The sequence below is a fragment of the Edaphobacter sp. FHG110511_03 genome (assembly GCF_059115365.1).
Genome location: NZ_JBZYWL010000016.1, coordinates 1 through 41,529, shown reverse-complemented (window position 1 = coordinate 41,529; position 41,529 = coordinate 1). Strand labels below are relative to the sequence as shown.

General features: G+C 54.5%; 36 protein-coding genes, 6 pseudogenes and 1 riboswitch. Of the genes and pseudogenes, 20 read left to right on the top strand and 22 right to left on the bottom strand.

All coding sequences use genetic code 11. From position 1 onward, the window contains the following. Positions 1-42: 42 nt before the first annotated feature. The 3 genes from AC5S26_RS28745 (at position 43) to AC5S26_RS28735 (ending at position 3,807) form a co-directional block, all read left to right on the top strand. Positions 43-468 (top strand): helix-turn-helix transcriptional regulator, encoded by a 426-nt coding sequence (locus tag AC5S26_RS28745; protein WP_494188383.1) that lies wholly within the window; start codon positions 43-45, stop codon positions 466-468. Between the two features lie 642 nt (positions 469-1,110). Continuing rightward, positions 1,111-2,337 carry an adenosine deaminase family protein gene (locus tag AC5S26_RS28740; RefSeq protein WP_494188381.1) on the top strand — a complete coding sequence of 409 codons (1,227 nt, stop codon included), beginning with the start codon at positions 1,111-1,113 and terminating at the stop codon, positions 2,335-2,337. 414 nt (positions 2,338-2,751) lie between these two features. Then, on the top strand, positions 2,752-3,807 hold the full coding sequence (locus AC5S26_RS28735; protein ID WP_494188380.1) for an LLM class flavin-dependent oxidoreductase: 1,056 nt from the start codon (positions 2,752-2,754) through the stop codon (positions 3,805-3,807). A gap of 329 nt (positions 3,808-4,136) precedes the next feature. Here the strand turns inward: AC5S26_RS28735 and AC5S26_RS28730 are convergent, their stop codons facing one another. The 4 genes from AC5S26_RS28730 to AC5S26_RS28715 form a co-directional block, all read right to left on the bottom strand. Continuing rightward, the gene (locus tag AC5S26_RS28730) at positions 4,137-5,147 is read right to left on the bottom strand and encodes an L-lactate dehydrogenase (RefSeq protein ID WP_494188379.1); all 1,011 of its coding nucleotides are present in this window, start codon (positions 5,145-5,147) and stop codon (positions 4,137-4,139) included. A 330-nt stretch (positions 5,148-5,477) separates the two neighbouring features. After that, positions 5,478-6,023 (bottom strand): hypothetical protein, encoded by a 546-nt coding sequence (locus AC5S26_RS28725; protein ID WP_494188378.1) that lies wholly within the window; start codon positions 6,021-6,023, stop codon positions 5,478-5,480. A 216-nt stretch (positions 6,024-6,239) separates the two neighbouring features. Next, the gene (locus AC5S26_RS28720; RefSeq protein ID WP_494188377.1) at positions 6,240-6,503 is read right to left on the bottom strand and encodes a hypothetical protein; all 264 of its coding nucleotides are present in this window, start codon (positions 6,501-6,503) and stop codon (positions 6,240-6,242) included. 192 nt (positions 6,504-6,695) lie between these two features. Next, a complete protein-coding gene (locus AC5S26_RS28715) occupies positions 6,696-7,214 on the bottom strand; it encodes a hypothetical protein (RefSeq protein WP_494188376.1) in 519 nt (172 codons plus the stop codon). Between the two features lie 1,734 nt (positions 7,215-8,948). Here AC5S26_RS28715 and AC5S26_RS28710 point away from each other — a divergent pair. From AC5S26_RS28710 to AC5S26_RS28695, 4 genes and pseudogenes are all read left to right on the top strand, one after another. Further along, positions 8,949-9,509, top strand: a complete 561-nt coding sequence (locus AC5S26_RS28710) for a tyrosine-type recombinase/integrase (RefSeq protein WP_494188375.1) — start codon at positions 8,949-8,951, stop codon at positions 9,507-9,509. Positions 9,510-9,576: 67 nt separating this feature from the next. Beyond that, a pseudogene (locus tag AC5S26_RS28705) lies at positions 9,577-10,796 on the top strand (PDDEXK nuclease domain-containing protein). A 520-nt stretch (positions 10,797-11,316) separates the two neighbouring features. Next, the gene (locus tag AC5S26_RS28700) at positions 11,317-12,564 is read left to right on the top strand and encodes a cytochrome P450 (protein WP_494188374.1); all 1,248 of its coding nucleotides are present in this window, start codon (positions 11,317-11,319) and stop codon (positions 12,562-12,564) included. A 167-nt stretch (positions 12,565-12,731) separates the two neighbouring features. Beyond that, the gene (locus tag AC5S26_RS28695) at positions 12,732-13,250 is read left to right on the top strand and encodes a DUF3574 domain-containing protein (protein WP_494188373.1); all 519 of its coding nucleotides are present in this window, start codon (positions 12,732-12,734) and stop codon (positions 13,248-13,250) included. A 200-nt stretch (positions 13,251-13,450) separates the two neighbouring features. On the opposite strand, the pseudogene AC5S26_RS28690 reads toward AC5S26_RS28695, so the two are convergent. Together AC5S26_RS28690 and AC5S26_RS28685 are read right to left on the bottom strand one after the other, a co-directional pair. Beyond that, a pseudogene (locus AC5S26_RS28690) lies at positions 13,451-13,876 on the bottom strand (ArdC-like ssDNA-binding domain-containing protein). Positions 13,877-14,311: 435 nt separating this feature from the next. Next, a pseudogene (locus tag AC5S26_RS28685) lies at positions 14,312-14,683 on the bottom strand (single-stranded DNA-binding protein). A gap of 1,382 nt (positions 14,684-16,065) precedes the next feature. Here AC5S26_RS28685 and AC5S26_RS28680 point away from each other — a divergent pair. The 8 genes and pseudogenes from AC5S26_RS28680 to AC5S26_RS28645 form a co-directional block, all read left to right on the top strand. After that, positions 16,066-16,779, top strand: a complete 714-nt coding sequence (locus tag AC5S26_RS28680) for a hypothetical protein (protein WP_494188372.1) — start codon at positions 16,066-16,068, stop codon at positions 16,777-16,779. Between the two features lie 428 nt (positions 16,780-17,207). Beyond that, positions 17,208-17,657 (top strand): ATP-binding protein, encoded by a 450-nt coding sequence (locus AC5S26_RS28675; protein ID WP_494188371.1) that lies wholly within the window; start codon positions 17,208-17,210, stop codon positions 17,655-17,657. Continuing rightward, positions 17,635-18,120: a tautomerase family protein gene (locus AC5S26_RS28670; protein ID WP_494188370.1), complete on the top strand. Its 486-nt coding sequence runs from the start codon at positions 17,635-17,637 to the stop codon at positions 18,118-18,120. Before AC5S26_RS28675 ends, AC5S26_RS28670 begins: the two co-directional genes overlap by 23 nt. A gap of 287 nt (positions 18,121-18,407) precedes the next feature. Next, complete coding sequence (locus tag AC5S26_RS28665) at positions 18,408-19,184, top strand: alpha/beta hydrolase (protein ID WP_494188369.1); 777 nt, start codon at positions 18,408-18,410, stop codon at positions 19,182-19,184. A 39-nt stretch (positions 19,185-19,223) separates the two neighbouring features. Next, on the top strand, positions 19,224-19,862 hold the full coding sequence (locus AC5S26_RS28660) for an FMN-dependent NADH-azoreductase (protein ID WP_494188368.1): 639 nt from the start codon (positions 19,224-19,226) through the stop codon (positions 19,860-19,862). A gap of 115 nt (positions 19,863-19,977) precedes the next feature. Beyond that, a complete protein-coding gene (locus AC5S26_RS28655) occupies positions 19,978-20,244 on the top strand; it encodes a hypothetical protein (protein WP_494188367.1) in 267 nt (88 codons plus the stop codon). 7 nt (positions 20,245-20,251) lie between these two features. After that, positions 20,252-20,407, top strand: a pseudogene (locus AC5S26_RS28650) (hypothetical protein); the annotation flags it as partial. A gap of 88 nt (positions 20,408-20,495) precedes the next feature. Beyond that, a pseudogene (locus AC5S26_RS28645) lies at positions 20,496-20,915 on the top strand (SLAC1 family transporter); the annotation flags it as partial. Positions 20,916-21,030: 115 nt separating this feature from the next. Here the strand turns inward: AC5S26_RS28645 and AC5S26_RS28640 are convergent. After that, positions 21,031-21,726 carry a TetR/AcrR family transcriptional regulator gene (locus AC5S26_RS28640; RefSeq protein WP_494188366.1) on the bottom strand — a complete coding sequence of 232 codons (696 nt, stop codon included), beginning with the start codon at positions 21,724-21,726 and terminating at the stop codon, positions 21,031-21,033. A 45-nt stretch (positions 21,727-21,771) separates the two neighbouring features. On the opposite strand from AC5S26_RS28640, the gene AC5S26_RS28635 reads away from it, so the two are divergent. Further along, a complete protein-coding gene (locus AC5S26_RS28635; protein ID WP_494188365.1) occupies positions 21,772-22,641 on the top strand; it encodes an NmrA family NAD(P)-binding protein in 870 nt (289 codons plus the stop codon). 693 nt (positions 22,642-23,334) lie between these two features. On the opposite strand, the gene cobF is transcribed toward AC5S26_RS28635, so the two are convergent. The 8 genes from cobF to cobG form a co-directional block, all read right to left on the bottom strand. Further along, positions 23,335-24,150 (bottom strand): precorrin-6A synthase (deacetylating), encoded by an 816-nt coding sequence (gene cobF, locus AC5S26_RS28630; RefSeq protein WP_494188364.1) that lies wholly within the window; start codon positions 24,148-24,150, stop codon positions 23,335-23,337. Positions 24,151-24,158: 8 nt separating this feature from the next. After that, entirely contained in the window at positions 24,159-24,932 is a 774-nt protein-coding gene (locus AC5S26_RS28625) for a cobalt-precorrin-6A reductase (protein WP_494188363.1), read from the bottom strand. Between the two features lie 61 nt (positions 24,933-24,993). Then, positions 24,994-25,752 carry a precorrin-4 C(11)-methyltransferase gene (cobM, locus tag AC5S26_RS28620; RefSeq protein ID WP_494188362.1) on the bottom strand — a complete coding sequence of 253 codons (759 nt, stop codon included), beginning with the start codon at positions 25,750-25,752 and terminating at the stop codon, positions 24,994-24,996. After that, the gene (locus tag AC5S26_RS28615) at positions 25,749-26,135 is read right to left on the bottom strand and encodes a cobalamin biosynthesis protein (protein ID WP_494188382.1); all 387 of its coding nucleotides are present in this window, start codon (positions 26,133-26,135) and stop codon (positions 25,749-25,751) included. The genes cobM and AC5S26_RS28615 overlap by 4 nt, the downstream gene beginning before the upstream one ends. Before the next feature lie 5 nt (positions 26,136-26,140). Continuing rightward, the gene (cbiE, locus tag AC5S26_RS28610) at positions 26,141-27,367 is read right to left on the bottom strand and encodes a precorrin-6y C5,15-methyltransferase (decarboxylating) subunit CbiE (protein ID WP_494188361.1); all 1,227 of its coding nucleotides are present in this window, start codon (positions 27,365-27,367) and stop codon (positions 26,141-26,143) included. Beyond that, positions 27,364-28,890 (bottom strand): precorrin-2 C(20)-methyltransferase, encoded by a 1,527-nt coding sequence (locus AC5S26_RS28605; RefSeq protein WP_494188360.1) that lies wholly within the window; start codon positions 28,888-28,890, stop codon positions 27,364-27,366. The genes cbiE and AC5S26_RS28605 overlap by 4 nt, the downstream gene beginning before the upstream one ends. Next, positions 28,887-29,510: a precorrin-8X methylmutase gene (locus tag AC5S26_RS28600; protein ID WP_494188359.1), complete on the bottom strand. Its 624-nt coding sequence runs from the start codon at positions 29,508-29,510 to the stop codon at positions 28,887-28,889. Before AC5S26_RS28600 ends, AC5S26_RS28605 begins: the two co-directional genes overlap by 4 nt. Continuing rightward, the gene (cobG, locus tag AC5S26_RS28595; protein WP_494188358.1) at positions 29,507-30,787 is read right to left on the bottom strand and encodes a precorrin-3B synthase; all 1,281 of its coding nucleotides are present in this window, start codon (positions 30,785-30,787) and stop codon (positions 29,507-29,509) included. Before cobG ends, AC5S26_RS28600 begins: the two co-directional genes overlap by 4 nt. 135 nt (positions 30,788-30,922) lie before the next feature. Then, positions 30,923-31,120, bottom strand: a riboswitch (cobalamin riboswitch). 175 nt (positions 31,121-31,295) lie between these two features. Here cobG and AC5S26_RS28590 point away from each other — a divergent pair. Next, complete coding sequence (locus AC5S26_RS28590) at positions 31,296-31,682, top strand: TonB-dependent receptor domain-containing protein (protein ID WP_494188357.1); 387 nt, start codon at positions 31,296-31,298, stop codon at positions 31,680-31,682. Positions 31,683-32,932: 1,250 nt separating this feature from the next. Here the strand turns inward: AC5S26_RS28590 and AC5S26_RS28585 are convergent. Together AC5S26_RS28585 and AC5S26_RS28580 are read right to left on the bottom strand one after the other, a co-directional pair. After that, complete coding sequence (locus AC5S26_RS28585) at positions 32,933-33,103, bottom strand: hypothetical protein (RefSeq protein ID WP_494188356.1); 171 nt, start codon at positions 33,101-33,103, stop codon at positions 32,933-32,935. Between the two features lie 340 nt (positions 33,104-33,443). Next, positions 33,444-33,851, bottom strand: a complete 408-nt coding sequence (locus tag AC5S26_RS28580) for a hypothetical protein (RefSeq protein ID WP_494188355.1) — start codon at positions 33,849-33,851, stop codon at positions 33,444-33,446. Positions 33,852-33,885: 34 nt separating this feature from the next. Here AC5S26_RS28580 and AC5S26_RS28575 point away from each other — a divergent pair. Next, a pseudogene (locus tag AC5S26_RS28575) lies at positions 33,886-35,045 on the top strand (purine-nucleoside phosphorylase). A 66-nt stretch (positions 35,046-35,111) separates the two neighbouring features. Here the strand turns inward: AC5S26_RS28575 and AC5S26_RS28570 are convergent. Then, positions 35,112-35,402, bottom strand: coding sequence for an alpha/beta fold hydrolase (locus AC5S26_RS28570; RefSeq protein ID WP_494188354.1), 291 nt, complete (start codon positions 35,400-35,402; stop codon positions 35,112-35,114). Between the two features lie 836 nt (positions 35,403-36,238). Next, complete coding sequence (locus AC5S26_RS28565) at positions 36,239-37,399, bottom strand: alkene reductase (RefSeq protein ID WP_494188353.1); 1,161 nt, start codon at positions 37,397-37,399, stop codon at positions 36,239-36,241. Positions 37,400-37,460: 61 nt separating this feature from the next. Between AC5S26_RS28565 and AC5S26_RS28560 the strand changes: the two genes are divergently transcribed. After that, positions 37,461-37,832, top strand: coding sequence for a winged helix-turn-helix transcriptional regulator (locus AC5S26_RS28560; protein WP_494188352.1), 372 nt, complete (start codon positions 37,461-37,463; stop codon positions 37,830-37,832). A gap of 237 nt (positions 37,833-38,069) precedes the next feature. Here AC5S26_RS28560 and AC5S26_RS28555 read toward each other — a convergent pair whose 3' ends face one another. Both AC5S26_RS28555 and AC5S26_RS28550 read right to left on the bottom strand, forming a co-directional pair. Beyond that, positions 38,070-38,900 carry an oxidoreductase gene (locus tag AC5S26_RS28555; RefSeq protein WP_494188351.1) on the bottom strand — a complete coding sequence of 277 codons (831 nt, stop codon included), beginning with the start codon at positions 38,898-38,900 and terminating at the stop codon, positions 38,070-38,072. 155 nt (positions 38,901-39,055) lie between these two features. Then, the gene (locus AC5S26_RS28550) at positions 39,056-39,868 is read right to left on the bottom strand and encodes a type 1 glutamine amidotransferase domain-containing protein (RefSeq protein ID WP_494188350.1); all 813 of its coding nucleotides are present in this window, start codon (positions 39,866-39,868) and stop codon (positions 39,056-39,058) included. Between the two features lie 634 nt (positions 39,869-40,502). On the opposite strand from AC5S26_RS28550, the gene AC5S26_RS28545 reads away from it, so the two are divergent. Next, positions 40,503-41,102: a hypothetical protein gene (locus tag AC5S26_RS28545; protein ID WP_494188349.1), complete on the top strand. Its 600-nt coding sequence runs from the start codon at positions 40,503-40,505 to the stop codon at positions 41,100-41,102. 236 nt (positions 41,103-41,338) lie between these two features. Here the strand turns inward: AC5S26_RS28545 and AC5S26_RS28540 are convergent. Next, a partial coding sequence (locus AC5S26_RS28540) for a hypothetical protein (RefSeq protein ID WP_494188348.1) occupies positions 41,339-41,529 on the bottom strand: 191 nt, incomplete at its 5' end.

Below are 41,529 nucleotides of genomic sequence, written 5' to 3'. Positions count from 1 at the left end.
CGCGGACTGGCTGATCCAAAGATCGCGATTGTCCTCAACCTCATGCACCGGGATCCGGGTTGCAAGTGGACCCTGAAACACTTTACGCAAGCAACGAGCATGTCACGGTCGGCGTTTCTATCGCTCTTCAAAAGTAGAGTCGGAACCGGGCCTCTCAACTATCTGTTACGGTGGCGGATGCAGCTAGCCGCCAAGCGCCTGCTTGCAGGGAAAGAATCTGTCAACACGATTGCTTTATCGTTGGGCTATGAATCGGAAAGCTCCTTCGGTAATGCATTTAAGCGAGTGACAGGGCAATCTCCCAGAAGTTTTACGGCGACAGATTTTGATGGAAACTTTCGAGACGGAGGTCCCGCTGCATTCTTACGTTGTAGACAACCCTGCTGTCACAGCAGACATTGGCACATGGATCGACAAGAATCTGACGCCAACCGCGCGAGGGCTTACGACTGTAGCTTTGAAAGATAAATGGCGTAGTGTTTCAGAATTATCTTGCGCAATCGCTAAGTGCGGGTGAATGACGCTGAGGGAAGAGTGTCTTTTATTGAAAGCGCGAGGCGCTCCGCCTGCGAGGTAAGTGCCTGATTCTGATGCGAAATGGCCGTGATCTTGGTCACCAGATACTCTGGCTTGAATTGCAAAGAAAACTGACCCGACAGGATGGGGTTGGGGAATAAACAAAATGCTGGCGTGTTTATTTAGACGATGAGAACTGCCTCCTTTATCACGATATCTGAGCTGATAACGCCTAAGAGAAATAACCTAATGTCCCAGGTCAACTCTCGCCAGCCGTTAGTAGATCGATTGTTTTTCTTCTGTGCTTGCTTGCTGATCGCTCAGACAAATTATGCACAGTCGTTTCGGCCAGTTCACAAAGTGAACGCAGAGGCACGTACCGCGCACGCCTTTGAAAAGGCGCGGAAGCAGGGGCCAATTGCTCTGCGAGCCTTCTTCTATCAGATGCCGAAGGGCGCCGATTTGCACGTGCATCTTACGGGAGCAGTCTATGCGGAGTCATTCCTGCGGGCCGCGGCTGAAGATGGCCTATGCGTAGACACAACAAAGCTTGCGCTAATTAAACCCGATGGAAGCGCCTGCGCAACGGGGACAGTGCCTGCTGCCAGCATTTCGCAGAACCAGAAACTTTACGATGCATTAATCGATGCCTTTTCTATGCGAACCTTTGTGCCCGTTGCTGGCGAATCGGGCCATGATCATTTTTTCAATACTTTCGACAAGTTCGACGCCGTGGATCCGCGCCATACAAGCGAGTGGGTTGATGAAGTGGCTACGCGGGCGGCTGCACAGAATGAGCAATACCTTGAGCTGATGGATACACCCAACTTTGTGCCTGTCGCAACGCTGGCAGCGAAGATCGGCTATCACTCGAACTATGCGCAGTACCGCGAACTGATGCTGGCTCAAGGCTTGCGCAGCTATATTCCGGGAATGCAAGCTCACTTCGATCAGGCCGAAGCGGCACGCCGCGAGCGCGAACAGTGCGGACAGCCCGGTGCACAGGCTGCGTGCCACGTTGAAGTCCGGTTTATTTATCAGGTCCTGCGTGGGCTACCGAAAGAAGCTGTTTTTGCTCAGATACTGCTCGGCTTTGAACTGGCTTCGGTCGATTCGCGCATTGTGGGCCTGAACCTGGTCCAGCCGGAAGATTGCTATACTTGCATGGCCAATTACCGCCTGCACATGCAAATGGTCGATGCGTTGCATACGCTCTATCCAAAGGTGCACATTACGCTGCATGCCGGTGAACTAGTACCAGGCATGGTGCCGCCAGATGGTCTTACCTTTCACATTCGATCGGCGGTCGAACAGGGACATGCAGAACGCATTGGCCATGGCGTGGATGTCATGTCCGAAGACCGGCCCTATCGATTGCTGAAAGAGATGGCGGCGAAGCACGTCATGGTGGAGGTAAACCTCACCAGCAATGTCGTCATCTTGAATAGCAAAGGCGACAATCACCCCTTCATGCTCTACCGCAAGTACGGTGTTCCGGTGGCGCTTTCCACCGACGATGAGGGGGTTTCGCGCATAGACCTCACGCACGAATATGTGTTTGCTACAGTTACATATCCGCTGAGTTACCGGGATTTCGTACTGATGGTGCGTACCAGTATCGAACATAGCTTTTTGCCCGGAGCGAGCCTGTGGCAGTCTTTCGCGGCTGAAAAGCTTGACCAGCCGGTAGTGTCCTGTCGCGGACAGTTGGGCGGTGAGACACCGACCGGAGCATGTGCAAACTTGGTCCATTCGAGCGAAAAAGCGCAGCAAGAGTGGGAACTTGAACACAGATTTCATGTGTTTGAGGCGAGCTTCTAGTTAGGGAGAAATGCCCTTTCAACCTTTGGCACTTTTGGCGACGCCTATCCGTTGATCGGGACGTGTGGAGGATGGATTCATTCCTCCGGGCGCGCAACACAGGCTGATATTGAGGTGATGACGATTTTGTTCGGTAGTATCGACGGGAGCAGAACGCTGGCGGGACACGCTTAGACGCTCGAAGCACGCCGGGGGACGCAGCCGAATGAAAGGATATTTGCAATTGGAAGTCCTTCGAGGGTTTGCGCTTATCGGAATCCTGGGGGAAGCCCCTGGACACTGACGCTCGCTTACCTACTTGAAACGCCAGCCGATCTTGCTCCAGGAGACTCAAGGCTGAGTTTCACCCTTCGCTACGGCGTGCTTTCAGAAATAAACGCCCGTTTTCCCATTTAATTAGTCAGGACCCGGACATTGAAGACCCCTATCATCTCAGCTCTTGACCTTGTCGCGGTGCGGCAGGGGAATACTCCCATTGAAGCGATTGCTCGTTCAGTCGAACTGGCGCAACACGTCGAAAAACTTGGCTATCACCGATTTTGGGTTCCGGAGCACCATAACGTAGCTCTTTTTGCTTCCTGTGCTCCGGTGGTCCTAATAGGTTATATTGCCGGGGGCCACACAGTCGATTCGCGTAGGCGCAGGTGGAGTGATGCTCTTGAATCATGCGCCGCTCGTGGTTGCCGAGCAGTTTGGCACTTTGGAATCTATTATCCCGGCCGTATTGATTTAGGTTTGGGACGGGCTGCGGGTTCCAGCTCTGCGCAAGAAGAGATGATGAAGAAGGTTTTGCGACGTGACCTGAAGGCTACGGGCGATAACTTTCCCGAGTGGCTGGCAGAGCTTCAGCGTTATCTGGGGCCCGCTCAGGAAAACCAAGAAGTGAAATCTGGTCCGGGACAAGGCACAAATGTGCCTGTGTATCTATTGAGCTCAAGTGGTTATAGTGCTCAATTAGCGGGTGAACTCGGCCTGCCGTTTGCTTTTGCGGCACATATCGCTTCGCGGAACCTAGAGTCATCGGTAAATCTCTATCGCCAGCATTTTCGCCCATCAGAAACGCTGAAGCAGCCCTATGTGATGATTGCGACCTCTGCGTTTGCAGCGGAGACCACTGAGGAAGCACAGAAGTCGTTTACTTCCGTGCAGCAATTATATTTAGCGGCGGTGCGAAGCAGAGCAGATGCTGTTCAAAACCAAGACAGGCTTCTTCCACCGGTAGAGAGTATGGACGAACTCTGGTCCGAGAGTGAAAAGCTGACAATCGAGAAAAGTATGCAGTCAGCTATTGTGGGCGGTAGAAAAACAGTAGGCATAGCTATCCAATCCCTGGTTCAGCAGACCGGCGCCAATGAATTGATCTTCTGGTCAGAGACTTACAGCTACCCCGACCGGCTTCGTTCCTACACCATCCTCGCAGAAGTTGTGGAGTCCCTCAAGGAACCGCCCGAAACCGCTGTTGGGGCATAGCGCCTCGATCTCAGTTAATTCCATTTACGCCGACGTGTCGTTTTGCTAATTATTTGGCACAATCTTGTTCAGATTATCTGGCACACTATCCTGCTTGATGTGCCCTCGCTGATCCCGAGGAGCGTCCGAGGCCTAGAGTTTCTACAGGAATCTGCGCGCCACACCCATTTTCATCCCCGATTCGGAGCGGTTGTGCCAATAATTAGCTCAGAGGTGTTCCAAATAATTAGGAAAGCAACATCATAACCGCAGTCGAGAACCGGGCAGAGAAACTTGTTTAAGGGTGCGGCTCCCCCGGAGCACGATGGCTCAGAGTGATGGACGTATGTTCATTCCAGCTTGGTGTCTGGTGAACCCAATATCGCAATGTACTTTTTCAGCGTTGTCGCTGAAGTCAAAAGAGCTTGCTTCTCCGATGTACTGAGTGGGATGGACACGACATGAGTCACGCCATCGCGGCCGATAATCGTTGGCAGAGACAAGGAAACCTCGCCTAGGTTCATCGACTCCGGTGCCAGGGTTGACACGGTCAGCACTGCATTTTCATCCCGCAAGATGGCATCGACGACGCGAGCCAGCGCCGCTCCGATACCGTAGTACGTTGCTCCTTTTGCGCGGATGATCTCCAGACCGGCAGCCCGCGTATCGTCGGCAATCTTCCTCAGCGCATCTTCGTCATAAGGCAGCCCCAGTTCCCGGCAAAAGCTCTTCAACGGCATGCCCGCAATGTTCGCTGAAGATATGACGGCTACCTGGCTGTCGCCGTGTTCCCCAATGATGTAGGCGTGCACATTGTCGGAGGCAACTCCATATCGCTCAGCGAGCCGCCTGCGGAAGCGAGATGTGTCCAGAGACGTGCCCGAACCGATGACACGGCTCGCCGGTAGCCCAGACCACTTCCATGCGGCATAAGTCAATACATCGACGGGATTCGATGCGATCAGCAGAATCCCGTGCGGGTTGTGACGTGCAACGTCATGAACCAGGCCCTTTACTATCGCTGCAGTCTCGTTCAGGCTGTCCAACCGCGAGGTGTGGCCCGCCTGGCTGACACCTGCTGCAATAATGATCACGTCGGCGGTGCAGCAGTCCCCGAATTCGCCTGCAACAATCCTTGTCGAATGAGAAAACACCTCAGCATCCCGCAGGTCTTGAACGTTACCTTCGGCTCGTCGCTTATCTCTGTCGATCAATACAATTTCGGCTGGGGTTCTTGAAAGCAAAAGTGCGTAGGCTGTCGTCGAACCTACAAAGCCCGTTCCCACAATGGCAACACGAGGAATCCTCGGCTGCACTTGATTCCGATAGTTGGAAGTCTGAATTCCACCGAGAACTGACATCAGATCAACCTCCGGTTTAATTTCAATCTGCCTGGTTCATTCGCAGGTCTGTGTGCGAGAGCACCGAAATTGCGGTGTGCTCACCGAGTAGTAGCTGCACACTGGCTTTGAATCGCTCAGCCGTCGCCGTGCTCAGACGTAAATTGAGGCATCTCCGTCGCAGCGAAGAATAAACGCCAACACTGTTCAACTAGGGTATTACCAGGAAGCACAATGCGTCACATCCTAACTGCCAGCTGAAACGACCTCGGGTTCCTAGGCGGGGGCGCTGCCGGAAGGCAACGAGCGATTGACCACTGACCGTAATGTCGCTATCGGCAATTCAGAGATTCATTGACTCAAAGATTCAGTTTTACGATCAACGGATTTGGTTTCCGGTCGCCGGACAGTGACGCCTTCAAGAGTGAATTTTCCTACGATGCGGAGTTCCGCGATAGCACCGTAAGTAACGGGGACCCATATGCCGCCGAGTTCACCATATTGCAGGGTGATATGAAGATTCTTGAGCCAGAACGAGGGACTTTTGGCGGGTACACCTTCGATTTGGCGGATCCGGAAACTTTCGGCGTCAACCCAAATCTGTCCGCGCAAAAGGTATCTATCTTTCCGCTTCGGTGAGATTGAAAAAGTGTATTCGGGAACGTTGCCGAAGTTCTGCTGTTTTAGAAAAATAAACTCATAGTTTGCTCGACTGATCTCCGTGCTGTGCTCTTTCCGCGTGGACGACGTTTCGCTGCTTAGAAGTTCACGAACAATCTTTGCCCCTAACGAGTTTCCGCTGGTTTGCACGATCTTGTATGTCTTCACGTCGGGGGGAACAAAATCGATCTGCGCGATAACCTCCGAGGTCGGTCGCTTGTCATTGCCTCGGTACACTTTGTATTCTCGTGTCACCGCGTAAGCCTTGGATTGACCGGGGCCATGGTGCTGGGCGTCCTCGATGTGTCGCAAGATCGAGTTGAGATCTGGAGGTTTGATCTCCGAGCTAGATGATGAGATTTGGGACGCTAACGGGAACGCTGACAGCCCAATCAGAGTTGCGAACCAGAACGCCCGCAGAACTGGTTGAGGATGTCTCATCGTGGGAAATCATCATATACGAGAACCTTCTGCAACCCCTGAGGGAATCGGTGTGACCATATATTGCGTCAGAGCGGCGGTAATCCCCCAGCGAAGGGAGACGAGCTCCCGTTCACCGGTTTCACGGCTGTTGCGAATGATGGGCTGGTTGGTGGAAGATGCAACGTTGTAGTCCGACGGCGGCAAAGGGAAGTCGCCGACCTGCTTAACGTGGAAGGCCTCGGCGATCTTCTGTTTGTCGGATTTACGGTAGTAGCCCCACACATTAGGCCGCAATCACATGCGGGGGACGTGGATCAGAAATGCCCTTGCCTTCGCTCAGACTGACCAGACTGCCGGGGTGCCCACTTACCTCCATTGGCCTAATTGCAACAATGTGTTGAGGGTTTATAAAAGTGCCTTCTATTTGAATGAAAGTCATTGTCCCTCCGAGCCATCAAGCCTAATACTCAAGAGGGTTACATGACCCTATTCTTCAAGCATGGCGTCGAGCGCTTCGGCTGCCACTCCCCATCTGTCCTGGACGTCCATAACGAAATCGTCAAGTTCCTGGACGGCATCCTCAGAAACGCCTTTGGACTTGAGATATTTCTTCAGGGTGGCGATCTCACCGTTGAGGTGTTTGATAGCAGACTGGTGGATGGATTCAATACGTTCGCGAACTTCCGTGATGTCGTACGTGGGCTTAGGTGGAGACATAGGTTTTATTGGTGCCGGGCTGTCGAGAAAGGTGAGGTCAGAGGTTTGAACTCGAAAACGCTCCAGGTTAGTCCCGGGAATCTGAAGACCGGCTTCTTTGCCGTCGACAGAGACCTTACTTACGGTCCATATGCTTTCGCTCTTCCCAATAGTGACTCTGTCACCGAGTATGGGAGTCCTTTCAGGCTCGTCGGTATGTGTCTCTTCCGGTTTCTCAACAGCTTCAGCCAAGCGTTGGGCGAAATTCAGCTCCCCAGTCTTCTGCGAAGATTTTCTCTTGGTTGGCATATGGGCAACAGCGTAGCACTACTCGTTCCCAGGCCCACCAAATTTGTGCTTGATCTGATCGATAGCCCAGAAGCCAGGAAATATGACCGTCTCGCGGGCACGCAGCCTTGCATGGAGAGCATTTGCTTCTGCGGGGGTCACTATCTTGGCGAAGGTTCCTTCAAAGGACAACTGACTCCGAACTGATGATCGATGCGTGTACAGGAGACAGATAAAATCTACGATCTAGTGGAGAAGAGCACGGTCGAAGAGTCCGCCCTCCAAAGCGCTTCTACCGGTTAACAACCTTAGGAAGGCTTCCCTCGATGAACGAGACTGATGGCTATGTCCGTCTGCACCCAGTCACGCTTCCAGGCTTCGGCCTGAATCTCGTCGAATGACAGCTGACAAATTCGAGCCTGCTGTCCGGTGCCGAAGTTACTCCACCTTATCCCGGAAGCTTCTCCTCCCTCTGGATGAGACCTCGCCGCACCAGATAAGCTCTCGATCCGCATCAGCCCACCCGGTACGCCACCACAGAGTGGCCGTGTGGTATTCGGCTTCATCACGCAGGCGTGCCTCATAGCCAGCCTGGTACTCTTCCGACGAGGTATTAGCCTCGTGGAATTCCACCATCGGGTATGAGATCTGAGTACCCTATTCGCGCCATATTCAATCGCCTTGGGGCGATAATAAAGCAAAACTGTAAAACCACGGTAGTGGCGAAGTGACGTCGCTTCAATGGCTGCGGCCAACGTCTAGCACTCGTTCGACCTAGGTGAGAATTCGGCTAATGCCCCAGACCCTTCCTTCGTCTTGAAGGAGAGGGTCGAAGAGATGTACTTGGGGTAGTGCGTGGTGAGCGAACGGATTAGGCGTGCGCCCTAAGTTCCTTCTCGTGTTCTTCAGCGCGCGTTTTATCCATAAGAAGCAAAACCGCAAAGGCAGTTCGTGCCGCTGCAACGGCGCTAGCCGCCTCATCTTTAGAATGGTTTACCTGTCCCCAATGCATTATGCGATTCCGCCGATCAAATAGTTCGCCTTGGATGTAGTTAGCTCTCGCAAGTTTTAGGGATGTAGGAAGCCCTGCAGCGATTACTTCACTTTTGCTCCCGCTATCGAAGAACGAAGTGACGAAGTCGTCGAAGAAGGCGACACCAGTGAGATAGTTAGAGATGAAATTGGCTGATCTGACGAACCCACTCTTTTTGGTCCCGTCGCAATAATCGTCCTCCCATTGGTCGCGGTGGGCCTGTGTTACTTCGGATTCCAGCAGGTCCTCGTTCAGCCTTCGTCATTTCATATAAAGAGCTGTCATGGACGCTTCGACCGCGATCGCTCCCAAAATGATTGGCATCGAGTAATCGCCTCCCTCTAACTCTGCATGGGCGCGATATAGGAGACGAGATGCAGCAATGCTAGGGGTCAGGGGATCAGGGATATGAATAGTCTCTCCGCAGTCCGGACATATGGAAGGCGGGAATGTCAGCTCACCGCAGCCCAATGCTGAGAAGTTGCAGCCGCATTTACTACACTTAATCGGAAGCGGAATCTTCATGATGCTCCTTGGGGCGAGAGGGAATAGGACAGCGGCAAGTGGAGAGCGCTATCGCGCCTCATATTACTGCAACTTATTGAAAACAAATGGATGGATCCTTCCCGCACATAGGGTGTTGAGGGTGACGCACCACCGCATATATCTGTTAGCGCCAGCAAATTTAGACTTCATTTCCATTTCCGCGATATGAACGGGTTGTGATCGCAAATGAAATGGAAAATCTGGAGCTTGAGGATGTAGCCTCGCTCCTCGGCGTCTCAGAGCGGATGGTCCGCAACTATATCAAAGACAATGACTTGCCTTGTGTGGGCGATGGCCGAGGGCGACGTTTTGTCTGGGCTGACGTTAGGGAATGGTACGTCTCTTATCGGATCGAAAAAAATGGAAGTCGCAGAAATGAAGGGTGTCAAATTCCGGAAGACGACACCGAAAACATGGAGGAAGCCAGCCTCCGAAAGCTGAAGGCGGAAGATGGCCGTTTGCTCCGATCGGTCTCGAAGAGCGGGAAGATCAATCGTGACACCCTGAGCGACTGGGCGGTCTGGTCAATAGTTGAACAGTCATCGAAGCAAATCGGGATCGAACATCTCGGCCCCCACGACCTTCGGCGAACCTGCGCCAAGCTGTGCCGGAAGAACGGAGGGGATCTCGAACAGATCAAATTCCTGCTGGGGCACTCGTCCATCCAGACGACCGAGAGGTATCTGGGCTCGGAGCAGGAGATCGCCGTGGCCGTGAACGACAATCTGGGACTGTGACGATTCAATCCAGTACTCCCGTCGGGAGACGTCACATTTTTGAGCACGATAGAGTAGATAGATCGCCATGAAATCGAACAAGAGCAAAGCGGCGCCTCTTACGGAGAGCAGTCTGATTGAGGTCGGTCACGGAAGTCTGATGGACCGGGTCGTCTCGATCCTGGAACAGGCGCGCGACAATGTCGCACGATCCGTTAACAGCAATATGGTTATCGCCTACTGGTTAGTCGGTCGCGAAATGGTCGTCGCGCTGCAGGGAGGCGAAGAGCGGGCAGAATACGGAGAGAGGCTTTTGGGGGAACTATCCGAGCAGCTGACGAAGCGATATGGTCGAGGATTTTCAGTGACCAATCTGCGTTACTTTCGGTTGTTCTACCAAGCCTTCAATGATCGGGCTCCCGAGATTCATCACTCGACGAGTGATGAATTGGGAGCTCTTACTCAGGAGGCTGTGCTGGATGACCTTGCGATGGCTTTGGAGAAGACTGGGCAACGCAAGGGGTTCTCCCCAAACCTGAGCTGGACGCATTACCGAGCGCTCAGCAAAATCGACCGGCAGGCTGAGCGTCTATTCTATGAGATCGAGACAAAAAAAGCTGGATGGAGCGTGACGGTACTGGAGCGGCAAATTCACAGCTTTCTATTTGCCCGTCTACTCAAGAGTCGCGATAAGGCTGGCGTACTAGCTCTGGCGGATCAGGGACAGACAGTCCGTCAACCGATCGATGTCATTAAGCAACCCTATGTTCTCGATTTCCTGAATCTTCCAGACCAGAAGCAACTTCACGAATCCGACATTGAATCAGCGATCATTGAGAATCTCCAGCCGTTCCTGCTGGAATTGGGCAAAGGCTTCGCATTCGTGGCCCGTCAGTATCGCGTGACGACTGAGTCACAGCACTTCTTTATTGATTTGGTCTTTTACAATTTCTTGCTCAAGTGCTTCGTGCTGATCGACCTCAAGATCGGTCGGCTCGAGCATCAGGACGTCGGACAAATGGACATGTACCTGCGCATTTTTGACGACCTAAAGCGTGGGGAGGGGATAACGCGACAGTGGGCCTTATCCTTTGTGCGGAGAAAGATGAGATAGTTGCTCGATATTCCATCCTGCACGAAAGCCAGCAAATGTTTGCCTCTAAATATATGTTGTATCTTCCAACCGAGGATGGAGCGAGCCCATATACAGGCCAGACAAGAGAATTCGCTTTAATGCTTTGCCTCAACAATGGAGGATCCGGAGCAAGTCAAATTTCTGCTTGGACACTCCTCTATTCAGGCGACTGAGCCTTACCTCGGCTCCGACAGAAATGTAGCTTGAGGAATTATTTGTCATAGCGATTGTGCCAGTATTTGTCGCTCGGCACTAGGTGCCTGAGCGAGACCAGCATTGCCCCGGGGCTTCGATCTACTTGTAGACGATTGCTTTGGTCTGCTCTCAACAGTGCTCCGGTCCGCCGTGTTGGGCAGCCTGTACGACAAATATCGCCTCAAAATCTACGACAAATAATTCCACAAACCACAGAATGCGACACAAACAGATGTTCTCGGCGCTCAGACTCTTAATCTGGAGAGTGCCCCCCCATTCGGGAATAAATGCCGCTTCAGTGTGTTGTTACATTTAACGTTTGTGCACGCAACCGACAGGTTCAGTCTTTCTCGCTGGGTGCGTTGGCTGCAAACGATTAAAGCTCTGCGCGGAACTCTCATGTCGAGAGGAACGTCTAACGTTCAGTGCGTGAAGAAACTTTCCCACTTTGCGCGACATGAGAGTTCATGTCGCGCAAAACAGCATCAGGAGGGCAGTTTGGAAGAGCAGAAGTTGAAGCAAAAGCCTACCCCGAAGTATAGTGCTCTCCACCCCATGAATCCTGAGTTCAGAGATCATCCTCATCCTCTTCTGGATGAGGTGCGGTCCGGCTATCCGGTGCTGCACGATGAAGAGGCCGGGGTGTATGTGTTGACCCGCGCGAAGGACGTGTTGCAGACACTGAATGACCGCAACCTGGATAAAGACCCGCGCAAGGCGAGTCCGGGCTCGATTTTGCGGAAGATCTTTCGAGTGGATGAGGATGCGAGCTTTCGGCCATCGATGCTCAATATGGATGACCCGGATCATAAGCGGGTTCGCGATCTGGTGGCGAAGGCTTTCAACCAGGCATCGGTCGATGCGTTGAGGCCGGCGATCGAGGAGATCGGGGTGAGGCTGCTCGACGCGCTTCGCGGGCGTGAGACGTTCGACCTGATCGAGGTGTTTGCGGCGCCGTTTCCGATGACAGCGATTGCTGAGCTGCTTGAGGTGGATACGGAGAGGCGCGATGACTTCCTAGAGTGGTCGAAGGCGATGAATCAGGTATTCAACCCGAATCCGACGGCGGAGCAGCTTACGAGGCTTCAGTGGGGGTCGGCGAGCTTTCGGGGGTATCTGAAGGAGATTTACGCGCGGCGTAAGGAGCATCGCGGTACGGACCTGATCAGCGCGCTGATTACGGCGCATGAGGGAGAAGAGATGCTCTCGGAGTGGGAGATTCTGAGTACGTGCGAACTGCTGCTGTTTGCGGGCAATGTGACGACGACCGACCTGATCGGCAATGGGATGTATGCGCTGTTGACGCATCCGGAGCAGATGGAGAGGCTTCGAGGGGATGCTGCGCTGCTGCCCGAGGCAATTGAAGAGATGCTGCGCTATGACTCGCCCACGACGCATGTGCCGCGTATTGCAAGAGGCTCGGCGAGTGTGACGGGGTGCCCGATGCACCAGGGGCAGACGGTGTATTCGCTGTTGCAAGCGGCGAATCATGATCCGGCGCTGCATTGCGATCCGCACCGGTTCGACATTGAGCGCGAGAATAAACGACATTACTCGTTTGGGGGCGGTGCGCACTTCTGTATCGGTGCGCCGCTTGCTCGCGCTGAAGCACAGGTCGCCTTCTCGCTGCTGCTGGAGCAGACTGAGTCGATCTCGCTGCAGCAGGGAGTGACGCCGGTAAGGAAGTTTGCGCCGTCGTTCAATGGATTCGAATCGCTCCCCGTGACTGTGCGCTGGAGAGTATAAGAAAACACCTCGCTTGAAAACTACACGTTGGCGGATGTCGTTTTTCCTTTATCTGATTTCGCTTCGAATGCAGGAGAGACTCCTCCTGACGGTCAAACGAACAAAGTGGCACCTCACTCTATGACAGCTCTGTCATCTTTTACCCCTAGATTGTCGGATTTCGGATCATGAAGAATCGTTGGCTTATCTATCCCTCATTTCTGTTGTTGACTACTTTCACGGTTGGCCGTATGACGAATCAAGCGCACGCGACACAAAGCTCAACTCTAAACGGTGACCCGGCGCACCCGGCGCATGGCTCGCACTGGGTCGAGACGCGGCTGTACTTTGGATTGGATCGAGTGGAACTGGACTCAAAAAGTGATGTTAGAACGGATCCGGCAGACCTAAACCGCACAGGGTCCGCCTCAGCGCAGCGCATAACTGAGGCCGGCTGGATCGATTTTCTCGATAAAGAAGTGACACCACGCTTTCCAGCCGGGCTTAGCGTGATTGATTGTTACGGCCAGTGGCTGGGAAAGAATATGAGCACACCAGCGCGTCTGCGATCGAAGATACTGGTGATCGTTTACCCGGACACGTCAGATAATCGAGTTAAAATCGAGTCAATCCGGACGTCATGGAAACAACGCACGGGGGACCAGTCAGTGCTCAGTGTCAGCCAACCGGCAGAGGTTTCCTTCTAGCCATTCCGGCAGCTGCAGTGTGTAGCTTCGAAAGATAAATGTCGTACTTTTCAGAATTATTTGTCGCTGTTGGATGACTCATGCACTCACTGGAAATTGCTCCAAGACTCCAGGCCCGGTTCAGGTGATTGATTCTAGTGGCAGTGGCCAAGCCAGAGATCGCCGCCTGAGCATGGCAGTGCAAGAAGGAACCGCTACAACTACCTTGACATGACGAATAATTCTGAAACATTACGACAAATAATTCTGAAAGCAACAGTCAGCATGAAGGGCTGCCGCTTGCTGTCGGTGTTCTCTTCGTTGGGCTGTTCGGTCTCTTCACGGCTCCGCAACTGCTTGTAAAAGACGATGCGCTCGCTGTGCTCACCCTTGCGCACGCTCCCACCCAGTTAGTGGGCCTGCTTGTAGGTCAACCAAAAGGGCGAGCTGTAGTCTGTGCTCCACAACAGCATAACGTTGATGCCGCGGTAGGGCTTGCCGGTCGAGAAGTTGCGCGGGAAGACTCCGCTGGCAAACCTCGGGGACTTCCACGGCTTCTCCCACGGAATGACACCTTTTTCGAGGTTGGCTACGACCCGGTCGGTGACGATCTGATAGAGGTTGAGCTTTTCGCTGGTCTTCTGCATGGGAGTTCTCCTGTCTTGAAATGGCTTCGTTGTGTTTGCTGACAAACACGCCTTGGCCCTGGCCCACGCCAGCGGAGGTAGCAAGTGCAAGGGTTGGTTGGGGTGGCCATAGGCCATCCGAAGGACCGGAGGAAGCGAAGCCCGGAGCGCGAAGCGGGAGGACTAGAGCTGCACGGAGGCCACGAATCAGCCCTTGCGCGCGCGAGAGGCAGGGCCTATTAGGCAGGCTTGGTCTCCTTGCCCCGCGCGGAGCGCATGAAGATGTCGTTAGGAGTTCTACGGCGTAGGGTGAGGAGGTAAAAGATGGAATGTGCTTATCGAGACAGGCTGAAGATCAAAGGCAGAATTATGAGCCAGAGGTTAGTCCCGTGGCGATGAGGTCTGAATGAAACAGGTGGATGAGACCTCTTCGATCTCATCCACCCGAGCCGACGGCTACTCGTTGTCGGCTCCATCCGAAGGATCGTCAGCGGCTTCTACTTTTGAGAGCCGCTTCATGTTGAGGGCATGAATCTCAGCAATACGATGCTTGACCGTAAGCCCGTGGACTTCTTCTTCGTACTCGCGATAGCGGAGAGTGCCTTCGAGGGTAATGAGCTGCCCTTTCTGGAGGGTCTTGGCGAATCTGGAGAGATTGCTCTAGGCAAAGACACGATGCCATTCGGTGCGGGTCTCGTATTCGCCTTTGTCGTTCTTCCAGCTCTCCTGAGTTGCAATATTGAGAATGACGAACTCTTTGTTGTTCTGAGCGGTTTTGGCTTCCGCATTCTGTCCGAGGCGACCGATGAGGATGACTTTGTTGAACATGGTGTAAGGCTCCTTTTGGTGTCCGCTGTCTGCGGTACAAGTTTTCCCAACGGGTGTGCTGTCGCGACCCACTCCCTCGGCGACTGGATAGAATCTGCGGAAAGGGACCCCAGCTTGCCTGGGGCAAGGAGTCCGCACCTTTTGAGAGGCGCGTAGCGGATTCTGGGAAGGAGAGCGTGCGTCCGAAGGGCGGGGGTGCTTTGAGCGCGGCACGCTGAACGCAGATAGATAGGCAAACCAGAAGGGAAGCCCGCCCTGTTCAACAGCCTCGCCTCATGTCACGAGTGGGATAAGCCAGCCTAGACCAGGAAAGTCATTCAAATGCAACGGGGGGAAAGAACGCCTATGTCGGACAGACAAATTCGAGCCGAAAAGAGTCAGACCGTGCTCGCCCATGATTAGGAATGCGACGGGCGAATTATCTAGAATAATATGGGATCCGGCTCTTTTGCGGGTCCGGTTTCGTTACATTTCTGACAGCGATTCCGATGGTTATTGTAGGCCTCTGCGAGGGGCCCAACAGCGTGCTCTGGGATACCGGGAAAGATGCGTTCGAGGGTAGGATCTTGATTTGCCCATCGCCTCAAGAGCATTAAGCCGGTTTCGCACCCAGGTGGATCGAAGTCTTTTCCAGGTTCGCTTTGCAGCCATCGTGCATTGAATTCGTTTCGCCCCATGGCGGATTGGATGCTGGTGAACACTCAACAGTCAATAAACAGTTTGAATATGAGCTGATTTTCCAACTTCTCGATGAACGTTTGGACGGCGGTCCCCAGATCTCATCCAGGTCTTTGCAAAGCTGTGTCGAGCTCCTTAATAGCGTCCGGGTCGACATCCTCACCTTCAAGTACCCGAGGCGCTTTCCTTTGTGTAAGTAGGAACTTCCGAGTGCAATCTTGTGTGTAGCAAGAGAATCCACTTGCGCCGCGCCAGGGCAGAGCCCTCAGCAAAGGTTTGGTATCCGCTTCGTGCGCGTTTCGCGCACATATCTATCGGGGCGTTGCGGGGTGTCCCCGCTAGATTGGGGAGTCCGAAGACGAGGTCTGTTGCTTCACGCCGGCGTCGGCTGGAGCTGGGGTAAGGGCCATGGCCCTTACCCGCCAAAGTATCGCGCTTAGGGCTAAGGTCAGCAGATCCTCCAGTGTTTGGCGGGTTGCAAGTCTGAAAAGGATCTGTCGAGAGTCCGCAGACCAGTATCGTCCAGCAGGTAAAAAGATGCGGGCTTGCTCCGATAACGCGACTTTGCGGGAGGGAAGTAGCGTTACCACCGAATCTTACCCGTCAACTAGAATCGCAGAACGGCAACTGTCAATAAAGACGAACGATGAGAACTGGGGTCTGCGGATTGACTCGCTCACGGCGACTCTGCGAGACTCACGCGTATGCGATACAGCGGCAAGGTGGAGTATGCCCATGCGCGGAGAATCAGGGCGCGGAATACTAATCTTTATCGATTGGCGCACTGGCCTATATGGATCTGGGTGTTTTTTCTGGTGCCAGGTCCTTTGACCTTTACGCTGTTTGCGCGTGGGTTTGGCGTAGGCAATCTCGCGTGGCTGGCGGTAGTGCTGGCCGGAACGGGCGTGGCGGGTTTGCGTGGGCGGCTGCCTGGCGTGGAACCACGGCCCTATATCCTGCGTTTTGATGAGGCCAAGCCGAATCCGCTCTACCGGCGGGTGTGCTACACGTTCGCGTGGAACGCGGTACTGAGTTTTGCGCTGCTGAACCTGAGCGGGCTGGCGATCGCGGCGGCGACCGGATCGTGGTACATGAAGCTGATTTACCACTACGCCTACTTGCCAGTGTGCGGAGCGGTTCTGTTGCTGGGCGCCGCAGGCGCGTTGCCGCGTGTGGGGCTCTCGACCAAGGGCGAAGGCACGGAGAGGCGGTACTTCTACGGCTCGGTTTGGGCGGTGACGGTAGCGCAGACACTGCTGTTGGCACTATGGCAGATACTGCCACCGACACGCGAGGCAAACAAGGTGAAGCTGGTTGTGTTTGTGGGGGCGATGTTGCTGATGGGTCTGGCGGCATATCGCGGGGCGCTGCCGCGGACGCGTCCCATTGTGCCGGGGGAGTTGATGGTCGCGGACTGAGGTGCATCCCGAGTTCGCGGAGTCGGGCGTTTCCTTTCGAGTCACTCTCGGATCGTCGTCAACTCGGAAACAACCCACCGATTCATAGGCCCCGCAAACCGGGATTACTGAGATGGTCCGCGTGCGCGGTGAAAGGCGTTTAGTCCACAGGTGAAGGTGGAGGTAACAAAGCTGCTGAAGCCTCCGATGGAAGAGGGTCGCAAAGGCGACTCTGCAAGCGTGCAGGCCGTAACGTGAGTGAACGCTGAGCAAGCCTCGAAATTCATGATGCAGGTGCCGACCCGCCACGGACTTGGGGAAGGCCGAGCGCATTGACTCACTACTGCAATTCGGTAGTAGCACGGAGCAACTCCCTTGTCCATGAGCGCGTTTCCTGGGTTGTTGAGAAAGCCGTTGCGGCAGTGAAGTTTCATCCAGACGGGCGGAACGTGTCCATCACAATCGGCAAGTTTCCGCCGGCGGAAGCAGACATCGATGCGACGAATCTTGAGAGTGCCATATATAACTTGCTGCTCAATGCCTGCCAAGCTGCGACACTCTCAACTCACGTGCCTGAGGTGAAGGTTCACCTTACGGAAGTCGATGAACAGATTTACGTCACAATCCTGGACAATGGTCCTGGCATACCTGCCTCTGTCCGGAGGACGTTGTTCGATCCGTTCGTGACCGCAGGAAAACCCAACGGAACAGGCCTCGGGCTCACCCTGGCTCGTCGAGTAGCTGAAGAGCATGGCAGCGTCTGCCTCGAGAAATCGAATCGAGAGAGGACAGTATTCACGCTGAGCCTAACGAAGGCCAGGTCATTACCCTTAGAAGACCTAAAGAGTGGTAGAGCCGGCTTCGAAGTCTGCGGCAATGAATCTGCGAACTGCTCATAAAGAATCAACAATCGAGATGGGCGCTCATGAAATGTCAGGAGACAGAAATATCCGGCCATCAGGAGGTTCTATGCCCTTGTTTACTGTAACGATGAAGTCCGACTGGTCAACCGTCGAGAAAGGCCGTCTTTCCAGAACTATCCATGCTGCAAGCATTGCTGCTGGATATCCAGAGGACGACCTCTTCCGACGTTTCCTTTCGTTGGGACCAAGCGATTTCAGGGTTGATCTGTACTATCCAGCACTGCCCAAGCCGCGCACCGACCAGATGTTGATGATCGAAGTGCTGGTAACTTCAGGGACCGGCGCCAATCGAAAAAAAGACCTTGTTTCCGCCCTGGTGGAGAAGCTTGGCGAAGCAGGCATCAACCCAAACGACATAATGGTGTTCTTTTTGGAGACTGATCGTGCGATCGGATCATTCGGTGGCGGCCTGTTCGCGCCACCTGTTGCCTTCGGCTGATCACCGCCCATGGCATCCCTGCGGCATGGCTTCGAAGAAGCTGGAGATGTACAGGAGAGACGGCGTCGAAGCCGGCAGCAATGGATCTTGTGAACTGCTCTTAGAGAACCACCAACTGAGATGGGCGCTTATGGAAATGAAGGAGCTTGACCCAAGGGAAAATGAGCGCCGCAACGTCTAAGGCGCGTGAGAGGCAACCGCGAGATGAGAAACCCCGCACCAGCAGTGACGGATCTTGGTCTTTGAAACGATCGCAGAACTCAACAAATAAGGAACCGGAGATAGTTATGTTCAATCGATTTGCCGTATTCACCACAATGTTGTGTGCTGCCGTCGTGACGAGCACACCAGACTTACAAGCTCAGAAGTCCGAAGTGAAAAGTATCGTCCTCGTCCACGGTGCCTGGGCGGACGGTTCGGGCTGGAGGGGCGTTTACGACAACCTTGTCAGAGACGGCTTTAACGTCAGCATCGTCCAAGAGTCGGAGACGTTCTTCCAGGATGATGTGACCGCCGTGAAGCGTATCCTCGCACTGCAAAACGGACCGAGCATCCTTGTCGCACACAGCTATGGGGGCGCCGTAATTACAGAAGCGGGCACGGATCCATCAGTCGCCGGATTGGTGTATGTTGCAGCGCACATGCCAGACGCTGGAGAGAACGAAGCGGCCGACGGAAAGCGCTTCTCGAGTGACCTCAGCAAGTCTGGTGCGATAAAGAAGACGGCAGATGGTTTCACGTACCTCGATCCCACCCAGTTCCATGAGTACTTTGCAGCCGATCTTTCTGTGGAGCAGACCGATTTCATGGCGCGATCGCAGGTTCTCAACGCCGCGGACAATTTCAAGGCAGTCATCACCACGCCGGCATGGAGAGAAAAACCCAGCTGGATGGTCGTTGCCGGTGCGGATAGAACGATCAACCCCGACCTCGAACGATTTTATGCTCAGCGAGCTCATAGCCACACGGTAGAAGTCGCAGGCGCCAGCCACTCAGTCTACGTCTCGCATCCGAAGGAAGTTGCGGCTGTGATCGAAGAAGCAGCACGTGCGATCTCGAAGTAACTCGAACTCCGCAAAGAGTCCCACACCCGGAGGGACCAAGTGAAACTTCTCGAAATTCAGTCATCACCAAGAGGCGAATCTTCCGATTCGATTAGCCTTACCAAATCATTCATCGAGGCGTGCAAATCCGACAACACCTCGATAGTTGTGGATACGTTGAACATCTGGCATGAACGACTACCGGAGTTCGACTACGAGGCAATTGGAGCGAAGTACAAAGCAGTGAAGCACGAGCCGATGACGGAGGCAGAGTCCAACGTATGGGAGCGTATTCAATCGTTGATCCAACGCTTTCAGAATGCCGATCGAATCGTCTTAGGAACTCCAATGTGGAACTTTGGCCTGCCTTACAAGCTCAAACAATTGATTGACCTCGTGGCGCAGCGAAATTATCTGTTTGCCTACGACGGCAAACAGTATGACCCTCTCTTGAACGTGGAAAAGGCAATCGTCGTCTATACACGTGGTTCACGTTTCCTGGAGGGTACTCCTATACCTCCCTCGCGATTCGATCACCAGGCTGCTTATTTGGACTTTTGGCTGCAACTTGTAGGTGTTCAAGATCTTCGGAGCGTGATTGTGGACAACGCGTGGAATCGAGATCGTCAGGAATCAGAGGTGAGCCTGGCGAAGGGCAAAGCGACTCTGGAACAACTGGTTGAGTGGTTTCTTAACTAGTAGCGCCGTACGCGGCCCAATGTTGTATGAGTGGCGTGACTCGTATCCAACGTTGCTGGCCGACCTTGGGTCGCGAAATTCCGCGACTACAATCCTGGGTGGAATTAGGAGTTTCATGGAAACATTGACAAGGCCGGCCGAGCACGCCCCCACGAATCCGCCGGCCGTCGCTTTTAGCTCGGTTATGGGCATCTGCAGTCTCGGGCTGTCCTGGCGCGCGGCGGCTCAGGTGCTCGCCGCTCCACACGCGATTGGCGAGTGGCTGATCGCGGTCGGCGTAATGCTCTTCATCGCACTCTCCGCTTTTGTACAGCCTCAAAACTGCAATCCTTCCCCATGCGCCATCTGCGGCACTGTTCCTTTGGGCACTAGGCACAGGTAGTCAGCTTGTGCTCTTCCTCACCCTTTTGGGACGATGGATAGCTGAGCCTACTGAAATTCGACACGCCACGCCGGCTTGGCTGATTCCAATCGTCGGTAATGTGACTGCTACTTTGCCAGGTGTGTCACTTGGGTTTCACGAGACGTCCTGGTTTTTGCTCGCTGTTGGGCTGGTCTCCTGGATTGCCTTCGTGCCGCTGTTGCTTCACCGGCTTATCTTCTGTGATGACAAGTTGACGCAGGCGTCTCGCACCGAGCTTAGCGATCTTTGTCGCCTCGCCCGCGGTCGGGTGTCTGTCCTGGCTGCAACTTACGGGCCGCGTGGACGCGGTCTATCGGTTCATCTTATTCACGGCCCTGTTTTTCGCTCTGCTTGTACTACGCTTGTGGCAGCTTGCGGTCCGAGCACTCCCTGTATCGGTCGCCTGGTGGGCTTACACCTTTCCGAGTGCGGCCCTCGCTTCTGCTCTGATTTGTTATTGCCAGCAGGTTCCAGGGGTTGGCGAGAGACTTCTAGCGTGGGCCGGTCTCGCATTAACCACGATCGCTGTAGCCGGCGTGGGACTCATTGCATTGAGAAACTGCTCGCGGAGATTGTGGCTTTCGGTCCGGAGCCGGCTTGCAGATCCCCCGAGTTCTGCTCGAACATCTAACTCTGTATCGATCACGTGAGGAAACCGTCCACACCCGGATTCGCATTTCACTACCAATCAGTCGGCCTGAGCAGAATGTCCCCTCTTTGTAATGCATGAAAGCATTTCGCCATATGCCTTCCGCGTGTGATGCTCTACATCTCTTGCGAATTGCTCCTCCTGGGCAGAGCCGCTTTCGTTTGTGTGATAACTGGTTGGAGATAGCGAAGAATGGCATCGCGCATTGACTGCTGCAGGCGTGGGCGGGCGCGGGGAGAGGCGGTGGTTAGCTCGTCGAGGATTCCGCGGAAGATCATAAGGGCGACCTGCCCGTGATGAGCCGCTTCGGAGTGCGAGAGTGTGGGTAGCTCGCGCCGGAGGCGCGCCGTAATGAAGTCAACGAAAGCTAGTCCAAGGGCCTGCTTGTCTTCGCGAGCGGCAGTTGAGAGTGGGGCATCGACCACGAGGGTGTGGAACTCGGGGCGCCTTCGGTTGAGACTCATGCATACATCGATCAACTCAACGACGGCTTCGGTGAAGCTCAACACGCCTTCGGGGTCGATCGCCCGTTCCGCTTCGGCCATTTCGCGTGCATACATCGAGGTCAGCGCGCTGGCGATAGCTTCCTTATTAGGAAAAAACTGATAGAGGCTGGCCGGAGACACGCCCGCTTCCGTGGCAATCGCGTTTGTAGTGGTCGCGTGGTAGCCAAGGCGCCCGAAGACTGCGGCAGCGGCGCGGAGGAGCTCCTGCTGGCGCTGCTCGCCTCGCGCGTTGCGCTTGCGGTTTGGATCGAAGACGGTCACAGGAAGATTCTCGCAGATAACAAACATGTAAGTAAAAACTTGCATCTTTATTGGAATACAAGTATCTACTTGCATAGAAGGAGAAATGTCATGTTCACAGTGATGGGAATTACGGGCAAAGTGGGCGGAGCAGTGGCAGAAAATCTGCTCATGGCGGGGAAAACGGTGCGGGGTGTGGTGCGCAATCCGGAGAAGGCGAAAGCCTGGGCTGATCGAGGCGTGGGGCTAGTGCAGTCAGCTTATGACGACGAGGCGGGCCTCGCAAAGGCTTTCGCGGGAGCGGAGGGTGTGTTCGCGATGATTCCACCAGACTTTGCGCCGACTCCTGGGCTGCTTGACCAGAAACGCACGATCGCGGCGATCCGGGAGGCGCTTGAGAAGGCAAAGCCCGGCAAGGCAGTGTTTCTTTCGTCCATCGGTTCGGAGCAACCACGTGGACTAGGGCTGATTACGTCGACGCACCTGATCGAACAGGCAACGCGCACGCTCCCAATTCCTGTGGCGTATTTGCGCGCGGGCAGTTTCATGGAAAACTGGCTTGGAGCGTTGGACCACATACGTGCGATAGGGGAGATGCCCTTCTTCTATGCGCCACTCACGCGCAAATTCCCACTTGTGGCCACACGTGACATCGGCCAAGCGGGCGCCAAAATACTGCAGGAAAGCTGGACGGGCGAGCGCGTGCTTGAGGTAGAAGGGCCGGAGGGTGGAACAGATTTGCACGAAACGGCGGCCGCGTTCGGCAATGCCTTGAGCCGCGAGGTGAAGGCCGTACAGTTGCCCGAGGCAGCCTGGCAGGGCGTTCTGGAAGCGATGGGCATGCCGGCCGACCGGACTGGGCTCTACATCGAGATGGTGAAGAGTTTCAACTCTGGCTGGATTCACTTCGATAACCCGGGAACCGAGAAGTTCCATGGGCCGACGACAATTGAAATGTTCGCCCAAGAGCTGGTCACGTAAGAAGAAGTGCCACTGTGAGACTATCTACGATCTTCAATCGCCGTTTTGGGGAGAAAGCGGTATCTCGGAAGCGCCCGTCAGCTTCCGAGATGCTCGTTCTCTATGAGCAGGTCACAGGTGTCAAGGCTTCGTCTTTTTTTTCCGTAATTGGACTCTTGCTTCTGGTTGTATTTGCGACTCCACATTGTACTCCACCGGGTTTCTATTTGCACTCTGGACGAGATGTGTTGAAGCGAGCTCGGTGCCGATTGGGATTTGAGAGGAGAATCGAGGTGGCCATTTCTCGTTCGGCCCTCTAGGACCAAAACGCGCTCGCAGTCATCGGAGTACGGTGTCGCCGCAACGGGAAAACATGATCATCTTTTAGAGAACCATAATTCGTTTGAAGAAGAGGGCTTCCTGCAACGGAGTTCTGAGCAACTTCGATTCAGGCTCGGATGCACGCTTGCAAACTTGCTCAAAACGAGACTTTCAAGGTCGCTTGGAGGTTCTTCCTCCCAGTCTGTGTCGCCTATCGAGGCAGAGACAGCAAATAGGTTTGTCGTTCTGCGCGGCCGATGAGGGCTCGTTGTATCTGCGGCATCTCTCAGTGTCTTTTCCATCTGGCATGAGGTCATCGAATTTTCGCGCCCGTCGGTGCGAGGTCTTCCGAGTAGATGATCATGAGTTCCCGATTGCTCTAGTCACCTGCCGTCACAAATCGTTGTGATCGCAGGAAGTGCCGGTGTGAGGTAATCCGGCTTGAGCAACCGCTTTTGGTTTCGCTAGAAGATAGGTGTCCATTATCCAACCATTCTTCTGTCTCTGTTCATTCCGAACTTCTACGATCCTCCTTGCCACGTCAGCGATTTTTCCCGACAGGAGAACCTCTTGCTCCATTCCCAGATAAGCACCCCAGAAAATATCAAGCTCTTCATCAAGCAAAGTATTGAAGGAGCATTGCCCATCCAGCATCACGATTGATCTCTCTGCAGTGCGACCCAAGCCCGCAGCGAGTTGGCGGCCTGTCGTAATGACGATTGATTCACCTATCCCAATTAGAGAGATCTTGTGCCGGGCGGCCAACGCCTGCATACTGGTGATGCCGGGGATGATTTCGAACTCAAAACAAAGCCTCCCGCGGGTCATGATGTACTCGATCATTCTAAGGGTGCTGTCGTAGAGTGATGGGTCACCCCAGACGAGGAAAGCGCCGCACTGACCCTCTTCCAATTGCTGTGCGATCATCTCTTCATAGATCAAGGCTCTTTGTAGATGCCAGAGTTCAACGCGAGTTGTGTAATCCGATATAGTCGGGTCACGAACAGGATCATCTGCTTCGACCACACGATATGACTTGTTCTCTATATATCGTTCACATATCTGTTTTCTGAGGTTGACGAGGTCCTGCTTCGTTTCGCCCTTGTCCATGAAAAAGAATACGTCCACGAGGTTGAGTGCCTTGATCGCTTGCACCGTGATGTATTCGGGATTGCCAGCGCCAATGCCAATTAGGTAGAGCTTTCTCATAGAAACCGTTACTCCGTGGGAGACAACATCGCAGTCGGGGACATTCGCAGTAGATGTGCAAGTTTTTGAAGCACGTCATCCGGTTGGGATACAGTCGGGACGTTGTGTTTCCGTGGGCGATCGATCATGACAACTGGTATCCGGAGGGCTCTCGCCGCCTCAATCTTTGCATAGGTTGCTGTGCCACCGCTATTTTTGGACACGATGAGGTTGATGGACTCAGAACGAAGCATCCGCAGTTCATCGTTGAGATTAAACGGGCCACGCTTCAGAATCAGTTTTGAGTTGGCGGGCAACGTTTCGCTGGGGGCATCGATGGCACGCACCAGAAACCATGTGGCTTCGCACCCAGAAAATGCGCCAAGCTCCTGCCGTCCAATGGAGAGAAATACACGGTTGCGTTGATGATTGACCATTGACGCTGCGGCTTGTGCATCGGGTACCGTGCACCAGCAATCGTGCTCGTGTGGCTCCCACGGTGGGCGTTCCAACGCGATAAGCGGAAGGCTTAAGGTATTGCATGCCGACTCGGCGTTGCCACTTATCTTCGAGGCGAAGGGATGGGTCGCATCGATGACCACTCCGATATTTTCATCGACCAAATAAGAGATCAATCCGGAAACTCCGCCGAAGCCTCCAACTCTAACAATCCCGGCGGGCAGCCTGGGCTGGCTCACTCGGCCGGCGAGGGATGAGATCACGGTCACATCGGATCTCGCAGCCAAGTGCGTGCCAAGCTCCGATGCCTCGCTTGTTCCACCCAGAATGAGAACTCGTGGCATGTGAGTTCGAGTTGGGGTTGTAACGGATTGCATCTTTATGGCCTTGTCTGCGTCCATTGCACTATTGTTCGGATGCATCCGTGCGGTTCCTTGCGGTGGAGTAGAGGTAGCTTTCGCCGAAGGGCGACTGGTCGAGAGACCGCCCAACCAGAATGAGGGCATTGCGATCGATACCGGATGCCTTGACAATCCCATGAATAGTCGACAGAGTACCGCGCAGGATGCGCTGGTCGGGCCAACTGGCCCTGAAGACGACGATGACCGGACAGTCTTCGCCGTAGAGGGGTAACAATTGGGAGGATACCTGGTCGAGGTTCATGATGGACAGGTGAATGGCGAGAGTCGCACCGGTGTGGCCTAAGGTTGCAAGGTCTTCTCCTGCTGGCATCGGTGTGGACCTTGTCGAGGTGCGAGTGAGGATTAGGGTCTGAGCTACATTCGGCAGCGTGAGCTCCTGGTTGAGAGCGGCGGCGGCGGCGGAAAATGCAGGAACACCCGGAGTGACATCGTAAGCAATACCAAGCACCTTTAGGCGGCGAATCTGTTCTGCCATGGTGCTCCAGATGGAGAGATCGCCGGAGTGAATGCGAGCAACGTCGAGGCTTTTGGCGTGCGCGTCGGCAATCTCCGCAATGATCTCATCAAGATTCATCTCGGCCGTGTCGACGATGCGGGCGCCGAGTGGTGCGTGAGCAAGTATTTCCTTGGGCACAAGCGATCCGGCATAGAGGCAAACTGGTGAGTTGTGGATGTGATCCCGGCCCCGCAGAGTAAGGAGATCGGCGGCGCCTGGACCTGCGCCAATGAAGTGGACGATCATGGACGCACCGTTATGGGAAGCGTAGCGATGGCACAGGTACAGAAGCGGCCTTTCGTTTGCGGTACGATGAGACGCGCACAGGAGCCAAGTGAGGCCAGCGCGGACGCTTCTGCGACATTGGCGGTCCGTGTTTTCGAGAGAGCGAATGGCGAATGTGTGGTGACTCCGGCGACGCTTGCAAGGATGCTCGCCGGGAAGAGCACAAGTCGCAGGCCCAGGGTCGATGCTACGATCTCGCCTATCGAAGCGCGACGGTCTAGCGTCGCGATCATGGTACCGGAAGGTATCTGATCGACGGATGCTTCGATCAGTCGGATGACATCATCGCTGCAGGCGCGGGAAGAGCAGCCGATTCCGATGGAGAGACGCTCACGCTGGATCATATCGCTCACGGCTTGGTCACCGTCCACTGAGTAATTGGCATCATCGGTCGCCATCCATACAAGCCGCCGATCAGATCGGCTCGGGATACCGTCATGCGCATCAGATCGCCTCCATAAAGTGTATGTCGTGCGACAAGGCTCGCTTCGCTCTGCAGCGTAACTGCGTTTGCAACTAGACGACCAGCGGGCGAGAGCTTTGCCCAGCAAGCGTCGAAGAGGTCGTCGTTGCTGACGCCTCCTCCGATGAATATCGCATCCGGGGGCCGCAGGCCTGCAAAGGCGGCGGGCGCAGTCCCTTGAATGACCCTCAACCTTGGTACCCCGAGCCGCGCGGCATTCTCCCGGATTCGAACTGCCCGGTCCTCTCGCGCTTCGATGGCGATGCAGGAGCACGAGGGATGAACACGCACCCACTCGATACCGATCGATCCGGTGCCGGCTCCGACGTCCCAAAGGGTTTGGTTTGGTAGCGGGGCGAGACGGGCGAGCGTCACCGCGCGAACCTCCCGCTTGGTCAACTGCCCATCTGTATCAAAGGTATCGTCCGGTAAACCCGGAGCCAGAGACAGCGGCCGGGCTGTTGTGTCGAGAACGCAGAGGACCGCCATCAGATTCAGCTTGCTGCACTGCCTGTTCAGCCAGCATGCCGCCAGATCCCTGATATTGCGCTCTGAGGAACCACCCAGATTTTCGAAGACATCAATCTTGCTTGATCCGTATCCAGATTCCGTCAGGAGCCGAGCAACGGTCGCCGGCGTGCCGCCGTCTTCGGAGAAGATGACAATCCGTTGATCAGGATAGAGACGACGAAGCAACTGCTCTACCGGTCGGTTGACCAGCGTAATCAGGGTCGTCTCTGCCATCGGCCAACCAAGCCGCGCACAGGCGAGAGAAAAAGCGGAGACCTGCGGAATAACGCGAAACTCGGTTGCGACAAGGTCACGGGTGAGGGGTACTCCCACACCGTGGAGCATCGGATCGCCACTGGCGAGCACGGTCACTCTCTTCTTTCCGCGATACTCCTTGAGGATTTGCTGCACGGCCGGGGTCATCGGAGAAGGCCAAGGGATGCGGGTTGCGGATGAACCGGCAGTTGGTACGAGGGCAAGGTGGCGGGCTCCTCCGTAGATCAACTCAGCGGACTCGACCGCTCGTTTGGCCTCACTGTTCAGCCCATCCCAACCATCTTCGCCGATGCCTACGATCGACAACCAACGCTCAGCGGCACTCATACGCCAGAACTCCTGTCACCATAGATCCGGGAAGTGTAGATGAGCTTCCTGGCGTTCGACAATGCAATCGCCCGGGTTGTTGAGGAACCAATGAGAACGATCGTTTGCATATCGGCGAGCGAAGGATCGAAGTGTTCAAGATCGGTGATAGTGATTCGTTCGTCTGACCTGCCGACGCTGCGTGCAAGGACAACAGGTGTCTCAGGGCCTCGGTGTTTGGCGATGATCGTGCGCGCCTCGGCGAGTTGCCATAGTCGTTGCGATGAGATCGGGTTGTAGATTGCGATCGCGAAGTCGGCGGCACCTGCTGCTTCCAGTCTCTTCACCACGATCTCCCAGGGTTTGAGTCGGTCGGAGAGCGAGATGACACAGAAGTCGTGCCCTAGAGGAGCTCCCACTCTCGATGCTGCTGCCTGCATCGCCGACAATCCGGGAAGGATGCGAATATCAAGCGAGCGCCAGATTGGCGGTCCCTGGTCAACGCATTCCAGAACAGCGGAAGCCATGGCAAAGATGCCCGGATCACCCGAGGAAACGACGCAAACGCGACGGCCTGTTTCAGCAAGCGAAAGAGCGTGCCGTGCGCGGTCCGCCTCAACCTTGTTGTCGGAGCCGAAGCGGCGCTGACCGGATCTCACAGGGACTCGATCGAGATAGGTGTGATAACCGACCAGGTCTGTCGCCTCCGTCAGAGCCTGCTGAGTTTCGGGCGTGATCCAGCTAACAGCACCCGGGCCTAGGCCAACGACGGAGATCCAACCGGCACTCCGAATGGTTTCGTCCCGCTGGACCTGACTTGCTTCGGGAATCAAGATGAGCGAGAAGTAGGGGACATGGAGCGGATCGACCTCGCGGAGCGGGATGATGCGTTCGGCAGCCATCGTCGCTCGTTCGATGAAGAGTGCTTTGTCAGCGAGACCGGCGGTATCGATGGCCCGCTTTACCTTGGCGAAGTTCCGGCCGAGCTTCATGATGGCAAAGGCACTCTGCTGGCTTAGCTTTGCGATCAATACGTCTTCCGAGAGAGTTCCGGGTAGCACCGTGAACGCGGCATCCCTGCGGACGAGCGGCGTTCCAAGCTGTGCAGCTGCGCCCATAATCGAGGCAACTCCAGGAATTACCTGAGTGGAAAAGCGATGAGCGAGACGGTCATGAAGGTACATATACGACCCGTAAAAGAACGGGTCGCCCTCGCACAGAATGGCCACATCTCGTCCGTTTGCAAGGTGGTCCGCGATCTGTTCGGCCATCTCATCATAGAACTGCGACAGCAGCACCTCATATCCTCCGGGATGGTCAGTCTGCTCTGTCGTAACTGGGTACATCATCGGTAGTTCGATCTGGCCATGAATCAGCTCCGAGCAAACGATCGAACGAGCGTTGCTCTGTCCATGTCTGGCACACGGATAGGCAATAACCTGCGCCTGCCTGAGCACACGCTGCGCTTTGACCGTAATCAGTTCCGGATCGCCAGGACCGACACCGACTCCGAAGAGACGTCCGCTTCGTGCGTCTGTGCTCATTCCTTCTCACTCGCGAGCGCATTGACGGCTGCCGCCGCAATGGCGCTGCCGCCGCGCCGTCCTCGCACGGTGAGGAAAGGAATTCCAAACGGATTGGCGGCAAGTGCTGCTTTGGATTCGGCCGCGCCTACGAATCCGACAGGTATGCCAACGATCAGTGCTGGCCGCGGCGCTCCATCGTCGAGTATGTCGAGTAGATGGAAGAGCGCAGTGGGAGCGTTGCCGATGACAACGACGGAGCCGGGGAGTTTCTCTCGCCATAATTCGACAGCGGCGGCACTTCGGGTGGTGTGTAGGTTCTCAGCAAGTTCAGTAGTTCGCGCATCGCTCAACGCGCAGATGACCTCGTTATTCCGTGGGAGCCGGGAACGCGTAATTCCATTCGCCACCATCGTCGCATCGCAAAGCAGTGGCGCACCCGCGAGCAGCGCATTGACGCCCGCCGAGGCGGCATCCGGCGACGCCTGGACATCCTGTGGCAGGTCCGTCATGCCGCACGCATGGATCATGCGGACGACGACGCGAGCGAGATCGGTCTGAAAAGCAGATAGATCGACCTCTCTTCTTATGATGGAAAAAGACTCGTGATAAATGGCCGCGCCATCTTTGACGTAGTTCATCGGGCAGCAACCTCGGACAGCAAATTTTCGTGCAGTGCTACGACTGCATCGAGCGCGAATTCACGTGAACAGTCGGACGCCACACGACGTCCCTTGACATTGAGGGTGTAGCCCAATGGGCCGGCGACAAGTTCGGCGGTCGCGCCGTGCCGACGTGCGCATTGCTTGTCGCATCCGGATAGGTTCACCGTCCATCCAGGAGGCACAGCATGGCCTAAAAGGCGCCGCGCGAGCGAAGCTGCGTCGTCCCGCACATCGGCCAACGACGCATCGCACCCAGTGATTCCGGCGCAAGCTGCAATTCCTTGAAATCCGTCTGCTTGCTCACAGGGCAATCCTATGGCGCGAAGCTGGGCAATGATATTGCCTGCCGCGCTCTTCGGTATAGAACCGAGGACAACACCGCGCCACGGAGCAAGTCGAAGATCACCTGCCCACTCGTTCGACGCGTCGGCGAGATAGCGTGCCTGTTCCGGGTTGAGCCGACCGAGTGGGACGGATGGGATGATGTTCACTCGGCCTCGAGTCGTGGTATAGATGCCCATAAAGGGTTCGTTGACTGTGGTAGCGGGCAGCGAAAGAGGCGACGGCTGCAACATGTGCGAGAGGGCATCCAGGACACGTTCCATCGCTCCGGAGATCGCCATGACCGCTTTCACACGAACGGGCAGGCTGGACTCCTTCGCCAGTACGATGCACATCCTTGTTGTTGCCAACATGCAGTCGACGGCGTCACCTGGCTTCACCACGAAGCGCGAAGAGACTCCACCGAGGGAAAAGCGAAAATAGGGTGTAGCACCAAACGGTTCAGCCGCGAGAGAGACATCGTCGATATCGCGGCTGAACCGTTTGGGGCCGCCGTGAATCGCGAAGCTGAACTTAGGGTGGAGGTTTACAAAGGCTGCGTCGGCCTGCAAACGCTGATCGAACTGACGGATGAGCGGTCGCGGATCAATGAGTTCCCCGGGGTCGATCCCGGCGATGGGACTGGTGATGATATTGCGGACGCGATCATGCTGCTGGGAGGGGAGTAGCCCGGTAGAAGAAATGCTGTCAACGATTTGGCCGAGGTCTTCGGTCCGAATTCCGCGCAACTGAAGGTTTGCCCGCGAGGTGATTTCAATGGTGGCGTCGGCAAAGCCACTGGACAGATCGGCGATTGTCCTGAGTTGATTTGCTTCGATCAACCCCCCAGGCACCCTGATTCGAATGAGCAGACCGTCTTTTGCCTCGACTGAATGAAGGACGCCTGGACAGAAGTGTTCCCCAACTCTCATGGAGCGCCTGCTCTCCGAGCGATAGAGGAGGAGAGCGACATCGATCTGAACAAGTGCACCTCACCAATAGCGGGAAAAGAGGCACAAAGCTCAAAGATCTTTGAGCGATTGCTTCCCGTTTCCACGCGGAGAAGAATCAAGACTAAATCTGAGGTAGGTCTCCTGATTGACAGGTTGAGCGCTTATTCTTAACGCTCCGGAGTCTTCGCCTTCCTCGGTATGATCGAGTGGCTTACGAAGAGTCCGTCTCCTGAACACAGTGGCGGGACCATGCCGGATTCACACCGGCTTCCCTGTTATGCCCTTGCGGGCACCCCAGAATCTATAACTAATCTACCAGACTCGTTTCGTCAGGCTCTACTTCATGCCCGAAAAGCGGAAGCCGCTATTCCGCAAGCTCCAGAATCTGCCTTCCATCGTCGATCCGTATTCGACAAGGGGAAGATATCGCAAATGCAGTACTTGAAGGTCGCTAAAGCGCAAGGTTTTCGGGACGGAGATACGCCCGTTGGAGTTTTTAGTGGTGAAGGCGGGGTATCAGTATGCGGATTCGACGGTGACGAAGTTTCAAGCCGATCCCACGTTAGTGGGGAAGTGGACGGCGCAAGTTCCGAGGAACTCGGGATCTCTAGAGGCTCGAATGGAGCAAGAGAGGTGGGGAGTCTTCGGGGTTTATCTTCGAACGAGCGGGCAGCAGTTTGATGACTCCTCAAACCAGTATCGTCTGGTAGGGTTCGCTCAAGTGGACCTCTATACCGAGCATCGTTTCCTGTCGTGGCTTAGAGTATGGGGCTCCGTCCAGAATGTGGCGAGCGAGAGAGTCGAAGCGGGAAGGACTCCTCTGCTGACTCTTGGGGCACCCAGGATCGTCTCCGGCGGAATTAGACTCCATTAAAAGGGGCATACTCTCCGGTGCCATTCTCTGAGCAGTGCGAGGGCTACAACGTTTCATGCTGCCCATATTTTTATTTTCAAAGCGAGCTTCAGAAAAGATGAACAAAATGGGCGTTCGCGGGATACGGATATGTGGTTAAACTTCACAGCGCTTTCATCTCCTTCACAGGATGATCGTGCCCGGGGTCGATAGCACACGCTCGCGTTTGCGGGCGGTGCGATAAGATTTCAGATACGGCAAGGCTTGGAAGGAGCCGTCGCCCGAATGCACTACTGGTGGGTCAATCAGAACCAGACGCGCCGGCAAGAGTTTCAGGGCGAGTATCTCTGGTCTCCTAAACGCTTCCGGGGCGACAGGCGCAATCCGGTTCTATGAGTCCATGAGGGAGGTAGCACCAGGGGATCTCGTCTTTCCTTCTTTTGACCCCTGAGAACTGATGGATAGATTGCATTGGTGCCTAGTGTTCGCCTGTACAGGATTTATGTAATGGCACGTCGACCCGTCTCTGGCCATTATCTTTTCAACAACTTATAAGACACACAGTCCACGTTTTCATTCGAATTTATTCCACTCGGCACGAAGGAATTTGCCTGTTTGGAAACGCGGACTATCAACTTTTCTTGACCACAAGGTGTTTGACATCCCAGTGGCCGGAAAGACGAATTTAAGGGGACAAAACAAAGGCGCTAAACTGGCTGGCACCGAAGGAGGATATGGCTGACGAAAAAGGTGAGGCTGACGACACAAGTTCACTACCGACAGGATCAAAACCAAATGACAGACCAGATACCGATGTCTCGAAGTGGATTAAGAACTTAGCAGCGCTAGTGACGATTGCCAACGGGACTTTCTTAGAGGCCACGCGCTCAATGCCAAGGTTCCTTTTTGAATACGTCGATATCAGTCAAAGACGCCTATACAAGCGATTGGAAAGACAAAGTCCGCACGCAGCCTGCCTTCCCAAGGTGTCATCGTTCTGGTGAGTAAGAACTCATTGAATTCAAGCGGCCAGAAGGGGGAAATTGACTGTGCGAAAGAAGAGAAGAAGCCTATATATGCCATCTGGGTCTATACCGACGACAGAACGGTTCTTCCGGGTGTATCGACGAGGATATAGACTTGGGACCGCGTCGCCAGTTTTATAGCCGGTCTTTAGCCGTCGAGGTCATACATGCGTAAGGCCCTTGTTATCGGAATCGACTACACGCGCGATTTTGAGGCTTAACCCGTATCACCCGTATACACCACATTTAGGAATTTTGACGGATGTTAGATTCCACCTGCTCAGGAGTTCGTTGCGAGTCCTGATAAACCTTCCCGTCCACCATCGTAAGAGTAGATCCACCATTCCCGCTGGGAAGGATTGCAACGACGAATTGCGGGTTGATCAGCATTTCACCATCTATCGAAATGAATTTCATAAGTTCTCCTATTTCATGAGCCATTTTCTGGACAGTCTAGTGTCTTACTTGCGAGGCGTCGATGGGGCTAGTGTGGGGTTGGGCCCATTCCAGATGAAAGCGTATCTCGTATTCCAATCACGCTGCCTTGCATTCTGTACGGTGTCGCCCTCCGGGCCTCTTTTTGACACGATTCGTTGGAAGAGGGATAGCGAATGGAAACCCATTGAGGAATTTACACGCGCATCGCGTGTTAATAGATTAGGCAAAATTACTCGCAAAGCCTCAGGTGGCCTGTCTGGGGCTTCTTTTTCCGCGTCACCCTTCGTAGATCGCTTCCATCGGGCGCTGGCATGGCCAACTAGAGCTCGCATTCCGCAAGAGATGGATTGAGCCTCGTAGAAAACTCGATAGGCAGATTTTCTTGCCGGGGATAAAGGCTGGATAATTCCGGTCCACCATTGACATTGCGGCTACTATCGATGCGATTTATGGAGCGATTTACTATCGCTTGCTCATCGGCAGCGGGACTCTCGATAAGAAGTACATGGATTCGCTCTTTCATCATGTGATGGAAGGCTTGATAGAACAAGATCGATCCTAAATCTTCAAAAGGCTCAAGTCCTCCTGGCGAGAATGGAATAAAAAAGCCAGTCCGCGTGTTGTAATGTCCAGCCGCAACGACGCCTGTTTTGCAGGGAATATGCGGCCAATAGAAGTGGCTTACACGCGTACTTAACAACAAACGACGATTCTCTGTATTTGCCAAAGCACTTTCACTCATTACATAAGAAGGGCGTTAGATGAACATTGCCATACGCACGAAAGCAACATCGTATTTCAGTCATTGGACCGCCGCAATAAGTACCAAGAAAAGAAAACTAAGTTCGGTCTTCGTTTTTGGCGCTCTCGCAACGTCAGTGTTTGGTGGGTTTGCTCAAGCTTTGGGGCAGACACAATCGTCTCCGTATTCTGTAGGCGGAGGCCGCGAAGTTAAAGTCATGATCGTTACCATGTTCGATCTTGAAGCCAAGACCTGGCTTGACCGCCTGGGGCCATGGGACACGATCAGCGTGCCGGGTCTGGCTCCTGATTATCGTGATGTCCATTGCAATCGCAAAGGAGTTTGCGTGATGACAACGGACATGGGACATGCCAATGCGGCTGCATCCCTTATGGCGTTGTCTTTTTCGAATCAGTTCGATCTGCGTCACACTTATTTTCTGATAGCGGGAATCGCTGGAATTGATCCGATGCAAGGCACGCTCGGCTCGGTGGCCTGGGCCAAATATCTGGTGGAGTTTGGCTCTCAGTGGGAGCTTGACTCCCGCGAAAAGCCAGCAGGGTGGCCAAGCGGTTTTGTTGCTGTTGGCGCGGAGACTCCGGACGCTCTCCCCAACACCGTACTAAATCACACGGAATTGTTCGAGATCAATGCCGATCTTGTGAATGCAGGAGTTTCGTTATCGCAACATGTTGCCCTAGCGGACAGCCCAGAGGCACAAGCCACACGAGCGCAGTATACTTATGCGCCCGCAAACAGGCCGCCCACAGTACTTCAATGTGACACGCTTTCGGGCGATACATGGTGGGCTGGCAATCTGATTGGTGAGCGTGCGCGGACGTGGACAAAGCAACTGACGAGTGGCAAGGGTGCCTATTGCACATCACAGGAAGAAGATAACGCCACGTACGAGGCGTTAACACGCGCCGCTGCCGCAGGGCGGGTGGACCCAAAGCGAATCGCTGTTCTGCGTGCGGGGTCTGATTCGATCGTCAGCACAAGGGCCAGACGGCGTATGAAAGTCTCTTCAGCTTCGAATCTGCGGGAGGTTTTGCGCCGGCACTCGAGAACCTCTATAGAGCAGGAGTTCCTCTGATAACGAACATTGTCGAGCACTGGCCGGATTGGCTTGATGGCGTGCCCGCTCATCCTTCGCAATTAATAGGAAAAGCAAATTAGCCCATGGGTGTGCCGGTAACGCCGTGCGCCCGCAATGATGGTCCACGGCTCGCCACAAATAAATCTTCAGAGATCGTTTAAAAATTTGATCAGCGCTGTGCTCACTTCAGCAGGCCGTTCCTGCTGCGTCCAGTGGCCACAATCCTCGAGACACAGCTTTCCACGCAGATCGATGACACGGCTCGAAAGGTTCGCGATAGTTTGCTCCATGCCCGGAAAACGAACAACAACATCGCGGTCGCCATAAATGTAGAAGGCAGGAACAGTTATTTCTGCGGTGGCAAACGGTGCAAGCAACTCCCAATTCCTATCGATATAGCCGGTTATACGGCCATTTGCCCATAGACACAGATTCACATTTCGGCGTTGCCTCAGCTCTCGAGCCCATGAGAGCATAGCGGGCATGAAATTGATTCGACTTGGATCCATCCTGCAAGCCGTCATCAGTGGTGCACTCTTTATCGGTAATGTTCATGCAGTTTCGGGACTCCAGAATTCGCCGGTCTCAGCCACCGGCTACACAGCGAGACGGATCTCACGATTTCGATTTTCTCATTGGTGATTGTCCTTGTGCGCTATGTCTGGCTCGACATTGCACCTAAGTCATCGCGAATGGAACAATCTTTTTCGTCAGACGGCGGAAAGACATGGGAAGTTAATTGGGTATGCGAGCTCTCACGATGAGTGCCGGCGGGTTTCGCGGCGGAAAGTCGGCAACTTGGACACTTACCGGTTTATCGGACAAGTGGCTCAGGTAGCTGCCGAAAAACGGGCTTTCTGGCAACTTCGACCGGCCCTTCAGCCTCGAACTCTCCGACAACTCGACTTTGGGCACTTCAAAGATTGCTTCCGGTTTGCCCGTCACCTTGGACGATGGGCAGTAGCCGCGATGTCCTCGGCTGTTGCGCTCACGGTGGCCTCCCGCTATGTGGGGCTTGTGAATGTGGTGTATGGTACTCGAGGACTGAGTCAGTAGGTTTAGCGATTGAAGCAGCTTGTGAACGATCTCAGATGTTTCTGAAATGTCTCTGCGTATTGACGACAAACGAGAAGCGGTCACTCGCAGGCCCGGCGACTACCGCATTGCCAATACCACGCGAAGCTCCAGTGCCGAGCGCGGTCCTTCTATGGCTTCTTTGGAGGATGCAGTAATCACGCTCAGTACGGGTGCCTGCTCGACCCGCTGCCACAGTTCAGGCTGCGTCGCTTGCAGCGCTACCGCCTGGATATGCAGGGAAGTCCGTGTAACCCACCCCGCCGCATCGGGTGTAATAAGTGGATCGGTCCGCTTCGGCTAACGGCCAGCCATGCTTGAGACGTTCAGCAAGATCCGGGTTTGCGATATATGGTCTGCCGAAGGCGATCAGGTCGACTAACCCGGTGTGGAGAGCAGCCTGAGCGCTCTCACGGCTAGTGAAGCCGCCGCACCAGATGATTGCGCCAGGAAAGGTCGCACGAACCTTGACAAGCAAAGCGTGATCGATGTGGCATTCTTTGAACTCGCTGCTCTCCATGTTTCCCGCAGGCATCAACTCGTAGACCAGATGCATATATGCGATCCCGCGACGACCCAATTGATCGCAGACGTACAGCAACGTTTCCTCGACGAGAGGGTCTGCCGGCATAGAGTTGAAATGGCCGAATGGAGAAAGGCGAACGCCAACACGTCCCGGGCCCAATTCACGCACCGCCGCTTCAACGACTTCCATCAGGAACCTCGTACGATTTTCTACGCCACATCCGCCGTAGCGATCGGTGCGCGTATTGAGCACCGAGTTCATAAACTGGTCGATCAGATAGCCGTTGCCTGCATGGATTTCGACACCATCAAAGCCTGCTTGCCGCGCGTTGACGAAGGATTGAGAAAAGGTGCCGACCAAAGCCGAAATTTCATCCGTACCGAGGCGTCTCGGAGTGCCTGCTCGCATATAGCCCAGCCGCCCATCCGGGCCATGGGCGAACACGTCGGAATGTTCGGCCCTTTGTTCGGTGACACCCCAGGGCGCCTCTCCGTTTGGCATCAGCGACGGATGCGCCATTCTGCCGACGTGAAATACTTGCAAAAATATCGTGCCGCCATTGCGGTGAACTTCATCGGTCACCAAACGCCAGCCCTTCCGCTGGGCTTCCGTGTAGATGCCGGGCATATGAGCGTAGCCTTTGCTAGATGGAGCCACATTAGCTACCTCGGTCACGATCAAGCCAGAACTGGCCCGTTGCCCATAATAGGTCGCCATCAGCTCATTAGGGACATCACCATCGGACGTCCGTGTGCGAGTCATGGGCGCCATGACAATGCGGTTTTTCAGCGAAACAGTCCCGCCCAGCAATTGAGGTTTGAAAAGACGTATCATAGTTGGGAGTTTACTTTTCAGTAATCGTCACATCTACACACGGTTTGGTCAGTGGTTGCAAATGAAGATCATCAAGAATTTGCCGGACTTTCCCGTCGAGCGCGCGTTGGGCGTCCTCTCCGGGCGCTGGAAGGCGATTATCCTTTATGTGCTGCTGAATGGCGCGCATCGCACCTGCGAGCTGGAGAAGCGCATTGTCGGCATCTCACAGAAGGTGTTAATCGAGCAACTGCGAGCACTTGAGGAACATGGAATGGTGAGCCGGCGGCCCAGCGCCGGGGATCGTCAGGGGGTCGAATACTTGCTCACTCAGCTCGGGGAAAGCCTGCGGCCCGTCTTGGAGTCTTTAATTGCATGGGGAGCCCATCACGCCAAGGAGCTCGACGAGGTCCCACTGCCATGCGATGCTTTCGTCCGAGATCGTTCTACCTGACGCTAACTGGCTATCACTCAAGAAGCTTTGCGTCTGATCCGCTTTTGAAGTTCGTGCGCGTTACTCTCAGTCACAGGACAATTCTTGCCGCGTATCGAATATCGTCCCTTCGTCGAGTCTCCGAAACTCATGCACCCAAGGTACACCCGAGAGAGACCATCAGTCCGGATTTCCCTAGATGTTTGTACTGCATCTTGTCTCCTTTGTGACATTCCTCTAAGGACACTGCGACACCCTTCACTTGAAGTCTGTGGACACCGCAACCGTGCGCCACATCGCGGTTTCCTTTTCGACAAAACCGTTCTTATCTGCAATTCGTTTTAACGTGTCTGTCCCCAGTGGCAAACGCACTGGCGGCTCAGCTGCCTTCACGAGTTGCAGAATCGCCTGGGCGAGCTTGCTGGGATCGCCCGGCTGTTGGTGGTTGTGGCCTCCCAAAGAGTCGCGCATCTTGCCGACCGTGTCTGCATAATCGCTGATGACATTTGCAGTAGTAATCAGGGAGCTGCTATCAAGGAAATCTGTCCGGAAGAAACCTGGCTCTACGACCGTCGTATGAATACCCAAGGGAGCAAGTTCATCATGCAGAGATTCTGTTAATCCCTCAACTGCGAACTTGGTTGACGAATAGACTCCCCAACCTGGATAGGAGCTATAACCACCGATCGAAGAGATATTGATGATGTGTCCAGACTTTTGTTTGCGCATTGAGGGGAGAACAGCGCGCGTTACATTGAGGAGACCAAAGACGTTCGTCCGATAAATGTTCTCGACTTCCTGCGCGCTACTCTCTTCGACCGCACCGAGCAGTCCGTAGCCAGCATTGTTTACCAGTACATCGATGCGGCCGAACTGTGTCAGTCCAGCATCAACTGCTTTTTTCGTTTGCAGTTCATCGGTTACATCAAGAGCAACTGCAAAGGAGTTCGGATTGTTAGACAAATGATCGAGCGCATTTACCTTTCGGGCTGTTGCAATAACTTTATCCCCGACAGCGAGTACAGCCTTTGCGATTTCAGACCCAAACCCACGGGAAGCTCCCGTAATCATCCATATCTTCTGTGCCATGATTCTGTCTCCATTCCTCAGCTTTCCGAAATTTCAGACGGGAAACATCAGCGGCTGCGCAACCGTTTTTTTTGATCCGCTCCTGGCTCGTCCGGACAACGGTGGCTGCTCATGTTCTCTCCTGCAAACCGAGCAGCCTCCGAAGTGCATTTGTATTACGCAGCTTTCGAAGTGGCACGATCAAGGGCCTTAACAAAACGGTCAGCCATCTCGTGGTCGGAAGGCGGGTTCTGGCCGGTGATGAGTTCACGATCTTCGATCACAAACGGTTTGAAGATACCTTTGTCGGAGATGGAGACGTCGCCGCCGCCGATCTTCAGAGCGTCGTTGACGTAGAACGGAATTTTGCCGCCACCCATGTAGTTCTCTTCTGCATAGTGCTCCTCGTCGTTCGAAAAGATCGTCATGCGGTAACCGGCATACTGCCAACCCTCAGCAAGCCTCTTGGCCTCTTCCGGCTTGTCTGCTACAAGTGCCGCACGGAATTCCTTCGCCTTCGGCATCGCTGCCGCTAAGGCAATTGGTCCGTGACAGAGAAACGCGGTCGTCTTTGCCGTGGAATGGGCATAACGAAGGATCTCGCCAAGGTCGGGGTCCTGCATCAGGTCGACCATCGGCGGATGTCCTCCTGGGGCGAAGAACCCGATGTATTTATCGAGACCTTCCTCAATCACGGAACGGAATGAGCGCGGGTTCTGCATCGCTGGGTGGGTGTTAAGGAAGTCGAGTGCCTTTCGGAGGGCCTCTTCACTGCCGCCGAAATGAGCCGCTTTGGCTGATTGAGGATCCATGATCGGCTTGGTGCCATTAGGTGTAGCCAGAACGATTTGGTAGCCGGCATCAAGCGCTGCTTGTACGGGTATAACGAGCTCGTTAAGATAGTAGCCCGCATGCTCTTTCCTGCCATCCTTTAGGGTTATCGAGTCAGCGTTGGAAGTGATGACGAGTATTGTAGGTTTGCTGTTCATAGGGATTACCCTTTCTGTTATGCCTGCAGTTCCGGCCTGCCGTGCCGGTAAAGACCGGTGGAGTGAGAATGAGCCAAAACATGATCAGCAAGCTCTGTCAGACATGTTGCTAATACGGTTCTTCAAGGTTTGTCTTTTCAGAGGCGAGGAGTGAAATACCAGAACAGCAATAGCGCCTTCCAGATGCCTTAACTTTGTGATACTGGCGATCGTCGACGACACACTCGGATATGTACGACCCGGCCCCATGCCACTTGTGCCCGCGGTCCTCCATTTGTGGAGGTCCATTCGTAAGGAAGCGTGAGAATTTTAGGCTCGACACCCTTGCTCTTGCAAGCGGGAAGGCGGGTTACAGTGCGGCGGTCAACGAGCATTACTTTCGTAAGATCGATGCGTATCCTTAGTGCGCACTCATAGCCATGTGCGCAAGGTTCTGAAAAATGACAAAGTATTGGAGACTGCGGTCGTAGATTCGGAAAATTCTTCACGGCTTGTCGTACGTGGACCGAAATGCACTTCAACGCCGGCCGCCATTTCATCAGGGTTCAATTCAGTGCGAACATGTTCGAGCAGACTGTCCGGGTCTTAAGATGTTTGGGCCTCGAGCGTTGACGTCGGATTGATGGAGCGTCGCATGCTTCTTGATGAGTACCTACCCCAGTTCGATGTACGAATTCGTTGTGCTACGCGCATCGTCGCGTCTTCTGCGATGGTCTATGCAAGTCTGTGGACGACTAACTTCGACCATTGGGGCGTAACCCGCTTACTCTATGCAGTACGTACAATACCATCGTTTCCATCGCGACCGGTTAAGACATGGCACCGCTTTTACGACCAACTGTTTCGACGGCAGTTTACTCTTGACCAGATGCTTTTGGAAGGTTTCGCTCTACTTGACGAGCGACGTGGCGAAGAACTTGTGCTCGGCACAATTGGGCGCTTTTGGCGGGCTCGCGGAGAATTGCGCGCGCCCAACCCTGTTCAATTCCGCGCACCTGCCCCTGCAGGAACCGCGAAGGCGGCATGGAGCTTCGAAGTAGGTGCTCAGGCGAACGGAGCCACAGAGCTGAAGACCGAGACCCGAGTTTTGTGCGCTGACGCCGCCACAAGACGACGCTTTTGTGCGTATTGGATTCTGATCAAACCATTCAGCGGATTAATACGACAAGAAATGTTAGCTGCAGTGCGAAGCACCGCCGAGTTCGGCCGGAATCGAGTTGCCGATGTGAGGTAAGACTTTGGCATTAGCAACGGTTGGCGACGTTTCGTCCAGCCTCGTCCTTTTAGGGATCCCGGTACCAGGGAACTTCGGTCTGACCCATAAGAACATTAGAAACCTCCGAACGGTAGCCCAGAGACAGCTAATCGCCTTCATGGGTGTTCACCTGGTCACCAGAATCCTTCGGTGTCAGTTCCAGCAAGCTGGCCAACTCGGCGTGTGCAGCACGCGTCCTGTCGACCGAAGGTGATTCATTTGAATCCCCCAAATTGATGTAACCGACGAACTGCAAGCGAAAAAAGCAGTTGATGCTGGACTGACAGTTCGGCCGCATCGATGTGCTGGTAAACAATGCTGGCTACGGACTGCTCGGTGCGGTCGAGGAGAGTAGCGCGCAGGAAGGCGAGGTTTCCTGCCACTAGCCCGCTTGGAATTGCGTTCG

Excerpts from the sequence above, each read along its gene's own strand:
- AC5S26_RS28745 (WP_494188383.1), top strand. The coding sequence starts at position 43 with ATGCACCGGGATCCGGGTTGCAAGTGGACCCTGAAACACTTTACGCAA.
- AC5S26_RS28730 (WP_494188379.1), bottom strand. The coding sequence starts at position 5,147 with ATGTCAGTTCTCGGTGGAATTCAGACTTCCAACTATCGGAATCAAGTG.
- AC5S26_RS28715 (WP_494188376.1), bottom strand. The coding sequence starts at position 7,214 with ATGCCAACCAAGAGAAAATCTTCGCAGAAGACTGGGGAGCTGAATTTC.
- AC5S26_RS28695 (WP_494188373.1), top strand. The coding sequence starts at position 12,732 with ATGAAGAATCGTTGGCTTATCTATCCCTCATTTCTGTTGTTGACTACT.
- AC5S26_RS28680 (WP_494188372.1), top strand. The coding sequence starts at position 16,066 with ATGCGATACAGCGGCAAGGTGGAGTATGCCCATGCGCGGAGAATCAGG.
- AC5S26_RS28670 (WP_494188370.1), top strand. The coding sequence starts at position 17,635 with ATGAATCTGCGAACTGCTCATAAAGAATCAACAATCGAGATGGGCGCT.
- AC5S26_RS28665 (WP_494188369.1), top strand. The coding sequence starts at position 18,408 with ATGTTCAATCGATTTGCCGTATTCACCACAATGTTGTGTGCTGCCGTC.
- AC5S26_RS28655 (WP_494188367.1), top strand. The coding sequence starts at position 19,978 with ATGGAAACATTGACAAGGCCGGCCGAGCACGCCCCCACGAATCCGCCG.
- AC5S26_RS28640 (WP_494188366.1), bottom strand. The coding sequence starts at position 21,726 with ATGCAAGTTTTTACTTACATGTTTGTTATCTGCGAGAATCTTCCTGTG.
- AC5S26_RS28635 (WP_494188365.1), top strand. The coding sequence starts at position 21,772 with ATGTTCACAGTGATGGGAATTACGGGCAAAGTGGGCGGAGCAGTGGCA.
- cobF (WP_494188364.1), bottom strand. The coding sequence starts at position 24,150 with ATGAGAAAGCTCTACCTAATTGGCATTGGCGCTGGCAATCCCGAATAC.
- AC5S26_RS28625 (WP_494188363.1), bottom strand. The coding sequence starts at position 24,932 with ATGCCACGAGTTCTCATTCTGGGTGGAACAAGCGAGGCATCGGAGCTT.
- cobM (WP_494188362.1), bottom strand. The coding sequence starts at position 25,752 with ATGATCGTCCACTTCATTGGCGCAGGTCCAGGCGCCGCCGATCTCCTT.
- AC5S26_RS28615 (WP_494188382.1), bottom strand. The coding sequence starts at position 26,135 with ATGATCCAGCGTGAGCGTCTCTCCATCGGAATCGGCTGCTCTTCCCGC.
- cbiE (WP_494188361.1), bottom strand. The coding sequence starts at position 27,367 with ATGAGTGCCGCTGAGCGTTGGTTGTCGATCGTAGGCATCGGCGAAGAT.
- AC5S26_RS28605 (WP_494188360.1), bottom strand. The coding sequence starts at position 28,890 with ATGAGCACAGACGCACGAAGCGGACGTCTCTTCGGAGTCGGTGTCGGT.
- AC5S26_RS28600 (WP_494188359.1), bottom strand. The coding sequence starts at position 29,510 with ATGAACTACGTCAAAGATGGCGCGGCCATTTATCACGAGTCTTTTTCC.
- cobG (WP_494188358.1), bottom strand. The coding sequence starts at position 30,787 with ATGAGAGTTGGGGAACACTTCTGTCCAGGCGTCCTTCATTCAGTCGAG.
- AC5S26_RS28585 (WP_494188356.1), bottom strand. The coding sequence starts at position 33,103 with ATGAAATTCATTTCGATAGATGGTGAAATGCTGATCAACCCGCAATTC.
- AC5S26_RS28565 (WP_494188353.1), bottom strand. The coding sequence starts at position 37,399 with ATGATACGTCTTTTCAAACCTCAATTGCTGGGCGGGACTGTTTCGCTG.
- AC5S26_RS28560 (WP_494188352.1), top strand. The coding sequence starts at position 37,461 with ATGAAGATCATCAAGAATTTGCCGGACTTTCCCGTCGAGCGCGCGTTG.
- AC5S26_RS28555 (WP_494188351.1), bottom strand. The coding sequence starts at position 38,900 with ATGGCACAGAAGATATGGATGATTACGGGAGCTTCCCGTGGGTTTGGG.
- AC5S26_RS28550 (WP_494188350.1), bottom strand. The coding sequence starts at position 39,868 with ATGAACAGCAAACCTACAATACTCGTCATCACTTCCAACGCTGACTCG.
- AC5S26_RS28545 (WP_494188349.1), top strand. The coding sequence starts at position 40,503 with ATGCTTCTTGATGAGTACCTACCCCAGTTCGATGTACGAATTCGTTGT.